The 41,877-nt window shown below is 73.9% G+C and carries 36 protein-coding genes (1 of these 36 cut by a window edge); 14 read left to right on the top strand and 22 right to left on the bottom strand.

What is annotated here, in order from left to right:
• From ACFV9Q_RS24420 to ACFV9Q_RS24405, 4 genes are all read right to left on the bottom strand, one after another.
• Nucleotides 1–371 (bottom strand): RsmD family RNA methyltransferase (locus ACFV9Q_RS24420; protein ID WP_377236555.1); only part of this gene is annotated, 371 nt, incomplete at its 3' end.
• 118 nt (nucleotides 372–489) lie between these two features.
• A complete protein-coding gene (locus ACFV9Q_RS24415) occupies nucleotides 490–1,455 on the bottom strand; it encodes an endonuclease/exonuclease/phosphatase family protein (protein ID WP_377236554.1) in 966 nt (321 codons plus the stop codon).
• A 114-nt stretch (nucleotides 1,456–1,569) separates the two neighbouring features.
• Nucleotides 1,570–3,855 carry an ATP-dependent DNA helicase RecG gene (locus tag ACFV9Q_RS24410; protein WP_377236553.1) on the bottom strand — a complete coding sequence of 762 codons (2,286 nt, stop codon included), beginning with the start codon at nucleotides 3,853–3,855 and terminating at the stop codon, nucleotides 1,570–1,572.
• On the bottom strand, nucleotides 3,852–5,621 hold the full coding sequence (locus ACFV9Q_RS24405; protein ID WP_377236552.1) for a DAK2 domain-containing protein: 1,770 nt from the start codon (nucleotides 5,619–5,621) through the stop codon (nucleotides 3,852–3,854). Before ACFV9Q_RS24405 ends, ACFV9Q_RS24410 begins: the two co-directional genes overlap by 4 nt.
• Nucleotides 5,622–5,952: 331 nt before the next feature.
• Here ACFV9Q_RS24405 and rpmB point away from each other — a divergent pair, with 331 nt between their 5' ends.
• Nucleotides 5,953–6,150, top strand: a complete 198-nt coding sequence (gene rpmB / locus ACFV9Q_RS24400) for a 50S ribosomal protein L28 (protein ID WP_119143026.1) — start codon at nucleotides 5,953–5,955, stop codon at nucleotides 6,148–6,150.
• A 151-nt stretch (nucleotides 6,151–6,301) separates the two neighbouring features.
• Nucleotides 6,302–6,811: a GNAT family N-acetyltransferase gene (locus ACFV9Q_RS24395; protein ID WP_377227809.1), complete on the top strand. Its 510-nt coding sequence runs from the start codon at nucleotides 6,302–6,304 to the stop codon at nucleotides 6,809–6,811.
• Between the two features lie 56 nt (nucleotides 6,812–6,867).
• Here the strand turns inward: ACFV9Q_RS24395 and ACFV9Q_RS24390 are convergent, their stop codons facing one another.
• Entirely contained in the window at nucleotides 6,868–7,935 is a 1,068-nt protein-coding gene (locus ACFV9Q_RS24390) for a thiamine-phosphate kinase (RefSeq protein WP_377236551.1), read from the bottom strand.
• A 125-nt stretch (nucleotides 7,936–8,060) separates the two neighbouring features.
• Here ACFV9Q_RS24390 and ACFV9Q_RS24385 point away from each other — a divergent pair, with 125 nt between their 5' ends.
• Together ACFV9Q_RS24385 and ACFV9Q_RS24380 are read left to right on the top strand one after the other, a co-directional pair.
• Nucleotides 8,061–8,549, top strand: a complete 489-nt coding sequence (locus ACFV9Q_RS24385) for a DUF3515 family protein (protein ID WP_377236550.1) — start codon at nucleotides 8,061–8,063, stop codon at nucleotides 8,547–8,549.
• Entirely contained in the window at nucleotides 8,546–9,325 is a 780-nt protein-coding gene (locus tag ACFV9Q_RS24380) for a TetR/AcrR family transcriptional regulator (protein WP_377236549.1), read from the top strand. Before ACFV9Q_RS24385 ends, ACFV9Q_RS24380 begins: the two co-directional genes overlap by 4 nt.
• A gap of 29 nt (nucleotides 9,326–9,354) precedes the next feature.
• Here the strand turns inward: ACFV9Q_RS24380 and ACFV9Q_RS24375 are convergent, their stop codons facing one another.
• From ACFV9Q_RS24375 to ACFV9Q_RS24360, 4 genes are all read right to left on the bottom strand, one after another.
• Nucleotides 9,355–9,888, bottom strand: coding sequence for a hypothetical protein (locus tag ACFV9Q_RS24375; RefSeq protein ID WP_377236548.1), 534 nt, complete (start codon nucleotides 9,886–9,888; stop codon nucleotides 9,355–9,357).
• Between the two features lie 95 nt (nucleotides 9,889–9,983).
• Nucleotides 9,984–11,165, bottom strand: coding sequence for a D-alanine--D-alanine ligase family protein (locus tag ACFV9Q_RS24370; protein WP_377236547.1), 1,182 nt, complete (start codon nucleotides 11,163–11,165; stop codon nucleotides 9,984–9,986).
• Nucleotides 11,166–11,189: 24 nt separating this feature from the next.
• On the bottom strand, nucleotides 11,190–12,788 hold the full coding sequence (locus ACFV9Q_RS24365) for an AMP-binding protein (RefSeq protein ID WP_377236546.1): 1,599 nt from the start codon (nucleotides 12,786–12,788) through the stop codon (nucleotides 11,190–11,192).
• A gap of 44 nt (nucleotides 12,789–12,832) precedes the next feature.
• Entirely contained in the window at nucleotides 12,833–14,536 is a 1,704-nt protein-coding gene (locus ACFV9Q_RS24360) for an aldehyde dehydrogenase family protein (RefSeq protein ID WP_377236545.1), read from the bottom strand.
• A 167-nt stretch (nucleotides 14,537–14,703) separates the two neighbouring features.
• On the opposite strand from ACFV9Q_RS24360, the gene ACFV9Q_RS24355 reads away from it, so the two are divergent.
• Both ACFV9Q_RS24355 and ACFV9Q_RS24350 read left to right on the top strand, forming a co-directional pair.
• The gene (locus ACFV9Q_RS24355) at nucleotides 14,704–15,984 is read left to right on the top strand and encodes a PucR family transcriptional regulator (RefSeq protein ID WP_377236544.1); all 1,281 of its coding nucleotides are present in this window, start codon (nucleotides 14,704–14,706) and stop codon (nucleotides 15,982–15,984) included.
• A 9-nt stretch (nucleotides 15,985–15,993) separates the two neighbouring features.
• Nucleotides 15,994–17,172 carry an acyl-CoA dehydrogenase family protein gene (locus ACFV9Q_RS24350; protein ID WP_377236543.1) on the top strand — a complete coding sequence of 393 codons (1,179 nt, stop codon included), beginning with the start codon at nucleotides 15,994–15,996 and terminating at the stop codon, nucleotides 17,170–17,172.
• A 343-nt stretch (nucleotides 17,173–17,515) separates the two neighbouring features.
• Here the strand turns inward: ACFV9Q_RS24350 and ACFV9Q_RS24345 are convergent, their stop codons facing one another.
• Nucleotides 17,516–18,748, bottom strand: coding sequence for a trans-sulfuration enzyme family protein (locus tag ACFV9Q_RS24345; protein WP_377236542.1), 1,233 nt, complete (start codon nucleotides 18,746–18,748; stop codon nucleotides 17,516–17,518).
• Nucleotides 18,749–18,862: 114 nt separating this feature from the next.
• A complete protein-coding gene (locus ACFV9Q_RS24340) occupies nucleotides 18,863–20,185 on the bottom strand; it encodes an MFS transporter (protein ID WP_377236541.1) in 1,323 nt (440 codons plus the stop codon).
• A gap of 83 nt (nucleotides 20,186–20,268) precedes the next feature.
• Here ACFV9Q_RS24340 and ACFV9Q_RS24335 point away from each other — a divergent pair, with 83 nt between their 5' ends.
• On the top strand, nucleotides 20,269–21,318 hold the full coding sequence (locus ACFV9Q_RS24335) for a GlxA family transcriptional regulator (protein ID WP_377236540.1): 1,050 nt from the start codon (nucleotides 20,269–20,271) through the stop codon (nucleotides 21,316–21,318).
• A gap of 22 nt (nucleotides 21,319–21,340) precedes the next feature.
• Here ACFV9Q_RS24335 and ACFV9Q_RS24330 read toward each other — a convergent pair whose 3' ends face one another.
• Together ACFV9Q_RS24330 and ACFV9Q_RS24325 are read right to left on the bottom strand one after the other, a co-directional pair.
• Nucleotides 21,341–23,254, bottom strand: a complete 1,914-nt coding sequence (locus tag ACFV9Q_RS24330; protein ID WP_377236539.1) for a right-handed parallel beta-helix repeat-containing protein — start codon at nucleotides 23,252–23,254, stop codon at nucleotides 21,341–21,343.
• A gap of 65 nt (nucleotides 23,255–23,319) precedes the next feature.
• Nucleotides 23,320–25,791, bottom strand: a complete 2,472-nt coding sequence (locus ACFV9Q_RS24325; protein ID WP_377236538.1) for a glycoside hydrolase N-terminal domain-containing protein — start codon at nucleotides 25,789–25,791, stop codon at nucleotides 23,320–23,322.
• Between the two features lie 176 nt (nucleotides 25,792–25,967).
• Here ACFV9Q_RS24325 and ACFV9Q_RS24320 point away from each other — a divergent pair, with 176 nt between their 5' ends.
• On the top strand, nucleotides 25,968–26,684 hold the full coding sequence (locus ACFV9Q_RS24320) for a hypothetical protein (protein WP_377236537.1): 717 nt from the start codon (nucleotides 25,968–25,970) through the stop codon (nucleotides 26,682–26,684).
• Nucleotides 26,685–26,742: 58 nt separating this feature from the next.
• On the opposite strand, the gene ACFV9Q_RS24315 is transcribed toward ACFV9Q_RS24320, so the two are convergent.
• From ACFV9Q_RS24315 to murA, 3 genes are all read right to left on the bottom strand, one after another.
• Nucleotides 26,743–27,792: an NAD(P)H-dependent glycerol-3-phosphate dehydrogenase gene (locus ACFV9Q_RS24315; protein WP_377236536.1), complete on the bottom strand. Its 1,050-nt coding sequence runs from the start codon at nucleotides 27,790–27,792 to the stop codon at nucleotides 26,743–26,745.
• Nucleotides 27,789–28,544, bottom strand: a complete 756-nt coding sequence (locus ACFV9Q_RS24310; RefSeq protein ID WP_377236535.1) for a lysophospholipid acyltransferase family protein — start codon at nucleotides 28,542–28,544, stop codon at nucleotides 27,789–27,791. The genes ACFV9Q_RS24315 and ACFV9Q_RS24310 overlap by 4 nt, the downstream gene beginning before the upstream one ends.
• An 85-nt stretch (nucleotides 28,545–28,629) precedes the next feature.
• Nucleotides 28,630–29,946, bottom strand: coding sequence for a UDP-N-acetylglucosamine 1-carboxyvinyltransferase (gene murA / locus ACFV9Q_RS24305; RefSeq protein WP_377227791.1), 1,317 nt, complete (start codon nucleotides 29,944–29,946; stop codon nucleotides 28,630–28,632).
• A 281-nt stretch (nucleotides 29,947–30,227) separates the two neighbouring features.
• Here murA and ACFV9Q_RS24300 point away from each other — a divergent pair, with 281 nt between their 5' ends.
• Nucleotides 30,228–31,610 carry an MFS transporter gene (locus ACFV9Q_RS24300; RefSeq protein WP_377236534.1) on the top strand — a complete coding sequence of 461 codons (1,383 nt, stop codon included), beginning with the start codon at nucleotides 30,228–30,230 and terminating at the stop codon, nucleotides 31,608–31,610.
• Nucleotides 31,611–31,688: 78 nt separating this feature from the next.
• On the opposite strand, the gene ACFV9Q_RS24295 is transcribed toward ACFV9Q_RS24300, so the two are convergent.
• From ACFV9Q_RS24295 to ACFV9Q_RS24285, 3 genes are read right to left on the bottom strand one after another with little or no spacing between them, the layout of a single operon-like run.
• Nucleotides 31,689–32,600, bottom strand: a complete 912-nt coding sequence (locus ACFV9Q_RS24295) for a hypothetical protein (protein WP_377236533.1) — start codon at nucleotides 32,598–32,600, stop codon at nucleotides 31,689–31,691.
• Nucleotides 32,597–33,685 carry an ABC transporter ATP-binding protein gene (locus ACFV9Q_RS24290; RefSeq protein ID WP_377236532.1) on the bottom strand — a complete coding sequence of 363 codons (1,089 nt, stop codon included), beginning with the start codon at nucleotides 33,683–33,685 and terminating at the stop codon, nucleotides 32,597–32,599. The genes ACFV9Q_RS24295 and ACFV9Q_RS24290 overlap by 4 nt, the downstream gene beginning before the upstream one ends.
• Complete coding sequence (locus tag ACFV9Q_RS24285) at nucleotides 33,682–34,872, bottom strand: outer membrane lipoprotein carrier protein LolA (protein ID WP_377236531.1); 1,191 nt, start codon at nucleotides 34,870–34,872, stop codon at nucleotides 33,682–33,684. Before ACFV9Q_RS24285 ends, ACFV9Q_RS24290 begins: the two co-directional genes overlap by 4 nt.
• A gap of 164 nt (nucleotides 34,873–35,036) precedes the next feature.
• Here ACFV9Q_RS24285 and ACFV9Q_RS24280 point away from each other — a divergent pair, with 164 nt between their 5' ends.
• From ACFV9Q_RS24280 to ACFV9Q_RS24265, 4 genes are all read left to right on the top strand, one after another.
• Nucleotides 35,037–35,720, top strand: coding sequence for a response regulator transcription factor (locus ACFV9Q_RS24280; RefSeq protein ID WP_377236530.1), 684 nt, complete (start codon nucleotides 35,037–35,039; stop codon nucleotides 35,718–35,720).
• Entirely contained in the window at nucleotides 35,720–37,066 is a 1,347-nt protein-coding gene (locus ACFV9Q_RS24275; protein WP_377236529.1) for a sensor histidine kinase, read from the top strand. Before ACFV9Q_RS24280 ends, ACFV9Q_RS24275 begins: the two co-directional genes overlap by 1 nt.
• A 115-nt stretch (nucleotides 37,067–37,181) precedes the next feature.
• The gene (locus ACFV9Q_RS24270; RefSeq protein ID WP_377236528.1) at nucleotides 37,182–37,934 is read left to right on the top strand and encodes a TSUP family transporter; all 753 of its coding nucleotides are present in this window, start codon (nucleotides 37,182–37,184) and stop codon (nucleotides 37,932–37,934) included.
• Nucleotides 37,935–37,966: 32 nt separating this feature from the next.
• Entirely contained in the window at nucleotides 37,967–39,211 is a 1,245-nt protein-coding gene (locus ACFV9Q_RS24265; protein WP_377236527.1) for a hypothetical protein, read from the top strand.
• Between the two features lie 18 nt (nucleotides 39,212–39,229).
• On the opposite strand, the gene ACFV9Q_RS24260 is transcribed toward ACFV9Q_RS24265, so the two are convergent.
• The gene (locus ACFV9Q_RS24260) at nucleotides 39,230–40,348 is read right to left on the bottom strand and encodes a hypothetical protein (protein WP_377236526.1); all 1,119 of its coding nucleotides are present in this window, start codon (nucleotides 40,346–40,348) and stop codon (nucleotides 39,230–39,232) included.
• A 103-nt stretch (nucleotides 40,349–40,451) separates the two neighbouring features.
• On the opposite strand from ACFV9Q_RS24260, the gene ACFV9Q_RS24255 reads away from it, so the two are divergent.
• Nucleotides 40,452–41,081, top strand: coding sequence for a TetR/AcrR family transcriptional regulator C-terminal domain-containing protein (locus ACFV9Q_RS24255; protein ID WP_377236525.1), 630 nt, complete (start codon nucleotides 40,452–40,454; stop codon nucleotides 41,079–41,081).
• A 35-nt stretch (nucleotides 41,082–41,116) separates the two neighbouring features.
• Here ACFV9Q_RS24255 and ACFV9Q_RS24250 read toward each other — a convergent pair whose 3' ends face one another.
• Together ACFV9Q_RS24250 and ACFV9Q_RS24245 are read right to left on the bottom strand one after the other, a co-directional pair.
• Nucleotides 41,117–41,434, bottom strand: a complete 318-nt coding sequence (locus tag ACFV9Q_RS24250; RefSeq protein WP_377227780.1) for a DUF5808 domain-containing protein — start codon at nucleotides 41,432–41,434, stop codon at nucleotides 41,117–41,119.
• Between the two features lie 122 nt (nucleotides 41,435–41,556).
• A protein-coding gene (locus tag ACFV9Q_RS24245) for an aminoglycoside phosphotransferase family protein (protein WP_377236524.1) crosses the window boundary here: on the bottom strand, nucleotides 41,557–41,877 show its 3' end. 576 nt of this gene lie beyond the right edge of the window; only the last 321 of its 897 coding nucleotides appear in the window; its start codon lies beyond the right edge, outside the window; the stop codon is at nucleotides 41,557–41,559.

Here is a 41,877-nt window from a genome sequence, read left to right as displayed (position 1 = left end):
GCGCCGACCGCGCCCGCTGTGCCGCCCGGACCCGCCGCCCGGCCCGCGAGCGCCGCCGCGTACCGCTCGGCGCTCTCCGTGGTGACGCGCACCCCGGTCAGGCCGAGGACGGCGACGTTCTTGCGCGCGACGTCGGCCGTGGCGCGCGCGCTGTCCACGAGGGTCACCGACACGGCGCCCCGGCTGGCGGCCTCCAGCCCGAGCGCGCCGGAGCCGGCGTAGAGGTCGAGCACGCGGGCGCCGTCGAGCACGTCGAGGTGCTCCAGCCGGGAGAAGATCGCCTCGCGGACACGGTCGCTGGTGGGGCGGGTGCCCTTGGCGGGCACCGCGATGGACCGCCCGCCCACCGACCCCGCGACGATCCTGGTCACGCCGAAAACCCTAACCCGCCCCCGCCCCGTTGAGTGCTGGGTATCTGTGTCCCTGGCGCACGAGAACGCGCAAATATCCAGCACTCAGCGGTCCGGTGGGGGGTGGGTGGGGCGGGGGTCAGGACCAGGGGGTGTCTATGTGGGCGACCACCGGGAGGTGGTCGCTGGCCGTGCGGGGCAGGGCGCGGACGTCCGTCACGGTGGCGCCGCGGGCCAGGACGTGGTCGATCTGCGCCACCGGGAACACCGCGGGGTAGGTGAACTCGAAACCGGTGGTCGGCGCGGTGACGAGGTTGGTCAGCGGCGCGATCGCGTCGTCGGCGAGGACCGCGTTCAGGTCTCCGGCCACGACGACCGTCTCGTCCTTCTCGGCCTGGACCGCGTCCGCCAGCCGGAGCGCGCCGGCGTTGCGCTCCTCGGTCTCGAAGCCGCCGCTCCCGACCCGGACCGAGGGCAGGTGCGCCGCGTACAGCACGACGTTCGCGCCGTCGTGCTCGACCACCGCGCGCAGGCAGCGGTTCCAGGACTCGTCGAGGATGTCCACAGGCCGCACGCCCTTGAGCGGGTACCTGGACCAGATGCCGACCGTGCCCTCGCTCTGGTGGTACGGCAGCGCCTCGGTGAGCGCCTCGTCGTACTTCTCCGCCAGGTCGAACGGCACCTCGGTGAGCGTGACGACGTCGGGCTCGGCCGCGAGGATGACCTCCGCGGTGCCTGCCACGTCGGAGTTGGCGGCGTTGACGTTGTGCTGGACCACGGTGAGGTCGCCCGGGGGCGTGGCCTCGGCCCGGATCTGCGGCAGGAAGACCCAGATCCAGGCGGCCAGCGGCAGCAGGACGGCGAGGACCGCGAGCGCCGACCGCCGCAGCAGCGCGGCGAGGATGCCGAGCGGCACCGCGAGGCCGAGCCAGGGCAGGAAGGACTGGACGAGGCTGCCGAGGTTTCCCCAGCGGTTGGGCACGTACTCGTGGCCCACGAGGAGCAGGGCGACGAGGACGGATCCGAGCGCGAGCAGTCTTCCGCGCTGCCACGCGGTCTTCGCGGGCCTGCCCGTGTGGATCGCGTGCCTCGCATCGACCGTCACGGGCGGGGACTCTATCGGTTGTATGTTTCGGGCGTAAGGAGTGGGTCATCCCGTTCGTGGTGGTCCCCGTCCCGGATCTGGCCGTCCGACCAGGTCAGAGCGGGTGAGGCACGGTCAGGTGCGCTCCAGGAACTCCTCCTGGTCCTCGTCGAGCTGGGCGCGGATGGCGCGCGCGAGCTCCGGGAACTCGGTGAGGTCGGGGGACGCCGCCACGACGTCGGCGGCCGCGGTGCGGGCCTCCTCGATGAGGCCGGCGTCCTTGACCACGCGGAGCAGGCGGAGCGAGCTGGCCCGGCCGGACTGCGCGGCGCCGAGCACGTCGCCCTCGCTGCGCAGCTCCAGGTCGAGGTTGGCGAGCTTGAAGCCGTCGGTGGTCTGCGTCATGGCCTCCAGCCGCGCGAAGGCGGGGGTGCCCGGTTCGGCGTCGGAGACGAGGAGGCACAGCCCGGGGTCGCTGCCGCGCCCGACCCGGCCGCGGAGCTGGTGCAGCTGGGAGATGCCGAACCGGTCGGCGTCGAAGATCACCATGGCCGTGGCCTCGGGGACGTCCACGCCCACCTCGACCACCGTGGTGGAGACGAGCACGGGTGCCGCCCCGGAGGCGAAGGCGGCCATGGCGGCGTCCTTCTGGTCCGCCGGCATCTGCCCGTGCAGGACGCCGACCTCGATCCCGGCGAGCTCCGGCCGCGAGCGCAGCTCCTCGACCACCTCGAGCACGGCGCGCAGCGGCGGCCGGTCGGCCGCGCCCGCGGCGCCCGGGTCGCCGAGGTCCAGGTACTCGGGCACGTCGTCGAAGTCCTTGGCCGGGACCTTGGCCTTCGCGCCGCTCTTCTCGTCGGTCTCCTCGTCCGGGTGGATCCGCGCGCACACGACGTAGGCGCGGCGGCCGGCGTCGACTTCCTCGCGGACGCGGGCCCAGGTGCGGTCGGTCCAGCGGACGTTCCCCGCGGGGACCGCGACGGTCGTGATGCCCGCGCGCCCGGCCGGTACCTCCGTGAGGGACGACGTCTCCAGGTCGCCGAACACCGTCATCGCCACGGTGCGCGGGATGGGCGTGGCGGTCATCACCAGGAGGTGCGGCGACACGCGCCCCTTGGCGCGCAGCGCGTCCCGCTGCTCGACGCCGAACCGGTGCTGCTCGTCCACCACGACGAGGCCCAGGTCGGCGAACTGCACCTGCTCCGACAGCAGCGCGTGCGTGCCGACCACGATCCCGGCCTCCCCGCTCGCGGCCTGCAGGAGCGCCTCCTTGCGGGCCTTCGCGCCGAGCGAGCCGGTCAGCAGCGCCACGCGGGTACTGGCGCCCGCGCGCTCGGCACCGAACAGCGTGCCGCCGTCGGCCAGCGGGCCGAGCAGGGTGCGCAGGGTGCGGGCGTGCTGCGCGGCGAGCACCTCGGTGGGGGCGAGCAGGGCCGCCTGGCCGCCGACGTCGACCACCTGGAGCATGGCCCGCAGCGCGACCACCGTCTTGCCGCTGCCGACCTCGCCCTGCAGCAGCCGGTGCATCGGGCGGGGCCGGGCGAGCTCGGCCGCGATCTCGTCGCCGACCTCGCGCTGGCCGTCGGTGAGGGAGAACGGGAGGGCCGCGTCGAAGTCCGCGAGGATGCTCGGCTGCCCCGCGGGCAGCGGCGGGCGGGCGGTCGCGTCCTCGGCGGCGGTGCGGGCGCGGCGCTGTGCGAGCGCGGCCTGCAGCACGAACGCCTCCTCGAACCGCATGCGGTGCCGGGCCTGGTAGGCCTCCTCCAGCGTCGCGGGCCGGTGCAGGCTGCGCAGGGCTGCCGCCCGCCCCGGCAGGCCCTGGCGCTGCCGCACCTCGTCGGGCACGGGGTCCGGCACGTCGGCGTCGGTCAGCGTGTCCAGCACGACGCGGAGCGCGCCCTGGACCTTCCAGCTCGGGATGCCCGCGGCGGCCGGGTAGATCGGGATGGGCTTGGTGGCGTGCTCCATGAGCGCCTCGTCGCTGTCGAGGTCGGACTCCTCCCCCATCAGCGTGAAGTCCGGGTGCGTGAGCTGACGCGTGCCCCGGTACAGGCCGACGGTGCCCGTGAACAGGCCCTTCGCCCCCGGGACCAGCCGCTTCTCGTGGTTGTAGAGCGAGCCGCGGTGCTTGCCGAAGAAGGTGAGCGACAGCCGGCTGGTGCCGTCCGTCACCACCACCTCCATGAGCGCGCCGTTGCGGTTGCGCATGGGCCGCACGGTGGCCTGCTCGACCCGCGCGAGGATCGTCACGTGCTCGCCCACCTCGAGCGCCGCGATGTCGGTCAGCGCGCCCGGGTCGGCGTACCGGCGCGGGTAGTGGCCCAGCAGGTCGCCCACGGTCGTCAGCCCGAGCTTGCCCAGGGCGGTCGCGGTCCGCTTGTCGAACGCCCGCTCCAGGCGCTCGTCCACCCGTTCGCTCATGCGTCCGCCTCCGGTTCCGGCGCTGCGATCTCCACGCCGAGCTGCACCCCGTCGCCCGGGTGACCGGTCGCCAGGACGACGATCTCCGCGTCCGGCGCGCGCCCGGCGAGGACGGCGGCGAGCTGGTCGGGCAGCTCGGCGGGCACGCCGGCGTCGAGCAGCGCCGTCACCACGGTGGTCTCCGGTCCGGCGGCCTCCTCCAGCAGGTCGACGGCGGCCGCGGCGGACGTGCCGTGGACGGTCAGCCCGGCGAGCGCCTCGCCCACGACGGCGTGCGCGTCGACGGGGTCGCCGCCCAGGTCCGGCAGCCCGACCGGCAGCCCGACCGGGAGCAGTGTGCCCAGGGCCGCCAGCGCCACGACGGCGTGCACGTCGGTGGCCGAGGGCACGGTGATCAGCTCGTCGACGTCGAGGTGCGCGCCGCCCCCGGCGGTCAGCTCGGGCGCCCCGAGGAGCAGCACGCGCCGGGCGCCGGTCGAGGCCGCGGCCCGCTCGACGTCGTCGGCCACCAGGGCCTCGACGGTGGCGCCGACCCCGCCCGTGAGGAGGACGACGGCGCCCGCACGCGCGAGCTCCCCCGCCAGGCCGGGCGCCGACGTCGCCGCCACCACGCCCCACTCGTGCTGGCCGGCCGCCGCGAGGTGTCGCACGTGCACCTGCGCGAGCGTGCCCGCCCGCGCGGCGTCGGCCGCGATCACGAGCGCCCGGTCGAGGTGGTCGGTGTGCACGTGGGCCTGCCAGACCGCCGTGCCGGTCCCCGCGTCCCCACCGACGACGACCACCGAGTCGCCCACCTCCGCCAGGGCGCCGCGCAGCCCGGCGGCGACGGTGTCGGCCTGCTCGCCGGCGGGGCCGGTGAGGACGAACATGAGCTCGAGGGCGTCGGATCCGGCACCGTGCGGCTCGGCCTCGCCGTCGGTCACCGACGACGCGGCGTCCGCCGGGTCCGGCGCGCTCGGCAGCGCACCGGCGTCGAGAAGCTGGTCCAGGGTCACGGCGTCCATGCTGCCGCGCACCACTGACACTCCGCCCGCGCCCAGGTCGCCGGAGGCCGGCCCGCCGGCTCCCGCTTCACGGGCCTCCGCCCCGGCCGAAGCACCGGCCGAAGCGCCCGCCGCCGCGACGACCAGCGCGTCCAGCACGAGGACCAGGCCCAGCGCGCCGGCGTCGAGCACGCCAGCGGTGCGCAGCACGTCGAGCTCCTCCCGGCTGGCCCGCGCGGACGCCCGGGCCGCGGCCGCCGCGGCGGTCACCACGGGCAGCGGCCCGGCGTCGGGCCCGGCGGCGCGCGCGGCCGCCCCCGCGGCGTCGGCGGCCGAGAGGATGGTGCCCTCAGCGGGCACCGCCACGGCGGACCGGGCGGACGCCGCCGCCCGCGTGAGCAGGTCCGCCGTGGTGCCGCCGCGCCGGGCGGCGACGGCCAGCCCGCGCAGCCACTCGCTGAGGATCACGCCGGAGTTGCCGCGCGCGCCCAGCAGCGCCGCGCGGGCGAGCGTGGCCAGGAGCCGCGGTCCCGTGGCCTCCGCGGGTGCCGCGGCGACCGCCCGGTCGCCCTCGCGGAGGGTCAGGTAGAGGTTGGTGCCGGTGTCGGCGTCCGCCACCGGGAAGACGTTGACCCGGTCGATCGCCTCGCGCTCACGCCGCAGCGCCGCCGTGGCCCCGCGCGCCCAGGCGCGCACGACGCCCGGGTCGTCGAGCCCCGCCCCTGGCGGGTACGCCTGGGGTCCCGGCTCAGCCGTCCGGCTGCCGCTGTCGACGTCGGTCACGCTCTGCCCTCCTGCACCTGGGGTCACGAATGCTCGCGCCACGAACGAGCGGCTGCCCGGGCACCCGCTCGGACGGATCCCACCGTACCCAGCGGGTGGGACGATTGCGTCCGGCCGCCCACAGGCCTGTGGACAGCCCCCGGTCCGGTCGGTGTGACGCAGCACCCCGCGGCTACGGTTTGAGGGCGCGGCCCGCCATCAGGTACTCTGTCGAAGTTGCCTGGAACGCCAAGAAGCGTTGATTGCTCCGAAGTATCCAGGCGTTCCCTTTAGACCATCATCACGTCGTGCTGTCGTTATGCACCGGCGTGCACGACATTCAGGAGACACCGTGGCTGCCAACTGCGACGTCTGCGGCAAGGGCCCGGGCTTCGGGCACAGCGTGTCGCACTCCCACATCCGCACCAAGCGCCGCTGGAACCCGAACATCCAGCGCGTCCGCGCGATCGTGGGCGGCACTCCCAAGCGCGTCAACGTGTGCACCTCCTGCCTCAAGGCCGGCAAGGTCACGCGCAAGGTCTCGGCCTGACGCTGCCGCAGCCGGGTCGCTGACGCGACCCGCACATGCTTGACGAAGACGCTCGCCGGTTCGCCGGCGGGCGTCTTCGGCGTTTCCAGAACCTTCATCTGGTACCAAAGAAGTGGTTGCGCAGGGCCCCGCACGGTGAAAAGGTAAGGTCATGATGGCACCGGAAGACGTGACCATCCGCCCAGCAACGACGACCGACGCCGAAGCTATCGCTCGTGTCGACATCGCCTCTTGGCGTGGTGCTTACTCAGAGATCCTTTCCGACTCCTACCTGGCCTCGCTCGACATCACCGACCGGGCCGGGCAGTGGACGGCGGCGGTGACAGCGCGAGATACCACTGTTCTCGTCGCCGAGGACGAGAGCGGGCCCATCGGGTTCACCAGCGTGGGGCCATCGCGCGACGAGGACGCCGAACCGGGCGACCTGGAGATCTACGCCATCTATCTCCACCCGCGCGTCTGGGGCAGCGGCGTGGCGCGCGACCTCATGCGCACCGTGCTCGACGGCCTGCACTCGGGCTCCGTGACGCTCTGGATCCTGGAGGGCAACGAGCGCGCGCAGCACTTCTACCGGCGGCACGGCTTCCAGCACGACGGCACCGAGCGCATCGACGAGATCGGCGGCCAGCCGCTCACGCAGCTCCGGTTCCGCAAGCGCTGAGTCTCAGCAGCAAGCGCTGAGCCTCGGCAGGGTGCGGCCGGCGACAGGTCCCGGCCTCACGCCCGGAAGTGGTCCCAGCCCGGTCCGACGTCGGGCTCCGCGCCGCCGATCGTGACGGCCGGCGCCTCGCCCGGCTCCCGCACGTGTCCGACGGCGGTCCAGCCCGCCGGCAGCTGCGCGTCCGCGGGGAACGTGGCGAGCAGCCCGTGGTCCTCTCCCCCGCCCCAGATCCAGCCGTCGAGCACGCCGTCGACGTCGGACCGGCCGGGCCCCCACCCGGGGTCGCCCAGGCCCGACGCCGCGGCGACCGCCCGCGCCGCCGAGCGCAGCTCCTCACGGTCGGCGGGGAACGCCCCGGCGTCGAAGTCGATCTGGACGCCGCTCGCGGCGGCGAGCCGCCCGGCGTCGCGGAGCAGACCGTCGGAGAGGTCGAGCATCGCCGTCGCCCCCGCCCCGGCGGCCGCGACCCCCGCGGCGAGCGGCGGCTCGGGCCGCAGGTGCGCGGACACCAGCCGCTCCCAGGCGTCCTCGAGCAGCACCCCCTCGCCGACCTCCAGCGGCACCGGCGACGGCGGTTCCTTGACCAGACCCGCCTCCAGGAGCGCCAGCCCGGCGGCCGACCACCCGCGCACTCCCGCGTGGGCGACGACGTCGCCCGGCCGTGCGCCCGACCGGAGCACCGGTGCGCGTCCTTCCAGGTCACCGTGCACGGTGACGGCCACGACGAGGCAGGGACCGCCGGACAGGTCGCCGCCCACGGCGCCCGCACCGGCGGGCGCGCAGCCGTCGGCCAGTCCCTGGGCCAGCCCCGTCACCCACTCCACGTCGGTGTCGCCGGGCACCACCAGGGACGTGACGAGCGCGGTCGGCCGGGCGCCCATCGCCGCGATGTCGGCGAGGTTCTGCGCGGCGGCACGCCGTCCGACGTCGTACCCCGTGGACCAGCGCGCGCGGAAGTGGCGGTCCTCGACGAGCACGTCCGTGGAGACCACGAACCGTCCGTCGGGGGCGGCGAGCACTGCGGCGTCGTCGCCCGGGCCGAGCAGCGTGGCGCTCCCCCGGGGCAGCAGGGGGAGGATGCGTTCGAGGATCTGCTCCTCGGAGAGGTCACGGACGCGGGTCACTGGAAGACCTTAAGGTGCCGCGCCGCTCCGGAGCGGCATCCGGCCCGGCGCGCGGGGCGCACACCGGCACGCACCCCGGGCGGGCGCCGGGGCGGGCACGCTCACCGGGCGGGTAACGTATCTCCGTGCTTCCCGCCCGAATCGTCACCCCCCGGACCGTCGCCGTGCTGGCCGCCGCCCTCACCGCCGTGGCCCTGGGCGGCTGCGCGCGGACGATCGGGGTGGAGGTCGCGCCCGACGCCGCCGACCCGCTGTGCGCGGAGGTGCTGCTCGCCGTGCCGGACGAGCTCGGCGAGGACCTGCCCAAGGTGCCGACCGACGCCCAGGCCACGGCGGCCTGGGGCGAGCCGGGCGGTGCCGTCACGATGCGCTGCGGCGTGGAGCAGCTCGGCCCGTCCGGGGACTGCCAGCACGTGGACTCGGGCGACGGGACCACCGTCGACTGGATCGTCAGGACCGACGACGAGGGCACCTGGTCGTTCGTCACCTACGGCCGCGACCCCGCCGTCGAGGTGGTCGTGCCGCCCGCCGTGACGGACGACCACTCGACGTCGTTCATCGCCGACCTCGCCGGCGCCGTGTCCCAGGTACCTGCCACGAAGGAGTGTCAGTGAGCCCTGCCGTGAGAGAACGACCCACCACGGGGCAGCCGGCGACCGTCGACGCGGACCCGCCCGTCCAGTCCCGGCGGGAGCGCCTGCGTGACGAGCTGCACCGCGAGGTGCTCGACGCGGCCCGGCACCAGCTCGCCGGGCAGCACGGCCTGAGCAAGCTCACGATGGCCGCGATCGCCAAGGAGGTCGGCGTCACGCCGCCCGCGCTGTACCGGCACTTCGAGAACCGGCAGGACGTCATCGCGCAGCTCTGCGAGCTGATCGTCGAGGAGGTGCTGGACACGCTAGGCGCCGCCGTGGCCCGGCAGGAGCCCGGCGACGTCGGCGCGGCGCTGGTCGCCTCGACCCGGGCCTCGCTCGACTGGGCGGTCCGGAACCCGGCGGAGTTCGACCTGGTCATCGGGTCCGGCATCAGCGCGGAGCTGCCCGAGAGCCGCGACCTCCAGCGCCGCATGGCGGAGATGATCGGCGGCCACTACGTGCCGCTGTTCCGCGAGCTGGCCGCCTCCGGCATCCCCTTCCCGGCCGAAGACGAGCTCGACCCCGAGCTGGCCGGCCAGGTGCGCACGTACCGCGACGCCGTGGGCGGGCAGGACCTGCCGCTCGGCATCGCCCACCTCATGGTGACGAGCTGGCGGCAGGTCTACGGCCTGCAGTGCATGGCCGTGTACGGGCACCAGGAGTTCGCGTTCGGCGACCACGTGGCGCTGCACGAGGACCTCGTGTCCTCGCTGCTGGTGCGGTTCGGGCTGGACCCGCACCCCACGGTGCACTGAGCATCGCGCGCTGAGACAGCCGGGCCGTCTCAGCGCACCATCGAGTCCCGACCCGCCTCCAGGGTGTGCAGCGAGTCGGCGTTCGAGATGAGCTGGATGCTCCCGTGGTACGAGATCGACGGGTCCTTCATCGCCGCGCCCACCAGCTCGGCCAGCGCGGCGAGGTGCCGGGCGTCGTGCGCGCAGATGCGGTGCACGTGCTGGGAGGCCGTGACCATCTGCAGGGCGAACACCGGGTACTTCCAGATCGGCTTCCAGAGCCCGGTGCGCTGCCACGCGCGGGTGGCGGGCCACGCGAGGCCCGCGCAGGCCGTGGCGAAGGCGGCCTCCCACGGGACGTCGTCGGCCCCGGCCAGGCGGAGCAGCAGCAGGACCACCGCGGCGATGCAGAACGGGAAGGCCACCTGGTTGGCCCAGGCCCCGATCGGCTGCGGCTTGGCCACGCCGATCACCTCGACCCGCATCACGTTGCCGAGGGCGAAGGAGGTCAGCCCGATGCTGAGCACCCCGTTCGCCACCCGCACGTCGCGCACCGCGTAGCTGTAGCGGGGCTCGCCCAGCATCCTGCCTCCTCAAGCGCCCTCGTCTCGAGCGCCGTCGCCTCAAGCACCATCCGCCGGACATGTCCCGGCCCTGGTCAGAGGCAGAGTACAGGCGATCAGCGCAGGCCGGTGGGCCGTTCGAGGGCGAGCTGGATCAGCTCGTCGATCAGCTCCGGATAGGGCACGCCGGACGCGTCCCACATGCGCGGGTACATCGAGAACGGCGTGAAGCCCGGCATGGTGTTGATCTCGTTGACGACCACCTCGTCGTCGGGCGTGACGAACACGTCCACGCGGGACAGGCCCTCGGCGCCCACGGCCTCGAAGGTCCGGACGGCGATCTCCTGGACCTCCTTGATGACGTGGTCCGGCAGGTCGGCCGGGCAGGTGAGCTGCACCGCGGACTCGTCGAAGTACTTGGCCTCGTAGTCGTAGAAGCCGTTCTTGGTCTCGTCCGTGACCACGATCTCGCCCGGCAGGGACGCCCGCGGGCGCTCCCCGCCGCGGCCGCCGAGCACCGCGCACTCGATCTCGCGGCCCACGATGCCGGCCTCGACGATCACCTTGGGGTCGTGCCGGCGCGCCTCGGCGACGGCGGCGTCCAGCTCGTCCAGCGAGTCCACGCGGGAGACGCCGAGCGACGAGCCCGCGCGGGCCGGCTTGACGAACAGGGGCAGGCCCAGGGGCTCGATCGTCTGCAGCACGACGTCGCGGCGGACGTCCCAGTCGCCCGGCTTGATGACGGCGTACTTGCCGATCGGCAGGCCGTGGCCCGCGAGGACCATCTTCATGAAGTGCTTGTCCATGCCGACGGCGGACGCCAGCACCCCGGACCCGACGTACCGCGCGTCGGCGAGCTCCAGGAGGCCCTGGACGGTCCCGTCCTCGCCGTACGGCCCGTGCAGCAGGGGGAACACCACGTCGACGTCCGCCAGGGCGGACGGCACCTGACCCGGCTCCATGACGCGCAGCGCCGAGTCGCCGACGGTCAGCGGGAGCACCACCTCGGCGTCGGACGCCGGGACCTCGGCCGCCTTGCCGTCGGTGATCGCCCAGCGCTCGGGCTCGTCGGCCGCGATGACCCACTGCCCCTTCGGGGTGATGCCCACGGGCACCACCTCGTACTTCGAGCGGTCGATCGCGCTCATGACGCCGCCGGCGGTGGCGACGGAGATCCCGTGCTCGCCGGAGCGGCCGCCGAACAGGATCACGACGCGGGTCTTGCGGGCAGCGCCCGGCGTCGGCACGAGGTTCGTGGAATCCCCGGCGGAGGCTGGTTCAGGAGTGTGGTGCGACATCGCGCCCGACCCTACCGGACCCGGCTACCCCGCCGTGGCCCGCAGGTCCTTGCGCAGGATCTTGCCGGACGCCGACTTGGGCACCGCCTCGATGAACTCGACCGAGCGCACCTTCTTGTACGGGGCCACCTGCTCGGCGACGTACGCGATGACCTCGGCCTCGGTCAGCGACGCCCCGGCCGCCGGCACGACGAACGCCTTCGGGATCTCGCCGGCCTCCTCGTCGGGCAGCCCGATCACCGCGACGTCCGCGATCCGCGGGTGGGAGAGCAGGAGCGCCTCCAGCTCCGCGGGCGGCACCTGGTAGCCCTTGTACTTGATGAGCTCCTTGAGCCGGTCCACGACCTGGAACACACCGCCCGCGTCGACCGTGACGATGTCGCCCGTGTGCAGGAACCCGTCCGCCTCCAGCGTGGCCGCCGTCGCCTCGGGGTTGCCGAGATAGCCGACCATCACGTTCGGCCCGCGGCACAGCAGCTCGCCGGGGCCGGAGACGCCGTCGGCGGGCTGCTCGATCTCCGCGCCCGTCGCCGGGTCGACGATCTTCGCCTCCATGCCCGCCACGAGCAGCCCCACCGACCCGGACGGGATGTCCGCGCGGTCGAACGGGATGACGTGCGAGACCGGCGACATCTCGGTCATGCCGTAGCCCTGCAGCACCCGCACGTGCTCGCCGAGCCTGTCCCGCACGGCGCCCGCCAGGCTCTCGCCGAACGGCGCGGCCCCCGAGAGCACGGCCCGCACGCTGGTCACGTCGTAGGAGTCGACCAGCGGGTGCTTCGCCAGCGCGAGCGCGATGGGCGGCGCCACGAACAGGAAGGTCGCCCGGTGCTCCTGGATCACGCCCAGGTACTGGGCCAGGTCGAACCGGGGCAGCGTGACGAGCCGGGCGCGGGTGCGCAGGGCCAGGTTGAGCAGCACCGTCATGCCGTAGATGTGGAAGAACGGCAGCACGCACGGCACCACGTCGTCCGCCCCGACGCCGATGGCCATGGACTGGGCCACGTTCGCCACGAGGTTGGTGTGCGTGAGCATGACGCCCTTGGGGCGGCCCGTCGTGCCCGACGAGTACGGCAGCACCGCGAGGTGCGTCGCCGGATCGAACGTCACGTCCGGAGCGGGGTGCGGGTCGGCCAGGAGGTCGGCGAGGGACGTGTGGCCCGCTCCCGTGTCCGGGCCGCCGTCGAGCACCACGATCTGGTCGTCGCGCAGGCCCGCGTCGCGGGCCCCGGCCTCGCCCGCGGCGAGCAGCGCCGAGACGGTGATCAGGAGCCGCGCGCCGGAGTCGGCGAGCTGCTTGGTGATCTCGGGCGCGCTGGACAGCGCGTTGACGGTGGTCACGGTGACCCCGGCGCGCAGCAGCCCGTGGAAGACGGTGACGTAGGCCGGGACGTTCGGCGCGTGCAGGGCGACGACGTCGCCCACCCCGAACCCGCGCGCCGCGACAGCCCCCGCCACCGCGTCGATCTGGTCCCGCAGGGCGCGGAACGTCGTGGTCGCCCCGCTGACGCCGTCGACCACCGCGACGCGCTCCAGCTCGGCGTCCGTGATCGTGCCGAACAGGTATTCGTACACGCTGACGGGCGGGATCTCCACGTCGGGCAGCTGGCTGCGGATCACCATCGTCGGTCTCCCTTGGTTCGTCAGGCGCGTCGTCAGGCGCGTCGTCAGGCGCGGAACGCGGCGAGCAGGACCGGCACCAGTCGCCCCCACGACGGCGCCACCGCGTAGCGGGTGAGCTGCCGGCCCGTGTCCGTCACGCTCCGGGAACCACTGAACCACGGCGGCTTCGGAAAGAGCGAGAGCTCGCCGTGCAGCACGCTGCGCGGGAACGGGCGGAACGGCCCGGTCACCACGGTCCGCTCGGGCCCGGACAGCAGGTTCCCGTTGTGCACCACGTCGATCCCGGAGCCGACGTCGGCCACCGTGTGCCCCGGGAACGCACCCCAGGTCGCGCCCGGCAGCAGGAAGCCCACGCCGGTCCACGCGTTGATCGCGACGGTGCCGTAGCGCAGGTCGGCGATAGCGTCGTCGAACGCGGCACCCATCGACCGGCGGTCCTGCGGCCGCACCACCACGTTGGCGCCGAGCGTGCCGTACAGGGAGTCGTTGGCGAAGCCGACGGCGGCGCGCAGGAACTCGGCGCCCGTGCCCGGAAGCTGCGTCCACGCCAGCACGGGCGCGAAGTACTCGTCGGAGCACGCCGGGTCGCCCGCGGCCACCTCCATCAGGATCCGGCCGGCCAGGTGCTCGGCGTCCGGGTGCGTGTCGTCGGCGCGGGCGACCTTGTCCGCCGTGCCGGGGTACCAGGGGTCGCGGGCGGGCATCCGGGCGAGCGCGGCGCGCAGCTCGGCGAGGAAGTCGTCCTTCTGCGGCCAGTCCGCCGACAGCACCACGACCTGGCCCGCGATGCAGTTGTGGCCCGCGTTGTGCAGCCGCATCGAGACCAGGTGCTCGGCCTGGAACCGCAGGTCGGCGGCGCTCCACCGCCCGGGCACCACGATCATCGGCGCGACGCCGCCCAGCTCGCTCGTGATCGGTACCCTGAGGCGGGGGTCGTCGGCCGCCCGGCGCACCTCGGCCTCGTCACCGGTGCCCCACACGATCGCGTCGTGCGTCGCGGCGGAGCCGGTGATGTGCACCTTGTCGATGCCGGGGTGCCGCGTCAGGTAGGCCCCGACGGCGCCGTCCCCGGTGACGACCCGGACCGCGCCGACCTCGATCAGGGGGGCGAGCGCGCGTCGGTACACGTCGAGCAGCGCGCCGAAGGTGGGGTTGAGCTTCACAATGGAGGCGCGGTTGTGCGCCACGAGCTCGTAGAACGCGTCCAGCGGGGCGATCGACGAGATGTTGCCGGCGCCCAGCACGAGCCCCACCCCGCCGTACTCGCCGACCTTCCCGGCGCCCAGCCCCGCCTCGGTGCGCACCTGGTGCTCGCCCACGCCCGGCGGCATCCAGACCTCGGCCCGGAAGCCGTTGAACAGCACCCACTCCTGGGCGTTGCGCGGGAGCACCCGGACCGCCACGCGGCCGCCCGGGGCGGCGCCGATCCGCAGGCCCTCGGCCGGCGACCGGCCCGCCGCGAGCGCCTCGTAGGAGCGTGCGTACGCCGCGGCGCTCTCGAGCGCCCCGTACGGTCCGGTCATCCACTCCTCGCCCGCGTAGGGCGCGGACGGGTCGACGTGCTTGGCCCGGGCCGCGACGGTGGCCCACTCGTGGGCGACCTCGACGACGGCGGCGTGGACCTGCCGGAACAGCGCCGCCCGCTCCGCGACGGGCAGCTGCGCCCACCGCTCCGCGCCGACCTTGAGCTCGTCGACCGCCTGGTCGAGCTCGCGCTCGGTGGTGGCCTGCGCGTCCGTCACGCTCATCCGCTGTCTCCTTCGACCGCACTCTGCCTGCTCGACCGACGCGCCGGTCCTCGCTGACCGACGCTCCAATAGCCTAGGGGTCGAGTCGGTCCAGGGCGAGACCCCGTCGCGCCTTTACATTTCGACCTTCGATGCACAACCGGGACGCCGCGACTAGGCTGCCTGGCATGTCGGACATCGCCGCTACTGGGCGTCATGACCTCCGCGACGCGCTGGATCTGCTCAGCGAACAGGTGGCCGACGGCATCCTGCACGCGGAGCCCGTGTACAGCGAGACCCGGCTCCCCGCCGCCGTCGTCCAGCCGCTGGTCCGGGCGAACGTCGCGGAGATCCTCACCGCCCTCGCCGGTGAGACCTCGTCGCTCGCGCCCGCCCGGGAGACCGGCCGGGTCACGGCCGCCGAGGGCATCCAGCTCGACCTGCTCCAGGACGCCTACCGGCTGGCCGGGCTGCGCATCTGGGAGGAGCTCGCCCGGCGGCTGCGGCACCAGTCCGACACCGGTGTCCTGCTGCGGGCCTCCTCGCGGGTCTGGTCCGCGATCGACCGTTCGTCGAACGTCGCCGTCCGGAGCCATCTGGAGGCCGCGGCGGGCTTCGGCGAGAACATGGCCCGCACCGAGCTGCTGCGCGGGATCCTGACCGGGGTCGTCCAGGACCTGGAGACCGCGCGGCGCGCCCTCGGGCTGCCCGCCGACGTGATGCTGGTGGTCGCGGTCACGGCGCAGGGTCCGGCGTCGGGCGGGGTGCGGGGTTCGACGTCGGGTGCGGGGCGGGGTCCGGGGTCCGGCGCGACGCCGGCAGCGGCGTCCGGGCCGGACGCGGCGTCCGACCCCGCCCGGGTGACCACCCGCTGGCTGATCCACGAGGGCGACCGGCTCACGCTCGTGGCCGCCCCCACCTCGCCGGACGCCCAGGAGGCGCTGGCCGGTCTCGCCGCGGGCACCCGGACCGGCGCGAGCCGCCCGTTCACCAGCCTCGCCGACGCGCCCGCCGCCCTCGCCCAGGCCCGCACCGCGGTGCGCTCCCTGTACCCCGGGCAGGCCGGGCTCTCCTGCTTCGGCGACCGTCCGCTGGACGCGCTGCTGGCCGCCGACGACGGGCGCGCCGGCGAGCTCGCCCTCGCCGTCCTCGGCGGGCTCCGGGAGCGCGACCCGCGGGACGAGGAGCTGCTCCTGGCCACCGTCGAGGCGTGGTTCGAGCACGGCGGGTCCGGCACCCGGGCCGCCGAGGCACTGCACTGCCACCGCAACACGGTGCTGAACCGGCTGGCGCGCGTCGCCGACCTGACCGGCCGCGACGTCAACGACCCGCGCGCCGCCGCCGAGCTCTACGCGGCCGTGCGGGCCCGCCGGCTGCAACCCACCGTTCTGGGCACAATTCACCCTGCGGTGATACTCACCGGACATCCAGCCGAAAACCAGCACCACCCCGGCCCCTCCCAGGGTTAGCCTCGTGACGTGACCGATCTCCTGTCCGGTGAGCTGCTTGCCGACATTCGCGAACGTGCCGCCGACTACGACCGGGACAACGCCTTCTTCGCCGAGGACCTGGCCGACCTCCAGGCGTCCGGCTACCTCGGCGCGATGGTCCCCACGGCGTTCGGCGGGGGCGGGCTCACGCTGCACGAGACCGCCCACGAGCAGGCGCGCCTGGCCGCGCACGCGCCGGCGACGGCGCTGGCCGTGAACATGCATCACGTCTGGGTCGGCGTGGGCCGCTACCTGCACGAGCGCGGCGACTCGTCGCTGGACTGGCTGCTGCGGGAGGCGGCGTCGGGCGAGGTGTTCGGGTTCGGCTACTCCGAGCCGGGCAACGACCTGGTGCTGCTCGGCTCGCGCACGGAGGCCCGGCCCGACGGCTCGGGCGGGTACACGTTCCACGGCCGCAAGATCTTCACGTCCAACTCCCCCGCCTGGACGCGGCTGGGCGTGCTCGGCCTGGAGAAGGCCGGCGGACTGCGCCACGGCCGCAACGGCGCGCCGCGCCTGGTGCACGCGTTCGTCACGCGCGACGGCGGCGGGTTCGAGATCCTCGACGACTGGGACACCCTCGGCATGCGCGCCTCCCAGTCGCGCTCCACGCTGCTCGACGGCGCCCACGCGCCCGCCGACCGCGTGCTGCGCCTCCTGCCGCCGGGGCCGTCGCTGGACCCGTACGTGCTGGGCATCTTCACGTCGTTCGAGGTGCTGCTCTCGTCGGTGTACGCGGGGATCGCGGACCGGGCGCTGGAGCTCGCGGTCGAGGCGGTGAACAAGCGGACGTCGATGAAGACAGGCAAGACCTACGCGCAGGACCCCGACGTCCGGCGCCGCATCGCCGACATGGCGCTGGCCCAGGACAGCGTCTGGCTCCAGATCGACGGGATCACCCGCGACATCGACGCCTCGGCGGCGGACCCGACGCTGGATCGCGGCGCGGGCTGGTTCCGGGCCACCGCCGGGCTCAAGGTGCGCGTCACCGAGGCGGCCCGCGAGGTCGTCGACCAGGCCGTGCGGGTCTCCGGCGGCTCCACGTACTTCAACGGCTCCGAGCTGGGCCGCCTGTACCGGGACGTGCTGGCGGGCATCTTCCACCCGTCCAGCGACGACGCCGCCCACAGCACGGTCGCCCAGTCCCTCCTGGGCCCGCTGGACTAACCCCCTGACTCGCCAACCAACCCGCCGAGTCAGCCACCTGGTCCGACCACCCACCTGACTCACCATCACAACCCTGCCGAGTCAGCCACCTGGTCCGACCACCTGGCTGACTCGCCGTGGCAACCCTGGCGAGTCAGCCGGGTGGACCGACCAACCCGCTGACTCGACATGGTCGCCAGGTGGTCCGACCATCTGACTGACTCGACACGACAACTCTGCCGAGTCAGTCAGGTGGTCCGACCAGCCGGCTGACTCGGCGTGGCGATCCGGGCGAGTCAGTGGGGTGGTCGGACCAGATGGCTGACTCGGCGGGGTTGTCGTCGGCAGGTTGGCCGGCGGTGGGTCAGGCGCGGAGCGCCTGGTCGAGGTCCCGCCAGAGGTCTTCCACGTCCTCGATGCCGACCGAAAGGCGCAGCAGGTCCTCCGGGACCGTGTGCGCCTCGGTGCCCCAGCGGCGGCGGCGCTCCAGCATCGACTCCACGCCGCCCAGCGAGGTGGCGGGCAGCCACAGGCGGACGGCGTCCACGACGGCGTCGGCCCGGTCGACGGCGGCCGGTCCCGTGCCGGTGACCGCCGCGTCCCCCGCGCCGGGCCGGGGGCGGGGGCGGACGCCGATGATGGCGCCGAACCCGTTCATCTGCGCCTTCGCGCGCTCGTGCCCCGGGTCGCCGGGCAGGGAGGGGTGCCGCACCTCGGCGACCTCCGGGTGCTCCGCGAGCCGCCGGGCCAGCTCAACAGCGCTCGCCTGGGCCCGCTCGAAGCGCAGCGCCAGCGTGCGCAGCCCGCGCAGCGCGAGCCAGGTCTCGAACGGCCCGGCGATCGCGCCGTGCAGCGTCCGGTGCTCCCGCAGGGTCGCGGCCAGGGCGGCGTCGCGCGTGACGAGCGCGCCCAGCACGACGTCGGAGTGGCCGGCCAGGTACTTGGTGACCGAGTGCAGCACCACGTCGGCGCCGTGCTCCAGGGGGCGCTGACCCAGCGGCGTCGCGAACGTGTTGTCGACCACCGAGCGCACACCGGCGGCGCGGGCGGCGCCCAGCACGGCGGGCAGGTCCGCGACCTCCAGCATCGGGTTGGTGGGCGACTCGACGAGCAGCAGGTCGGCGCCGTCCAGGGCCGCGACCACGGCGTCCGTGTCCGCGATGTCGACGTACCGCAGGGTCACGCCGTGCCGCTCGGAGATCTGGCGCGCCAGCACCATGCCCGCCTGGTAGGCGTGCCGCGGCAGCACGAGCGTGCCGCCGTCCGGCACCAGCGAGAACGCGGCGGCGACCGCCGCCATCCCGGACGAGAACAGGATCGCCGTGGCGGGAGCGACCGCGCCGCCGTCCACAGCCGCGCCGCCGTCGGCCCCGCCCTCGAGCGCCGCGAGCGCCTCCTCGAACGGGTGCCAGGCGTCGTTGTCCCCGCGCGCGTACGACAGCTCGTCCGGGCTGACGACGCCGCGGGAGACGTACGTCGAGTTCAGCGGCACGGACGGGTTGATGTGCCCGCCCTGCTCGCGGGCCGGGCGCCCGGCGGAGACGACGACGGTGGCGGGCGAGAGGCCGGCGGCTGACGGGTGCGGGGCAGTGCTCATGGTCCGGAGAATACGACCGGACCGCGCCCACCGCCCCGCCCGTCCGCAGGTCGGCCGGACGTGTCGGCCGGGCGGGCCGCCGGACCTGTCAGACCCACAGGTCGCCCGGGTGACCTACGCGGCTGACACGTCCACCGTGGTCTGCCGGACGCGGCGGATCACCATCGACATCAGCGCGGCGCCCGCGCACAGCGCGCCCGCGCCGTACCAGACGGCGTCGTACGAGCCCGTCATGTCCCGCACCAGACCGCCCGCGAAGGCCACCACACCCGCCCCGACCTGGTGCGACGCGAGCACCCAGCCGAACACGATCGGCGCGTCCTCGCCGTAGAACTCCCGGCACAGGGCGAGGGTCGGCGGCACGGTCGCCACCCAGTCCAGCCCGTAGAACACGATGAAGAACAGCATCGGCATCTCGACGTGCGGGGCCATGAGCGACGGCAGGAACAGCAGCGCGACGCCGCGCAGCGTGTAGTAGACGCCCAGCAGCACACGCGGGGAGAACCGGTCGGTGAGCCAGCCGGACCCGATGGTGCCGATCACGTCGACCACCCCGATCACGGCGAGCAGGCTCGCGGCGACCGTGATCGGCATGCCGTGGTCGTGCGCGCCGGGCACGAAGTGGGTGCGGACCAACCCGTTCGTCGTCGCGCCGCAGATCGCGAACGCCCCGGCGAGGAGCCAGAACGGGCCGGTGCGGGCGGCGTCGAACAGGGCGGTGACGGCGCGCCGGGCCGCGCCGCGCGTCGGCGCGGGCTTGGGCGCGTAGGTGCCGCCGTAGGGCGCGAGGCCCATGTCCGCGGGGTGGTCGCGCAGCAGGAAGAGGACGAGCGGGATGGCCACGAGCGAGGCGATGGCCACGGTGACCGACGCCGGGCGCCAGCCCTGGTTCTCGACGATCCACGCGAGCAGGGGCAGGAAGACGAGCTGGCCCGACGCCGTGGCCGCCGTCAGCACGCCGCTGACCAGGCCGCGCCGCGCCACGAACCAGCGTCCCGTCACGGTTGCCGTGAACGCGAGCGCCATGCTGCCGCTGCCGACGCCGACCAGGAGCCCCCAGCCGAGCACGAACTGCCAGGGCTCCGACATCCACACGGTCGACAGGGCGCCGCCGGTGATCACCACGAGGGCGATGCTGACCACGGGGCGCATGCCGAACCGGTCCATGAGGGAGGCAGCGAACGGCGCCGTCAGCCCGTAGAGCACGGACTGCAGGCCGACGGCGAACCCGATGGTGGCGCGCGACCAGCCGAGCTCCGCGTTGAGCGGGTCCACGAAGAGGCCGGGCGCGGCGGTGAACGCCGCGGCGCACATGACGGTCACGAAGCTGACCAGGGCCACCCACCAGGCGGGGTGGATGCGCGGGGCGCGACGCGGGGCGTCCGGGGTCTGCGCTGCGTTCTGGCCCGCCGGCACGGGGACGTCTGTCTGGGTCACGGGATCAGCATGCTGGGGCGCGGCGGCGAGAAACAGTGGCCCGGAGGACACACATCGCTAGGTTCGGGCCATATGATCGAGGCATGGCCCAGACCACCCCGCGCCGGCACCGCGTCGCCGTCCTGATCCGGCCCGGATTCATCCCGTTCGAGCTCGGCATCCCGCACCGGATCTTCGGCATCGCGCGCGACGCCGAGCACCGCCCCCTGTACGAGGTGGTGACCTGCACGCCCGGCGGCCCGGGCCTGGTGCGGTCGGACTCCGACGTGCTGGTCCAGGTGGAGCACGGGCCCGAGGTCCTGGAGACGGCGGACACCGTGGTGGTCCCGGCGTCGCACACCTCCGGTCCCGACGGCACGGACCCGGCCGCCGGTGCCCCGCGGCTCGAACCCGAGCTCGCCGCGGCGCTCGCCCGCATCCGGCCGGGCGCCCGGCTCATGTCCATCTGCACGGGCGCGTTCGTGCTGGCCGCCGCGGGCCTGCTCGACGGCCGCCCCGCCACCACCCACTGGCTGGAGAGCGACCGCTTCCGGCAGCTCTACCCGCGCGTGGACCTCGACCCGGACGTGCTCTACACGGACGACGGCGACGTGCTGACCTCGGCCGGCGTCGCCTCCGGTGTCGACCTGTGCCTGCACGTCGTGCGCCGGGACCACGGCACGGCGGTCGCGCAGGACGTCGCGCGCCGCACCGTGGTGCCGCCGCACCGCGACGGCGGCCAGGCGCAGTTCATCAAGCGGCCCGTGGCGGTCGAGCGGGCCGTCGCGCGGGGCGACGCCCCCGGGTCAGCCGCCGCCGGGGCCCGCGGCACGAGCACCGCCGCCGCCCGGTCCTGGGTGCTGGACCGCCTCGACGAGCCGCTCACGCTGTCCGACATGGCCCGGCACGCGGCCATGTCGGTGCGCACCTTCACCCGCCGGTTCCGCGACGAGACCGGCGAGAGCCCCGGGCAGTGGCTCACCCGGCAGCGTGTGGAGCACGCCCGCACCCTGCTGGAGTCCACGAGCCTGCCCGTCGAGCAGGTCGCCCGGCGGTGCGGCTTCGGCACGGCCCAGTCGCTGCGGGCCCACCTGACCACGGCGCTCGGCGTGACGCCGTCGGCCTACCGCCGTACGTTCCGCCGGGCGGCCTGACGGCGGCCGCCCGGCGGACCGGTCAGGACTCCGGGACCGGGTACGGGAAGGCGTCGGTGACGCCGATCTTGTCGTACTCCATCGCGGAGGCGTCGAAGTCGTCCTCCCAGTTGGCGTTGCTCACCTCGTTGCACTGGTAGGACTGGTACGACTGGTCGGTCGTCTCGCCCACCTCGATGTTGCTGAACGAGAAGGCGCAGCCGCCGGCGTCCATGTGGATGCCCCGGGTCCCGCTGTCGGGCATCTCGCCCACCGGGTCGGGGAGCACGTCGCCGATCACCATCTGGTCCACGGTGTTCTGCACCGGGTACGGGTCCTGGTTGTCGACGCCGTAGGTGTAGAACGCGCCCATGTCGCCGGAGTCGAGGCCCGCCTCGTCGATCCGGATGTACCGGAACGTGTTGTGGTCGGTGTACTGGTCGCCGTCGACCACCTCGGGGCGGGACTCCAGGCTGATGCCGTACCGCGCGGAGTGCCGCACGTTGATGTGCTCGACGAGGTTGTCGCCGGTGCCCATGAGCTCGATGCCCGCCGCGTCGCCGGGCACGAGCTCGCCGACGTGGTGGATGTAGAGGTTGCGGAAGGTGTGGTGGTGCGACAGGTCGCCCTCCCCCGGCCAGCCGCCCTCGACCTTGATGCCGTCCGCGCCGATGTTCTCGAACAGGCTGTTCTCGACGGTCAGGTGGTCGTTGGCGAACAGCGCGTAGACCCCCATGAAGCCGGTGTCGCGGACGTGCATGCCGGTGAGCGTGATGCCGCTCGTGTTCTCCAGCGTGACGGCGCCGAACCGGTTGCGCGGCATCTCGATCTGCCGGTCGTACTCGGGGTACTTGTGCTCCTCGCCGGAGTCGCCCGCGCTGATCCAGCCCGAGCGGTACCAGCTCACGAAGTCGGAGTACTGGATGCCGATGCCGTCGAAGGTGATGTCGTGCGCCTTCTGCTCGGGCGTGGCGCCCTTGACGTCGATCACCTGGGTGACCGTGGGCTTCATGATCGTCACGTCGTCGATGTCGCCGCGCGGCTTGTAGTACAGCTCACCGGCCTCGCGGTCGATGTAGTACTCACCCGCCTGGTCCAGGAACGGCAGGGCGTTCTGGATGAAGTAGCGCGAGCCGCTGCGGCTGTTCACCAGGGCGTACCGGGCCCAGTTGTCGAGCGTCGCGAAGCCCTTGCGGTAGTCGGCGCCGCCGATCGGCACGATGTCGGTGAACCAGCTCCACGAGCCGCCCGACCACAGCGTGACCTGGGCGTCCTTGAGCGGGTTGCTCTCGGGGGTGTCGTCCCAGGCCGGGTCCCAGTCGCCCTCCTCCCAGTACAGCCACTGGTGCACGGCCTCCTTCTCCGGCTCGCCGAGCCGCGAGAACAGGTACGGGCCCTGGGTGTCGTCCGAGCCGCGGTTGGGATACCGGGCCAGCTCGGAGCGTTCGCCGTCCTCGAAGAGCGTGTAGAACTGCTCGTCGGGATCCACCTGGGTCTTGTAGATGCCGTCCTGGTACTCCTCCCAGCCGGTGACCTCCTCGGCGCCCACGAGGTTGGCCGCGCCGGGGCCGTCGCTGCTGCGGTACACGACCTGGTGGCCGCCGCCGCCCGAGTCCTGCTCGGTGAAGGCGATGGTCTCCGTGACGGGGTACTCGCCCGCCGCGAGGTTCACGGTGATGTCGCACCGCTGTCTGCCGTCCCGGTTCAGGCCCTTCTCGCGGATGTGGTCCCGCGCCGCCTCAACGGTCCTGAACGGGTCCTTCGCCGTGCCCTTGCCCCGGTCGTCGCCCGACGGCGAGACGTAGAGCTGCGGGCACCCGCCGCCCGAGACCGCGGCGGCGGCGTCGGCCGCCGCGCCGGCGAGCCGGTCGAACGCGATCCCGCCGCCGCCCATGGCGGCGACCAGGCTCACCGCGGCGACTGCCACGGTGCTCGTCTGTATCCAGTTCCTGGACATCGATGTCCCTTCCTCGGTGTGGGTTCTTGCGGGTGGTCGGTAGGGGTGGTCCGTGGGGTGGCCGGTCAGGCCCGCGGTTCGACGACGTAGGTGGCCCCGCGGCGCGTCCGGAAGACGGCGAGGCCGTCCTCGGGGCGTTCGACGTCGACCGGGCCGCCCGGGCCCGAGACGCGGACCGGGCCGTCGGTGCGCAGCCGGATCGTGTTGCCGGCCAGCGACTGGATCCGCGCGCTGCGGAGCCGTCCGTCGCGCCAGGTGAGGGCGAGCTCGAAGGCGCCCCGGGTCCGCAGGCCGCGCACCCGCCCGGTCGGGAAGGCCGCCGGGAGGCACGGCAGCAGCCAGACCTCGCCGGAGTGGCTCTGCACGATCGTCTCGTTGATCGCCGAGGTACCCCCGAAGTTCCCGTCGATCTGGAACGGCGGGTGCAGGTCGAACAGGTTCGGCGCGGTCCGCCCGGGCGAGAGGAGCTGCTTCAGGTGGGTGTAGACGCCGTCCCGCTGGAGCAGCCGGGCGCGGATGTTCATCTTCCACGCGAGCGACCAGCCCGCCGTGACCGCGGGACCGCGCAGCTCGAGCGACCGGTTGGCCGCCGCGGCCAGCTCGGGCGTGCGGCGCGGGGTGATCTGGTCGCTGGGGAACACGCCCCACAGGTGCGAGACGTGCCGGCTGGTCTCCTGCGCGGCCTCCTCCCAGTCGACCAGCCACTCCTGGACCTGCCCCAGGAAGCCGATCTGGTTGGGCGGCAGCTGCTCGCGCGCGGCCAGCGCCTGCGCGGCCATCTCGCGGTCCTGGCCGAGCACCGCGGACGCCTTGTCGAACGCCGTGAACAGGTCCCGCAGGATCTGCATGTCCATGGTGGGGCCGGCGCACATGCTCACGCCCACGTTGTCGATGTCGTGGTGCTTGAGCTCGGGCGAGTGCGAGGGGCTGGTGACGAGGTAGCCGGTCGCGGCGTCCTGCACGAGGGTGTCGAGGAAGAACTCGACCGATCCGCGCAGCACCGGGAAGTACTCCCGCAGCACGTCGAGGTCGCCGGTGTACTCGTAGTGCTCCCAGAACAGGAGCGAGAGCCAGGCGCCGCCGGTGGGCCAGACGCCGTAGTACGCGAAGTCCACGGGCGCCGACCCGCGCCACAGGTCGGTGTTGTGGTGCGCCACCCAGCCCTTGGCGCCCCACATCTTCTGCGCCGTCCGGGCACCGGACTCGGCGAGTTCCTCGATCATCGCGAACAGCGGCTGCCAGCACTCCGCGAGGTTCGCGGGCCCAGCGGGCCAGTAGTTCATCTGGCAGTTGATGTTCAGCGTGTACTTGGACTGCCACGGCGGCAGCATCTGGTCGTTCCACAGCCCCTGGAGGTTGGCCGGCTGGCCGGGGGTGCGGGAGCTGGAGATCAGCAGGTACCGGCCGAACTGGTAGTACAGGGCGGCGAGCTGCGGGTCCTGGCCGTCGCGGAAGGCCGCGACCCGCTGGTCGGTCGGCAGGTCGACCGACGCCGAGGTGCCCAGGTCGATGTCCACCCGGCCGAACATCTCCTGGTGGTCGCGCACGTGGGCCCGGCGCAGGATCCCGTAGCCCTGCGGCGTGGCCCGCTCCAGCGGGGCCAGCGCGGCCGCCAGGTGGTCGCCGCCGACGTCGAGGTAGTTGCGGTGGCTCGTGCCGATCGACAGGACCAGCGTGACGGCGTCCGCGCCGCGCACCCGCAGCCCGGTGTCGTCGCAGGTCACGGTGCCGCCCTCGGGCACCGCCCGGACCAGGCTGACGAAGCGGACCTTGCCCTCCAGCCCCTCGGCCTCGCCGCTGCGGCCCTCCAGGGCGAGCGTGCGGCCGTCGTGGGCGTACGTCGACGTCTCCTGCAGCGACGTGTACCCGGAGTCGAACGAGATCGCGCCGCGCGCGCTCGCCGTGAACCGGGCGACGATCACCTGGTGCGCGTGGCTGCCGAACACCTCGCGGGTGTGGCGCACGCCGTCGGCCACGAACGTCGTGGTAGTGATCGCCGTGGTGAGGTCGAGCGACCGCTCGTAGCCCGTGACGCCGGCGCCGGCAGTGCCGCCCGTGCCGGCAGTGCCGTCAGTGAGGTCGCCGGGCAGCCCGGGGAAGGTCAGGTGCAGGTCCCCGACGGGCTGGTACTGCATCTGCTCCGTGGGGCGGCCCATGAACCGCTCGTCGGCGAGGTTCTGCGCCTCCAGCCACTTCTCCTCGCTGATCAGCCGCCGGATCTCCGGCAGCGCCTCGTGCCCCAGCGGGTCGGCGTAGTCGTGCGGGCCGCCGGCCCAGACCGTGTCCTCGTTGAGCATGAGCTTCTCGGCGGCCACGCCGCCGAACACCATGGCGCCGAGCCGGCCGTTGCCGACGGCGAGCGCCTGCAGCCACTCCTGGGCCGGCGCGGTGTACCAGAGCCGCATCGGGTTGGTGTCCGGGGCGTCGCCGCCCTCGGGGTCGGCCGCCGCGCTCGTGGGGGCCTGCCCGGCGAGCGCGAACGCCCCCGCGGTCAGGCCCGTCGTGCGCAGGAGGTCTCTTCGCGTGATCGGATTCATCGAGCGACTCCTTCGTCCTCTTTGTCATCACTGTCATCACTGCCATCACCGTCATCACCGTTGAACGACGCGGGCTAAATGTAGTACGTCACATGTATCACAAGTCAAGAGTGCAGACTGGACCCGTTGGCCGATCGTGACCGGCCACGCCACGCCCCAGGCCCTACGCTGGGCACATGGGACGAGCCGGACACCGCACAGCACTGCTGATCGCCGCCTGCGCGGCGCTGCTGCTGGCCGGGTGCACGGGCGCGCAGGGCACGAACGGCCCGGAGCTCAGCAACACCAGCCCCGTGCCGGTCGCCCCGGACTCGGACACTGACGCGACGCCGTCGCCGTCGGGCGGCTCAGGCGACGACGGCTCGGACGACGGCTCAGGCGACGACGGGGACGACGCCCCCGAGCCGAGCGCCTCCGCGACCGAGACGGAGTCCGGCCCGGCCTTCCCGGCGAACACGAAGCCCGACACCGCGGAGCCCTCCGGTGAGGGCGAGACGTTCCTGAGCGTCACCGACGTGCGCGTCGCCGCGCACGACGGCTACGACCGCGTCGTCTTCGACCTCGACGGCACGGGCAGCGGCAAGCCCGGCTGGCGCGTCGAGTACGTGGACCGGGCGTCCGACGACGGGTCCGGCGACGCCGTGAAGGTGGACGGCGACGCGATCCTGCGGGTGTCGCTGTCCGGCACCGCCATCCCGACGGACAGCGGGGTCGAGGAGTTCTCGGGCGACCGCATCGAGCCCGCCGACACCGACTCGATCGAGGAGATCGTGTACCGCTACTGGTTCGAGGGGTACACGACGGCCTTCATCGGCGTGGACGACGCCGAGCGCCCGTTCCGCGTGTTCCTCCTGGAGGACCCGATGCGCGTCGTGGTGGACGTGCGGCACTGACGGCCCGGCGCCGACACCGGCGGTGCCGGGCCGGCCCACCCAGATCAGCCCCGCAGGCTCAGCCCGCGACCTCCGACTTCTGCGGCCGGGCGAGCAGCGTCGCCGCGAGTTCCGACAGCGGCAGCCTGCCCGCCAGCACCTCGACGACGCCGGCCGTGATCGGCATCTCGACGTCGTGCGCCCGCGCGAGCTCCAGCACCGACTGCGACGACTTCACGCCCTCGGCCGTGCCGCCCGTGGCCTTGATCGCCTCCGCGAGCGTGAGCCCCTCGCCCACGTGCTTGCCGAGGCGGTGGTTGCGTGACAGCGGCGACGCGCACGTCGCCGTCAGGTCGCCCATGCCGGCCAGGCCGGCGAACGTGGCGGCGTCGGCCCCGAGCGCGAGGCCCAGGCGCGTGATCTCGACCAGGCCGCGCGTGATGAGGGTCGCCAGCGTATTCCAGCCGAAGCCCTGGCCCTGGGCCATGCCGGCGGCCAGGGCGATGATGTTCTTCACCGCGCCGCACAGCTCCACACCCACCACGTCGGTGTTCGTGTAGGGCCGGAAGTACCCGGTCGAGCAGGCCGCGGCCACGAGCTGGGCCGTGGCCTCGCTGCGCGAGGCGACCACGGTCGCCGTCGGCTGCCGCTCGGCGATCTCGGGCGCCAGGTTGGGGCCGGAGACGATGGCGACGCGCTCGTCCGGGAGGTCGAGCACCTCGGCGATGACCTGGCTCATCCGCTTGTCGGTGCCGAGCTCGACGCCCTTCATCAGGGAGACGACGACGGCGCCCGGCGCCGCGACGTCGTGCACCAGGTCCTTCATCGACTCCAGCGTGGCGCGGGCGACCTGGGAGGGCACCGACACGACCACGATGGCGGCGCCCGCGAGGGCGATCGCCGGGTCGGTCGTGCCGTGCATCGGCGGCAGCTGCACGCCCGGCAGGTACTTCTCGTTGCGGTGCGTCGTCTCGACGGCGTCGAGCACCGCGGCGTCGCGACCCCAGAGGGTGACGTCGCACCCGGCGTCGGCCAGGACCATCGCGAACGTGGTGCCCATCGAGCCCGCGCCGAGGACGGCGACCCTGGGCTGGTTCGTCGGGGCGCCCTGTGCTGTCGCGGCGCTCACGGGCGCTCCACCGGGGGGTAGGTCGTCATCTTGGCCTCGTAGTCGGGGTGCTTGCGGAGGTCGAAGCGCGGCTTGGGGGCCACCTCGCCGCGGATCTGCTCCAGCTCGGCGGTGATGGCGTCCATGATGCGGCTCGTGGCCTCACGCAGGGTGGCGGTGTCCTGGGGCCGGTCGTACAGGTCGCTCAGGTCGACGGGCGGGCCGGTCTGGATGGTCACCTTCTTGCGCGGGAACGGCTTGAGCACCCGGCTGTAGCGGCCGAGGATCTCGGTGACGCCCCACTGCGCGACGGGCAGCACCGGCAGGCGCGTCGTCAGCGCGATGCGGGCCACACCCGTCTTGCCCTCCATCGGCCAGTACTCGGGGTCCCGCGTCAGCGTGCCCTCGGGCAGGATCGCCACGCAGGCGCCGTCGCCGAGCTGGCTCGCGGCGTCCTTCAGCGACTCGGCGGACTTCGCGGAGTCCCGGTCCACCGGGATCATCTTGGTGCCCCGCAGGGCCCATCCCGTCAGCGGTGAGTCGAACAGGCCGCGCTTGGCCAGGATGCGGGGCTCGCGGCCCATGTCGAAGAGGTAGTGCGCCAGCGTCAGCGCGTCGAGCTCCGTGACGTGGTTGGCCGCGGCGATGAACCCGCCCTTGGCCGGGAAGTTCTCGCCGCCCTTCCACTCGTACTTGCACAGCGCGAACATGAGGTTCCGCACGATGAACGCGACGAAGCGATACATGCGTGACTCAGGGCGTGGGATGGACACGGCCGAAAGGATACTCGGCCGAACCGTGTCGGACGCTCAGGTCACCAGGGGGACCGGAGCGTCCGACACGTGCGAGGAGAGAGCGTCAGCCGCGGACGACCTCGGCGCCCAGCGCCTCCAGCTTGTCCTGGAAGTTCTCGTAGCCGCGGTCGATCAGGCCGATGCCGCGCACCGTCGACTGCCCCTTGGCGGCCAGGGCCGCGATGAGGTGGGAGAACCCGCCGCGCAGGTCCGGGACCTCGATGTCGGCCGCGGAGAGCGGCGTCGGGCCGGAGACGACGGCGGAGTGGTGGAAGTTGCGCTGGCCGAACCGGCAGTCGCGACCGCCCAGGCACTCCTTGTAGACCTGGATCGTGGCGCCCATCTTGCGCAGCGCGTCCGTGAAGCCGAAGCGGTTCTCGTACACGGTCTCGTGCACGATCGACAGACCGGCGGCCTGCGTGAGCGCGACGACGAGCGGCTGCTGCCAGTCGGTCATGAAGCCCGGGTGGACGTCGGTCTCGAGCACGATGGACTTGAGGTCGCCGCCGGCGTGCCAGAAGCGGATGCCGTCGTCCTGCACCTCGAACCGGCCGCCGACCTTCCGGAAGGTGTTGAGGAACGTCATCATCTCGGGCTGCGTGGCGCCCTTGACGGTGATGTCGCCGCCCGTGGCCAGGGCCGCGGAGGCCCAGGACGCGGTCTCGATCCGGTCGTTCAGCGCGGTGTGGGAGTAGCCCTCGAGGCGGTCGACGCCCTCGATGCGGATCACGCGGTCGGTGTCGACCGAGATGATGGCGCCCATCTTCTGCAGCACCGCGATGAGGTCCATGATCTCGGGCTCGATCGCCGCGCCCGAGAGCTCGGTGATGCCGTCGGCGCGGACCGCCGTCAGGAGCGTCTGCTCCGTGGCGCCCACCGACGGGTAGGGCAGGGAGATCTTGGTGCCCTGCAGGCGGCGCGGCGCCCGCAGGTGGATGCCGTTGGGCCGCTTGTCCACGACGGCGCCGAACTGGCGCAGGATGTCGAGGTGGTAGTTGATGGGGCGGTCGCCGATGCGGCAGCCACCCAGGTCCGGGATGAACGCCTCGCCGAGGCGGTGCAGCAGCGGCCCGCAGAACAGGATCGGGATGCGGCTGGAGCCGGCGTGGGCGTCGATGTCGGCCACGTGGGCGGACTCGACGTTGGACGGGTCGAGGTCCAGGATGCCGGCGTCGGTGTCGTACTTGACGTTCACGCCGTGCAGGTCCAGGAGCCCCGAGACGACCTTGACGTCACGGATCTGCGGAACGTTCCGCAGCACGCTCGGGGTCTCCCCCAGCAGAGAAGCCACCATGGACTTCGACACGAAGTTCTTTGCGCCTCGAACGGTGATGGTCCCGTTCAACGGGTTGCCGCCGTTCACATACAGCAGATCGTTCATATCCTCGTCGTCGTCTCGTTCGTTCCGATGATGGATGTCCGATGGCGGAGCCTCCGGGAGCCCGGTCGATCCTGCCCCTCACCGCCGGTCGTGCCAACACGGCAACCGGTGGGAGTATTCACCGTTCACCACACCTTCACTCGCGACGCACCAGGCCGCAGTTCGACACGCCGCTCGTGCACAGGGCCCGCGCATGCCGCCGTCGGCAGCCTACGTCAAGACCCCATCCGTATCGCGAGACGACCTTCCCGGATCGCGGACGCCGTGCCTAATCTCGCGGGATGAGCACCTCCGCAGCGCCGACCGCCGGGACCCCCGGCGGCGGGGAGAGCACAGCGCCGGCCGGCAATCCTCGCGGCCGCGTCGTCCTGGCCTCCCTCATCGGTACGTCCATCGAGTTCTACGACTTCTACATCTACGCGACGGCCGCCTCGCTGGTCTTCCCTGCGCTGTTCTTCCCGAACGCCGAGGACCCCACCACGCAGCTCCTGTCGTCGTTCGCCGTGTTCGGCGTCGCCTTCGTGGCGCGGCCGGTCGGCTCGGTCCTGTTCGGGCACTTCGGTGACCGGATCGGCCGCAAGGCGACGCTGGTCGCGTCGCTGCTCACGATGGGTATCGCGACGGTGCTGATCGGCCTCATCCCGGCGGCGTCGACGCCGGGCTGGGCCGTGGCCGCGCCGGCGGTGCTGGTGCTGTGCCGGTTCTGCCAGGGCCTCGGCCTCGGCGGCGAGTGGAGCGGCGCCGCCCTCCTCGCCACCGAGAACGCGCCCGAGGGCAAGCGCGCCATCTACGGCACGTTCCCGCAGCTCGGCGCGCCGATCGGCTTCATCCTCGCCAACACGGTGTTCATCGCCCTGTCCACGTCGCTCACGCCCGAGCAGTTCGCCGCCTGGGGCTGGCGCATCCCGTTCATCGCGTCCGCCGTGCTGGTGATCGTGGGCCTGTGGGTGCGGCTCTCGCTGCTGGAGACCCCCGCGTTCCGCAAGGTGATCGAGGCCGAGGCCGTCAGCAAGGTGCCGGTGGCCCGCGTCTTCCGCACCTCGTGGCGACAGATCATCTCGGGCACGTTCATCATGCTGGCCACCTATGCGCTGTTCTACCTGATGACGACGTTCACGCTGAACTACGGCGTCGCGCCGACCGCGCCCACCGACGGCTCCCCCGCCGGCCTCGGCTACGAGAAGATCGACTTCCTCTGGATGCTGATCGTGGGCGTCGTGTTCTTCGGCATCTTCACGCTGACGTCCGGGCCGATGGCGGAGAAGTTCGGCCGCCGCAAGCACCTGATCTGGGTCACCGTGGCGATCATCGTGTTCGGCGCGCTGTTCGTGCCGCTGTTCTCCGCGGGCCACGTGGGTGTGCAGACCCTGCTGATCCTCGGCTTCACGCTCATGGGCCTCACGTTCGGCCCGATGGCCGCCGTCCTGCCCGAGCTGTTCCCGGCGAACGTGCGGTACACGGGCTCCGGCATCGCGTACAACCTGTCCTCGGTGCTCGGCGCCGCGGTGGCCCCGTTCATCGCCGTGTGGCTGTGGGCCGAGGCCGACGGCTCCCCCGTGCTGGTGGGCGTCTACCTCTCGGCGATGGCCGTGATCACGCTGGCCGCGCTGCTCCTGACGCACGAGACGCGCGACGTGGACTACGCGGAGAACGTCGGGGACTGACGGCCGCGCCGCTCGCGCTCCTGACGCCGACGCCGTCGCGCACCTTCCGCAAGGGGGTGCGCGACGGCGTTCGTGCGCTCAGCCGTCGCGCGTCGTGAGCCGGGCGTAGGCCAGCGACATGCCGATCACCAGGTAGCACAGCGACCGGAACGCGCCCTCTCCCAGGCCGCCGGTCGCCACGGGGTCCCGGATCAGGTCGACGAGGCTGCCCAGCGACTGCGGCAGCAGGTACGGGTGCAGCCAGTCCAGCGCCGAGATCTGCAGCAGCACCCCGGACACGATGAGCCCGCCGAGCACGCTCACCACCACCAGCATGGGGTGCTCGGTGGACGCCGAGATGGCCAGCGCCACCGCGCCCACCGCCATCAGGTAGAGCGTGGCCCAGGCGATCGCGACGGCCAGCCGTCCCAGCACCTCCCCGACGGACAGCTCGGTCCCGGACATCGACGCGAGGTTGTCCGCCCCGGCCAGGACCAGCCCGGTGACGAAGCCGGACGCGACGACGAGCGTGGCCGCGACCAGCGCGACCGCCAGCACGCCCACGGCCTTGACCACGAGCAGCCGGCCGCGGGCCACGGGCGCGAGCAGCCAGCCGCGCAGCGCCCCGTGGGACTGCTCCCCGGCCAGCGCGTCCCCGGCGGCCATGGCCACCGTGAGCGGCAGCAGGAGCATCAGCAGCGTCATGAGCGAGCCCAGCGGCAGCACGAACGCGCTGGTCGCCATGGTCACGAAGATCGGCGGCTCCCCGCCGGGCGGCCCGTCCGGGCTCGCGCCGCCCGCCCCGGGGGCGGCGCCGCCCGCCGTCAGGTCCACGGCGATGCCGGTGATCACCGGGAGCACCGTCAGCAGGCCCAGCACCACCAGCGTCCGCGGACGCCGGAAGATCCACCGCAGCTCGGCCCGCAGCAGGCGGCCGACCGGGGCGCGGAGCCGGGCCGGCGCCGGGTCCGGGGTGGTGACCGGGGCTTGTGCCGGGTCCGTGGCCGTCATCGGGCCGGCTCCCGGTCGGGCACGGGTTCGGCGGGCCCGGCGCCGGGCTCGGCCGTGACGCGCTGGGCGGCGCCGGGCTCGGCGGCGGCGCGCTCGCCCGGGGCCTCCCCGAGGTCGTGCGTGAGCCGCGCGAAGACGTCCTCCAGCCCGGTGCGCTCCCGCCGGGCCTCGTCGACCCGGACCCCGGCCCGGACCAGCGTCTCGATCACGGTCGCCGGCGTCGTGCCCGTGAGGTCCACGCGCACGCCGGCCGGGGCGAGCCACGCGGTGACCCGCTGCTCGCGCAGGGCGGCCGCCGCGGCGGCGCCGTCGGCGGTGGTGACGAGCAGCGTGGGGTTGCCGGACTCCAGCAGGTCGTCCAGCGGGCCCTGCGCCACGACGACGCCCGCGTTCAGCACGACGACGTGGGTGCACGTGGCCTCGACCTCCGCCAGGAGGTGCGACGAGACGAGCACCGTCACCCCCTGGGCGTGCAGCTCCGCGATGATCCGGCGCACCTCCTGCGTACCGGCCGGGTCGAGGCCGTTCGTCGGCTCGTCCAGCACCACGAGCCGGCGCGGGACCAGCAGCGCGGAGGCGAGCCCCAGGCGCTGCTTCATGCCCAGCGAGTACGCGCGGTACTTCTTGCGGGCCGCGCCCGCCAGGCCCACCCGCTCCAGCGCCGCGGACACGGCGCCGTCCAGCTCCCGCCCGGACAGCAGGGGCTCGGCGGCGGCGAACCGCAGCAGGTTCTCCCGGCCGGACAGGAAGGGATGGAAACCCGGCCCCTCCACGAGCGCACCGACGTGCGGGAGCACCCGGTCCACGGCCCCCGGGACGGGGACGCCCAGCAGCTCGATCTCCCCCTCGGTCGGTTGGACGAGACCGAGCAGCATCCGGATGGTCGTCGTCTTGCCGGAGCCGTTGGGCCCCAGCATCCCGACCACGGCGCCCTCCGGCACCTCCAGGTCGACGCCGTCCACGGCGACCGTGCCGCGGTAGACCTTGCGCAGGCCCCGCGTCCGGGCGGCGACCGCGGTCTGCGCCGCGGTCGCCACCGGTCCGGTGGCCGGCCCTGTCGCTGGTCCGGTCGCTGGTCCGGTCACTGCTGGTCCAGGGCGTCGACGAGCATCTGCCGGGGCACCGCGCCGGCCGCGAACTGGCCGTCGTCGGTGACGATCGCGCCGCCGACGGCGATCCGGACGTACGAGCCGGAGCCGAAGGCCCCGGACACCGGCCGGCCGATCTGCGCCAGCAGCCCGGCGACGTCCTGCTCGCCGCCCGCCGAATCCGCGCCGCCGAGGAAGCCCTCGCTCCCGGCCGCGCCGTCGTCGGACCCCGAGCCCGCAAGATCCCGGCCCAGCGCGTCGGCGGGCACCGTGCCCACCAGCACCGCGTCCCAGCCGTCGCCGACCGTCGTCAGGCCCTCCGCGGGGCCGCCCGGCTCGCCGGCCTGCCCGGCGTGCTCGCCGTGCGCCTTCGCGACGTCGCCCGCGTCGGTGGTCTCGACCTTCGCGCCGGCCGGGGGCGTGAACTCGAACAGGCCGGCGTCCTGCGCGCCCACCGCGAACTCGGTGAAGCCGAGCGACAGGACCGGTTCGGACCTGCCGTTCGCGTACACGTCGAACCGCAGCGGCACGCGCGTCTGCTCGTCGATCGCCACCGTGACCTCGCGCAGCAGCGTCTTCTCCGACGGCTTGGGCGTGAGCACGAGCTCGTAGGCAGCGCGGTCGGCGACGCGCGCCGTGCCGTCCACGACGATGTCGCTGGTCGGGCGCAGGTGCTCGATGATCTCGGTCGCCGCCTGCGACGGGTCCGCCATCCGCGCCTCGGGGTGCCCCTGCTCCCCCGCGCGCTCGTCGGCGTGCTTCTCCGCCTGGGCCCTGGCCGTCGCGAGGTCCGCGTCGTCCCAGGTGAGGTGCCGCGCGCTGTTCTCCTGCGAGTCGTAGGCCCACGCCTCGTCGGCGTTCTTCACGAACGTCAGCTCCGACGTCGGCCGCTCGACCTGGACCCGGGCGGCCTGCGCGCCGTCGTGGAAGACCCGCACCGACTCGAAGTCGAGGGCGTCGGCCCCGGGCACGGCGGGCAGCCCGAGCTCGTTGCTCACCTCGGCCACGCCGTCGAACGCGGGCGGCGTGGCCTCCAGCGCGGAGGTCACGAGCTGCTCCGCGTCGATCGTGGGGAGGACCGGGTCGTCGTCCGCGCCCGCGGGCAGCGCGGTGAACGCCAGCCCGCCTAGCCCGACCGCGATCCCCGACCCGGCGGCGACCAGCGCCTTCGTCCTCGGCCTCATGTCCCGCTCCTTCGCGTCCGGTACCAGTGTGCTTCCCTCGTGCTCCTTCCACGATCCCCCAGGGCGGCTGAGACCTCGCTGAGAGGCGGGCGCCGGGCACGACACGCCCACCAGCGCACTCGTCCGCCTACGCACCGGCCGCCGCGTGCGGCATGCTGGCAGGCATGAGGCCGCAGATTCTCGTGGTCGACGACGAGCCGGGCGTGCGCAAGGCGCTGGACCGCGGCCTGCGCGCCCAGGGCATGGACGTCACGGTCGCGGCCGACGGCCCGACCGCGCTGCGCCTGGCCCGGACCGGGTCGTTCGACGCGGTGCTGCTGGACATCATGATCCCGGGCCTGTCCGGGTACCGCGTGCTGCAGGAGCTGCGGTCCGCCGGCGTCACCACCCCGGTGCTGCTCGTCTCCGCGAAGGACGGCGAGGTGGACCAGGCCGACGGGCTGGACCTCGGCGCCGACGGCTACGTGGTCAAGCCGTTCTCGTTCGTGGTCCTGCTCGCCCAGCTCCGCGCCGTCCTGCGCCGCGCGGCCCCGGGCACCACGCGGGAGCCGATCCGGCTCGGGCCGCTGACCGTCGACCGCGGGGCCCGCGCCGTCCGCTACGCCGAGGTCGACGTGCCCCTGAGCCCGCGCGAGTACGCGCTGCTCGTGGCGCTGGCCTCGCGCGCCGGGACGGTGTGGACCAAGCAGGAGCTGCTGACCGAGGTCTGGGGCGACGAGCAGGCCGCGACCCGGAACGTCGTCGAGGTGTACGTGGGCTACCTGCGCCGCAAGCTGGCGGCAGCCGGCGCCGGTGACCTGGTCCGGACCGTCCGGGGGCAGGGGTACCGGCTCGGGGGCGCGCCCTAGTGCGGGCGGCGCCCGGCGGGCACCGGACGGGGGCGCCCTGGGCGGGCGTCTCGCTGCGCCTGCGGATCACCGCCCTCGCCACGGCGGTCACGCTGGTCTGCCTGCTGGGTCTGGCGCTGGTCGCGGGCCGGGGCCTCGGGCCGCTCCTGACGGGCGCCGTGGACGACGAGCTCCGGACGGCGCTCAGCGGCGCCGCCCACGACGTCGTCGCCGGCACGGAGCCCGCCCCGGCCGACGGCCTGGAGGTGCGCGTGCTGGACACCGCGGGCGGTGCCATCGACGACGCCCCGCCGCCCGCCCTGACGCGCGACCAGGTGCGCGCCCTGAAGGCCGGGACCCCGGTCACAGCGGGCGACCGGCGGCAGGTGCGTTGGCAGGGCTCCGTGGTCACGGCGCCCGACGGGAGCCAGCGGCTCGTGGTGGTCGGCACAGGGCTCGTGGGGCAGCGCGCCGCCGAGGCGTCGGGCAGCCGGTGGCTGCTGGTCACGGCTCTCGTCGGAACCGTGGTGGCGGGGGTTGCTATCTGGTTCGCCGTCGGGTCCGCGCTGGTCCCGGTCGCCCGGATGCGCCGGTCCGTGCGCCGGCTCGCCCCCGGCGCACGCGTGGAGGTGCCCGCCGGCACGGCCCGCGAGCTGCGTGCCCTGGCCGACGACTTCAACGAGCTGCTGGACCGGCAGGAGGCCACCACGGAGCGGCTGCGCCGGTTCACGGGCGACGCCGCGCACGAGCTCCGCTCGCCCGTGGCGTCCATCCGCCTCCAGTCGGAGGTCGCGGTGGCCGACCCCGACCCGGCGCTCTCGCAGGAGGTGCACGCCGACGTGCTGGCGGACGCCGAACGACTGTCGGCCCTGCTCGACGGGCTGCTGGCGCTGGCCCGCTCGGACGCCGGGGAGCTGCCGCCGGCGGACGACGTGGACCTGGTGGGCGAGGTGCACGCGGCGGTGGCACGCGCCGGGGAGCAGCCGGTGCCGATCGTGGTCAACGCCGCCGCCGACCAGGTCTGGGCGGCCGCGGCGCGCACGGAGACCGGGCTCGTGCTGGACAACCTGCTGCGCAACGCCTGCCGGTACGCCCGCACGCGGGTCGTGGTGTCGGTGCTCGCGGGCCGGTCCACCGTGCGCGTGCTCGTCGACGACGACGGCCCCGGGGTGCGGCCCGAGCACCGGGACAAGGTGTTCGACCGCTTCTACCGGGTGTCCGACGACCGCGCGCGCACCTCGGGCGGCGCCGGGCTGGGCCTCGCGCTGGTCGCCGAGCTCGTCCGCCGCCGGGGCGGCCGGGCCGCCGTCGGCGAGTCGCCCGACGGCGGCGCCCGGTTTACCGCCGTGTGGCCACGGGCCCGCTGACCGGACGGCGCGCCACGTGCGTGGCCGTCACGGTGTGGGAGACGCAACACTGACCGGCCGCTGATCAGGGCCGTCACGGCCCGGCGCGGGCCGGTATCGGGGTTAGCGTGACCGGGTGGAGACGACGGCCCTGATCGCAGCGTGCCTGGCCGTCGTCCTCGGGGCAGGGCTGCAGCGCGTAGCCGGGATGGGCGTCGGCATGGTGGCCGCGCCGGTGCTCACGGTGTTCCTCGGCGCGTCGGTGGGTGTGCTGGTCAGCAACGTGGCCGCGATCGTCACGGCGCTGCTCATCCTGCGGGCGCTGCGGGACGGCGTGGACTGGCGGCGCGTGGTGACGATCCTGCCGCTCATGCTCGTGGGCTCCGTGCTCGGCGCGCTGACGGTCCGCGAGGCCGACACCGCGTGGCTCGACGTGATCGTGGGCGGGTCCGTGCTGGTCGCGCTGGGCGCCTCGGCCGTGCTGCGGCGGCGGGTGCGGATCCAGGGCCGTCCGGTCGCCGTCGTCACCGGGCTGGCGGCGGGCTTCATGAACACGACCTCGGGCGTGGCGGCGCCCGCCTGGACCGCGTACGCGCTGGCCACCCGCTGGGAGCACCGGTCGTTCGCCGCGACGATGCAGCCGCTGCTCGTGGTCATGAACGTCATGTCGGTGGTCACCAAGCTGGGCTTCGGCGCGATCCCGGCCGGCTCCGCCCCCGCCTGGTGGGTCTGGCCGGTCCTGCTCGCCGCGGTGCTCGCGGGGGTGGCGTTCGGCAACCTCCTGGCCCGCCGGCTGCCGACCTCGGCCGCCTCCCGCATCGCGGTCACCGTGGCGGTGGCGGGCGCGGTCACGGCCCTGACCAGGGGAATCCTCACGATCGCCGGCTAGGTCGTGTCAGTGGCGTCCGGAATACTTGCCGCGTGATCCGGATCGTGCGCTCTCTCGCCGTGGGGTTCGCCCTCGCCTGCCTCCTCCTGATCGGCCTCCGGCTCGATCACGGCGCCCCCGCCTGGTGGCTGCCCGTCGCGCTGGTCGTGAGCAGCACGGCGGTCATGCTGACGGCCGTCGCGACCACCCTCACGGGCGTCGGCCGGACCAACGCGCTGCGCACGGCGCCGCCGGTCGACGTCGTGGTCACCGCGGAGCGCGAGGGACGCCTGCACCTGGCCAAGGTGCTGGACATCTCCTCGACCGGGAGCGAGCTCGACGGCAACCCCGTGGCCGAGCTGCGGCTCGCCGTCGCCGCCCGGACCCGCCCGGCGTACGCGACCACCACCCGCGCGCTCATCGACGCGACCCGCCTGCCGCAGTTCCAGCCGGGGGCCGTGGTCGTGGTGCTGCAGGAGCAGGCCGACGCCCCGGGCGTCACCCTGCTCCAGTCGCCGCCGCCGTCGTGGCGGGAGAAGGCCGCGGACGCCGACGCGGTAGCCCGGATGGACGAGCCGGCCGAGTGGGCCGCCGCCCCGGTGCCAGCCGGCCGCGTGCCCGTCGGCCGTGACGCCCGCGGGTTCGTGAAGATCCCGGCGGCCGTGCTCGCCCTCCTGGTCCTCGTCGGTTTCGCCGTCCGGCTCCAGCCGGTGCGCGAGGACATCGCCGCACTGCTCACCGGCACCCCGCTCCTCGAGGTCTCCGCGGCCCAGGAGCGGCGCGTCGACCGGGCGGCCAGCACGCTCGACCCGGCGCGCGCCCAGGAGGTGGTCGACGCGTTCGTCGCCGAGGCCGGGGACAGCGCCTTCACGGACGTCGGCCTCGGCAGCACCACCGCCACCGCGACGGTGCCCGCCGCCCCGGGCTCCGACAACACCGACGACATGGTCTGGGCGCGCGACGACGTGGAGCGGCGCGAACCGTCGCCCATCCAGCCGAGCGGCGACGAGCTGCCGCTGCAGACCTTCGACGCCGCCGACGTCGACTGGGGATCGCTCCAGGAGCTCGCCGACCGGCTGCCGCAGCAGGCGGGCTTCGAGCCGGAGGACCTGGTCACCGTCCAGGTCCGCGTGCCGAACCCGGCGTTCGGCGACACCGGCCTGGCCTACGAGATCCACGTCTGGGGCTCCGGCCCGTACGACGACGCCTCGGTCACCTACGGGCCCGACGGCGAGGTCGTCGACATGTCCGGCGGGGCGAAGGATTCCGAGATCGCACGGTGGGACGCCGAGCACTAGCGCGCCGGAACGGGCGGGTCAGCGCCGGAGGCGCCGGTCGACGAGCAGCAGCCCGCCGACGGTCAGCCCGATGATCACGACCAGCCCGACCCTGTCCACCGTCGTGTGCGCCATGATCACCAGCCCGCCGAGCGAGTGCGCCACCAGCGCTCCCCCGACGAGAGCCAGCGTGTGCCGCGGCGTCCACCCGGGCCGGGCCGCCGTCCGGGTCAGGTAGCGGTAGCAGGCCACGGCGCCGACGGCGGTCAGCGCCATCGGGACCAGCACCAACCACCCCTGCGTGAACGCCGGCTGCCGGGCGCCGAACACCGGGAACGACAGGCCGAAGAAGACCAGCGTGGCCAGCCCGGACGCCCCGAAGAGCATGCCCCGGGACGGGACGGACGCGCTGCCGGCCTCGGCACGGACGTCGGCCCGGCCGGGCGCAGCGGCCGGGTCGCCGGGAGCGGCTGCGTCGCCGGGAGCGGCGCCGTCGCCGGGAGCGGTCCGCCCGCGCGCCGGCGGCACGACGTACAGGGCGACGATCCCGAGCACGACCACCAGCACGGCGACCCCGAGCACGAACGGGGCCGGCGCCTGGTAGCCCGCGTCCTCCGACAGCGAGACGGTGCGCAGCAGCCCGACGCCGAGCACCGCGACGACCGCGGCGACGACCGTCCCGGGCACGCCGAGGTACGGGCGGCCCCGGTGCGCGGGGAAGAGCAGGTTGGTCAGCGTGATCGGGATGCAGACGGTGAACACCGCGTGGTAGATCGCGTTCGCCTCGAAGTAGGGCAGGTTGACGCCGAGCACCCGCGCGCCCCACGACGCGGCGTCGTACAGGTGCGGGCTGGTCAGCGCCTGCAGCCCGATCCCGTCCTCGACGAGCTCGTACGCCAGCGCCAGCAGCAGGATGCTCGGCCAGCCCCGCCCGCGCCGGGCCACCAGCTCGCGGATCAGCAGCACGCCCGCGCCGTAGACCGGCATCCAGAGCAGCACCAGCCAGGCCATCCGGACCGGCGTCGAGCCCAGCGCGAGCTCCGCGATGAGCGGCGTGAGGACCACGAGCGTCCACGCCGCGCCACGGTTGCGCGCCGTGCGCGGGCCCGCCTGCACGACTTCCGCCCCGGGCCGTGCCGTCGTCCGCTCGTCGGTCATCGCAGCTCCCCTTGTCGCGCGCCGCTCCCGCGACGCTCCTTATCACTGATAAGTATCACTCGTGATTATCACTGATAAGGACCAACCTGGCTAGAGTCGGGCCATGCCACGCACCCGCCCGCGACTGGACCGGCCCACGATCGTCGCCGCGGCCCTCGAGACGCTGGACGAGCGCGGCCTGGACGGGCTGTCGAGCCACGGCGTGGCGCGGCGGCTCGGGGTGCAGCAGCCCGCGCTGTACCACCACTTCCGGAACAAGGCGGAGCTGCTGGCCGCCGTCGCGGCCGAGGTGCTCGACCGCGAGCACACCGAACGCCTGCCCGAGCCCGACGAGAGCTGGGACGCGTTCCTCCTGCGCAACGCGCGCAGCCTGCGCCGCGCCATGCTCGCCGTGCGCGACGGCGCGCGACTGATCGCCTCGACCGGGCCGCGGGCGCCGAACCTCGCCAACTCCGTCGCCCAGGTCGCCCACCTGGAGGCGCAGGGATTCACCGGTCCGGACGCGGTGCTGGCGTTCATCGCCGTCTCCCGCTACACGATCGGGGCGACCCTGGAGGAGCAGTCGGCACCCGGCGGGCAGGCGGTCCTGGCGGACGGCGCCGACGCCGACGTCGTCGAGGGCGCCGACCACCTCGCGGACGTCGTCCGGGCCGTCGCCGGCCTCGGCCCCGAGCACGAGTTCGACGTGGGCCTCACGGCCCTGGTCCGAGGCCTGACGCCGCCGTCGCGCTGAGCGACCCGCGCTGAACGACTCGGCCGCCGAGCGACTCAGACGTCGAGCTTCTCCCGGACCAGCGCGACGACCCGGCCCACGTTGACGGCCCAGCCCACGCCGAAGACGCGCGGCCCGATGACGTGCTCCGCCTCCGGGTCCCACAGCCGTTCCTTGGCGCGCTCCAGCGTCGGGAACCGGAAGTCGTACGGCACCACGGCCGCGACCTTCCCGTTCCACGTGCGTTCTTCCTCCGGCAGGCGCAGCTCCTTGACCACCGCCGCGACCGCCAGGCCGATGGTCACGAGCGTGACGAGCCGCTTCAGGCCGCCCCCACGGTGCTGGGTGCTGCCGCCCGACTTGGTGGAGCCCACGACGTCCTCCGGTGATCGCGGCGCCGGCTCTCGCCGCCGGTGCCTGTCGGCACCATCCTGGGCCACGCGTCAGCAGGCCGCGAACGCAGGTCGGGACGCCGCCGGCGCGGTGCGCGCCGCGGTCAGGCCAGGGCGCCGACGAGCCGGGCGCACCGGGGCGGGTCCTGGGTGAGGCCGTTGTCCAGTCCCCACACCCAGTAGTCGACGACCCGCCACAGCGCCCACGCCCGGGCCAGCGCGGGGTCGAGCTCGGCGGCCCCGACCAGCACGTCGAACCAGCCCGGGATCTCCGCGTCGGTCATCTCGTCCACCCGGTGCCAGAGCACGTTCACCGCCGTCCGCTCGGCGTCACCCCGCCGCAGCACGGGGTCGACGACGCACCACCGGCCGTCCGTGTCCCGCAGCACCTGGTCGAAGTGCAGGTCGGCGTTCACGGCCACCGG

Origin of the sequence: Promicromonospora sp. NPDC059942, from assembly GCF_042731755.1 — a bacterium.
Lineage (GTDB): Bacteria > Actinomycetota > Actinomycetes > Actinomycetales > Cellulomonadaceae > Promicromonospora.
This window is presented reverse-complemented; position numbering and strand designations above follow the sequence as displayed.

What these genes read in the sequence shown, in the direction of transcription:
- ACFV9Q_RS24255 (WP_377236525.1), top strand. Translation starts at nt 40,452, where the DNA reads ATGCCACGCACCCGCCCGCGACTGGACCGGCCCACGATCGTCGCCGCG.
- ACFV9Q_RS24295 (WP_377236533.1), bottom strand. Translation starts at nt 32,600, where the DNA reads ATGACGGCCACGGACCCGGCACAAGCCCCGGTCACCACCCCGGACCCG.
- ACFV9Q_RS24345 (WP_377236542.1), bottom strand. Translation starts at nt 18,748, where the DNA reads ATGAGCACTGCCCCGCACCCGTCAGCCGCCGGCCTCTCGCCCGCCACC.
- murA (WP_377227791.1), bottom strand. Translation starts at nt 29,946, where the DNA reads ATGAACGATCTGCTGTATGTGAACGGCGGCAACCCGTTGAACGGGACC.
- ACFV9Q_RS24285 (WP_377236531.1), bottom strand. Translation starts at nt 34,872, where the DNA reads ATGAGGCCGAGGACGAAGGCGCTGGTCGCCGCCGGGTCGGGGATCGCG.
- ACFV9Q_RS24300 (WP_377236534.1), top strand. Translation starts at nt 30,228, where the DNA reads ATGAGCACCTCCGCAGCGCCGACCGCCGGGACCCCCGGCGGCGGGGAG.
- ACFV9Q_RS24365 (WP_377236546.1), bottom strand. Translation starts at nt 12,788, where the DNA reads ATGGTGATCCGCAGCCAGCTGCCCGACGTGGAGATCCCGCCCGTCAGC.
- ACFV9Q_RS24260 (WP_377236526.1), bottom strand. Translation starts at nt 40,348, where the DNA reads ATGACCGACGAGCGGACGACGGCACGGCCCGGGGCGGAAGTCGTGCAG.
- ACFV9Q_RS24375 (WP_377236548.1), bottom strand. Translation starts at nt 9,888, where the DNA reads ATGCTGGGCGAGCCCCGCTACAGCTACGCGGTGCGCGACGTGCGGGTG.
- ACFV9Q_RS24355 (WP_377236544.1), top strand. Translation starts at nt 14,704, where the DNA reads ATGTCGGACATCGCCGCTACTGGGCGTCATGACCTCCGCGACGCGCTG.
- ACFV9Q_RS24370 (WP_377236547.1), bottom strand. Translation starts at nt 11,165, where the DNA reads ATGTCGCACCACACTCCTGAACCAGCCTCCGCCGGGGATTCCACGAAC.
- ACFV9Q_RS24330 (WP_377236539.1), bottom strand. Translation starts at nt 23,254, where the DNA reads ATGTCCAGGAACTGGATACAGACGAGCACCGTGGCAGTCGCCGCGGTG.
- ACFV9Q_RS24395 (WP_377227809.1), top strand. Translation starts at nt 6,302, where the DNA reads ATGATGGCACCGGAAGACGTGACCATCCGCCCAGCAACGACGACCGAC.
- ACFV9Q_RS24360 (WP_377236545.1), bottom strand. Translation starts at nt 14,536, where the DNA reads ATGAGCGTGACGGACGCGCAGGCCACCACCGAGCGCGAGCTCGACCAG.
- ACFV9Q_RS24280 (WP_377236530.1), top strand. Translation starts at nt 35,037, where the DNA reads ATGAGGCCGCAGATTCTCGTGGTCGACGACGAGCCGGGCGTGCGCAAG.
- ACFV9Q_RS24325 (WP_377236538.1), bottom strand. Translation starts at nt 25,791, where the DNA reads ATGAATCCGATCACGCGAAGAGACCTCCTGCGCACGACGGGCCTGACC.
- ACFV9Q_RS24320 (WP_377236537.1), top strand. Translation starts at nt 25,968, where the DNA reads ATGGGACGAGCCGGACACCGCACAGCACTGCTGATCGCCGCCTGCGCG.
- ACFV9Q_RS24335 (WP_377236540.1), top strand. Translation starts at nt 20,269, where the DNA reads ATGGCCCAGACCACCCCGCGCCGGCACCGCGTCGCCGTCCTGATCCGG.
- ACFV9Q_RS24410 (WP_377236553.1), bottom strand. Translation starts at nt 3,855, where the DNA reads ATGAGCGAACGGGTGGACGAGCGCCTGGAGCGGGCGTTCGACAAGCGG.